This is a genomic window from Acinetobacter zhairuonensis, assembly GCF_022601715.1.
In the GTDB taxonomy this organism is placed as follows: Bacteria; Pseudomonadota; Gammaproteobacteria; order Pseudomonadales; family Moraxellaceae; genus Acinetobacter.
Window position 1 is genome coordinate 56,546 of the sequence record NZ_JAKVIM010000007.1, and the last position, 57,671, is coordinate 114,216.

Annotated in this window: 57 protein-coding genes (2 of these 57 running past the window's edge); 29 read left to right on the forward strand and 28 right to left on the reverse strand. The window is 42.0% G+C overall.

Features of this window, described 5'->3' with window-relative positions:
- Positions 1-226, reverse strand: partial view of an inositol monophosphatase family protein gene (locus MKI85_RS07300; RefSeq protein WP_241626381.1) — the 5' end (the start) only. It extends 605 nt beyond the left edge of the window; only the first 226 of its 831 coding nucleotides appear in the window; its start codon is at positions 224-226; its stop codon lies beyond the left edge, outside the window.
- 116 nt (positions 227-342) lie between these two features.
- Positions 343-2,250, reverse strand: a complete 1,908-nt coding sequence (dxs, locus tag MKI85_RS07305; protein ID WP_241626383.1) for a 1-deoxy-D-xylulose-5-phosphate synthase — start codon at positions 2,248-2,250, stop codon at positions 343-345.
- Positions 2,251-2,550: 300 nt separating this feature from the next.
- Between dxs and ribA the strand changes: the two genes are divergently transcribed.
- Entirely contained in the window at positions 2,551-3,153 is a 603-nt protein-coding gene (gene ribA, locus MKI85_RS07310; RefSeq protein ID WP_100241867.1) for a GTP cyclohydrolase II, read from the forward strand.
- Between the two features lie 29 nt (positions 3,154-3,182).
- Here the strand turns inward: ribA and hemN are convergent, their stop codons facing one another.
- On the reverse strand, positions 3,183-4,553 hold the full coding sequence (gene hemN, locus MKI85_RS07315; RefSeq protein ID WP_241626385.1) for an oxygen-independent coproporphyrinogen III oxidase: 1,371 nt from the start codon (positions 4,551-4,553) through the stop codon (positions 3,183-3,185).
- Positions 4,554-4,786: 233 nt separating this feature from the next.
- On the opposite strand from hemN, the gene hemF reads away from it, so the two are divergent.
- The 3 genes from hemF to aroE all read left to right on the forward strand — a co-directional run bounded on the left by hemF (position 4,787) and on the right by aroE (position 7,105).
- Entirely contained in the window at positions 4,787-5,728 is a 942-nt protein-coding gene (hemF, locus tag MKI85_RS07320) for an oxygen-dependent coproporphyrinogen oxidase (RefSeq protein WP_241626387.1), read from the forward strand.
- Positions 5,729-6,013: 285 nt separating this feature from the next.
- Positions 6,014-6,220 carry a hypothetical protein gene (locus MKI85_RS07325; RefSeq protein ID WP_241626389.1) on the forward strand — a complete coding sequence of 69 codons (207 nt, stop codon included), beginning with the start codon at positions 6,014-6,016 and terminating at the stop codon, positions 6,218-6,220.
- Between the two features lie 96 nt (positions 6,221-6,316).
- Positions 6,317-7,105 carry a shikimate dehydrogenase gene (gene aroE, locus MKI85_RS07330; protein ID WP_241626390.1) on the forward strand — a complete coding sequence of 263 codons (789 nt, stop codon included), beginning with the start codon at positions 6,317-6,319 and terminating at the stop codon, positions 7,103-7,105.
- Positions 7,106-7,184: 79 nt separating this feature from the next.
- Here aroE and MKI85_RS07335 read toward each other — a convergent pair whose 3' ends face one another.
- The gene (locus tag MKI85_RS07335; RefSeq protein ID WP_241626392.1) at positions 7,185-9,605 is read right to left on the reverse strand and encodes a hypothetical protein; all 2,421 of its coding nucleotides are present in this window, start codon (positions 9,603-9,605) and stop codon (positions 7,185-7,187) included.
- A 240-nt stretch (positions 9,606-9,845) separates the two neighbouring features.
- On the opposite strand from MKI85_RS07335, the gene MKI85_RS07340 reads away from it, so the two are divergent.
- Positions 9,846-11,669, forward strand: a complete 1,824-nt coding sequence (locus MKI85_RS07340) for an acyl-CoA dehydrogenase C-terminal domain-containing protein (RefSeq protein ID WP_241626394.1) — start codon at positions 9,846-9,848, stop codon at positions 11,667-11,669.
- A 163-nt stretch (positions 11,670-11,832) separates the two neighbouring features.
- On the opposite strand, the gene MKI85_RS07345 is transcribed toward MKI85_RS07340, so the two are convergent.
- Together MKI85_RS07345 and hemW are read right to left on the reverse strand one after the other, a co-directional pair.
- A complete protein-coding gene (locus tag MKI85_RS07345) occupies positions 11,833-12,213 on the reverse strand; it encodes a rod shape-determining protein (protein WP_241626396.1) in 381 nt (126 codons plus the stop codon).
- Between the two features lie 247 nt (positions 12,214-12,460).
- Entirely contained in the window at positions 12,461-13,615 is a 1,155-nt protein-coding gene (gene hemW / locus MKI85_RS07350; RefSeq protein WP_241626399.1) for a radical SAM family heme chaperone HemW, read from the reverse strand.
- 124 nt (positions 13,616-13,739) lie between these two features.
- Between hemW and MKI85_RS07355 the strand changes: the two genes are divergently transcribed.
- The 4 genes from MKI85_RS07355 (at position 13,740) to MKI85_RS07370 (ending at position 17,544) form a co-directional block, all read left to right on the forward strand.
- Complete coding sequence (locus MKI85_RS07355; protein WP_241626400.1) at positions 13,740-14,201, forward strand: DMT family transporter; 462 nt, start codon at positions 13,740-13,742, stop codon at positions 14,199-14,201.
- A gap of 92 nt (positions 14,202-14,293) precedes the next feature.
- Positions 14,294-15,592 carry an MATE family efflux transporter gene (locus MKI85_RS07360; protein WP_281070028.1) on the forward strand — a complete coding sequence of 433 codons (1,299 nt, stop codon included), beginning with the start codon at positions 14,294-14,296 and terminating at the stop codon, positions 15,590-15,592.
- 296 nt (positions 15,593-15,888) lie between these two features.
- On the forward strand, positions 15,889-17,190 hold the full coding sequence (locus MKI85_RS07365) for an ABC1 kinase family protein (protein ID WP_241626404.1): 1,302 nt from the start codon (positions 15,889-15,891) through the stop codon (positions 17,188-17,190).
- A 99-nt stretch (positions 17,191-17,289) separates the two neighbouring features.
- The gene (locus MKI85_RS07370) at positions 17,290-17,544 is read left to right on the forward strand and encodes a type B 50S ribosomal protein L31 (RefSeq protein ID WP_241626406.1); all 255 of its coding nucleotides are present in this window, start codon (positions 17,290-17,292) and stop codon (positions 17,542-17,544) included.
- 89 nt (positions 17,545-17,633) lie between these two features.
- Here MKI85_RS07370 and crcB read toward each other — a convergent pair whose 3' ends face one another.
- Positions 17,634-18,017 (reverse strand): fluoride efflux transporter CrcB, encoded by a 384-nt coding sequence (gene crcB / locus MKI85_RS07375; RefSeq protein ID WP_241626408.1) that lies wholly within the window; start codon positions 18,015-18,017, stop codon positions 17,634-17,636.
- Between the two features lie 162 nt (positions 18,018-18,179).
- Here crcB and MKI85_RS07380 point away from each other — a divergent pair, with 162 nt between their 5' ends.
- Positions 18,180-18,512, forward strand: coding sequence for a HopJ type III effector protein (locus tag MKI85_RS07380; protein ID WP_241626410.1), 333 nt, complete (start codon positions 18,180-18,182; stop codon positions 18,510-18,512).
- An 80-nt stretch (positions 18,513-18,592) separates the two neighbouring features.
- Here MKI85_RS07380 and MKI85_RS07385 read toward each other — a convergent pair whose 3' ends face one another.
- Complete coding sequence (locus tag MKI85_RS07385) at positions 18,593-19,114, reverse strand: hypothetical protein (RefSeq protein WP_413351741.1); 522 nt, start codon at positions 19,112-19,114, stop codon at positions 18,593-18,595.
- A gap of 190 nt (positions 19,115-19,304) precedes the next feature.
- Here MKI85_RS07385 and MKI85_RS07390 point away from each other — a divergent pair, with 190 nt between their 5' ends.
- Positions 19,305-19,928 carry a class I SAM-dependent methyltransferase gene (locus tag MKI85_RS07390; protein WP_241626412.1) on the forward strand — a complete coding sequence of 208 codons (624 nt, stop codon included), beginning with the start codon at positions 19,305-19,307 and terminating at the stop codon, positions 19,926-19,928.
- A gap of 44 nt (positions 19,929-19,972) precedes the next feature.
- On the opposite strand, the gene MKI85_RS07395 is transcribed toward MKI85_RS07390, so the two are convergent.
- Entirely contained in the window at positions 19,973-20,443 is a 471-nt protein-coding gene (locus MKI85_RS07395; RefSeq protein ID WP_241626414.1) for a Holliday junction resolvase-like protein, read from the reverse strand.
- A gap of 111 nt (positions 20,444-20,554) precedes the next feature.
- On the opposite strand from MKI85_RS07395, the gene MKI85_RS07400 reads away from it, so the two are divergent.
- The 5 genes from MKI85_RS07400 (at position 20,555) to MKI85_RS07420 (ending at position 25,978) form a co-directional block, all read left to right on the forward strand.
- Entirely contained in the window at positions 20,555-21,199 is a 645-nt protein-coding gene (locus MKI85_RS07400) for a ParA family protein (RefSeq protein WP_241626416.1), read from the forward strand.
- Positions 21,200-21,316: 117 nt separating this feature from the next.
- Positions 21,317-22,447: an AI-2E family transporter gene (locus tag MKI85_RS07405; protein WP_241626418.1), complete on the forward strand. Its 1,131-nt coding sequence runs from the start codon at positions 21,317-21,319 to the stop codon at positions 22,445-22,447.
- Between the two features lie 145 nt (positions 22,448-22,592).
- The gene (gene sodC / locus MKI85_RS07410) at positions 22,593-23,141 is read left to right on the forward strand and encodes a superoxide dismutase [Cu-Zn] SodC (protein WP_281070025.1); all 549 of its coding nucleotides are present in this window, start codon (positions 22,593-22,595) and stop codon (positions 23,139-23,141) included.
- 249 nt (positions 23,142-23,390) lie between these two features.
- On the forward strand, positions 23,391-25,529 hold the full coding sequence (gene yccS, locus MKI85_RS07415; RefSeq protein ID WP_413351580.1) for a YccS family putative transporter: 2,139 nt from the start codon (positions 23,391-23,393) through the stop codon (positions 25,527-25,529).
- Between the two features lie 164 nt (positions 25,530-25,693).
- Entirely contained in the window at positions 25,694-25,978 is a 285-nt protein-coding gene (locus MKI85_RS07420) for a DUF3817 domain-containing protein (protein WP_241626420.1), read from the forward strand.
- A 76-nt stretch (positions 25,979-26,054) separates the two neighbouring features.
- Here MKI85_RS07420 and craA read toward each other — a convergent pair whose 3' ends face one another.
- Both craA and MKI85_RS07430 read right to left on the reverse strand, forming a co-directional pair.
- Positions 26,055-27,284 (reverse strand): chloramphenicol efflux MFS transporter CraA, encoded by a 1,230-nt coding sequence (gene craA / locus MKI85_RS07425; protein WP_241626422.1) that lies wholly within the window; start codon positions 27,282-27,284, stop codon positions 26,055-26,057.
- A 278-nt stretch (positions 27,285-27,562) separates the two neighbouring features.
- Positions 27,563-28,900 (reverse strand): MFS transporter, encoded by a 1,338-nt coding sequence (locus MKI85_RS07430; protein WP_241626424.1) that lies wholly within the window; start codon positions 28,898-28,900, stop codon positions 27,563-27,565.
- A 440-nt stretch (positions 28,901-29,340) separates the two neighbouring features.
- Between MKI85_RS07430 and MKI85_RS07435 the strand changes: the two genes are divergently transcribed.
- Complete coding sequence (locus MKI85_RS07435) at positions 29,341-29,913, forward strand: PAS domain-containing protein (protein ID WP_241626426.1); 573 nt, start codon at positions 29,341-29,343, stop codon at positions 29,911-29,913.
- Between the two features lie 80 nt (positions 29,914-29,993).
- On the opposite strand, the gene MKI85_RS07440 is transcribed toward MKI85_RS07435, so the two are convergent.
- The gene (locus MKI85_RS07440) at positions 29,994-30,365 is read right to left on the reverse strand and encodes a hypothetical protein (RefSeq protein WP_241626428.1); all 372 of its coding nucleotides are present in this window, start codon (positions 30,363-30,365) and stop codon (positions 29,994-29,996) included.
- A gap of 177 nt (positions 30,366-30,542) precedes the next feature.
- Positions 30,543-31,952, reverse strand: a complete 1,410-nt coding sequence (locus tag MKI85_RS07445; protein ID WP_241626430.1) for an FAD-binding oxidoreductase — start codon at positions 31,950-31,952, stop codon at positions 30,543-30,545.
- Positions 31,953-32,307: 355 nt separating this feature from the next.
- Between MKI85_RS07445 and serA the strand changes: the two genes are divergently transcribed.
- The 4 genes from serA (at position 32,308) to MKI85_RS07465 (ending at position 36,976) form a co-directional block, all read left to right on the forward strand.
- Positions 32,308-33,540 carry a phosphoglycerate dehydrogenase gene (gene serA / locus MKI85_RS07450; RefSeq protein WP_241626432.1) on the forward strand — a complete coding sequence of 411 codons (1,233 nt, stop codon included), beginning with the start codon at positions 32,308-32,310 and terminating at the stop codon, positions 33,538-33,540.
- A 290-nt stretch (positions 33,541-33,830) separates the two neighbouring features.
- Positions 33,831-34,736 carry an EamA family transporter gene (locus MKI85_RS07455; RefSeq protein ID WP_241626434.1) on the forward strand — a complete coding sequence of 302 codons (906 nt, stop codon included), beginning with the start codon at positions 33,831-33,833 and terminating at the stop codon, positions 34,734-34,736.
- A gap of 80 nt (positions 34,737-34,816) precedes the next feature.
- Complete coding sequence (locus tag MKI85_RS07460; protein ID WP_241626436.1) at positions 34,817-35,692, forward strand: EamA family transporter; 876 nt, start codon at positions 34,817-34,819, stop codon at positions 35,690-35,692.
- A 198-nt stretch (positions 35,693-35,890) separates the two neighbouring features.
- On the forward strand, positions 35,891-36,976 hold the full coding sequence (locus tag MKI85_RS07465) for a glycosyltransferase (RefSeq protein WP_241626438.1): 1,086 nt from the start codon (positions 35,891-35,893) through the stop codon (positions 36,974-36,976).
- Between the two features lie 72 nt (positions 36,977-37,048).
- On the opposite strand, the gene MKI85_RS07470 is transcribed toward MKI85_RS07465, so the two are convergent.
- Entirely contained in the window at positions 37,049-37,819 is a 771-nt protein-coding gene (locus MKI85_RS07470) for a sulfite exporter TauE/SafE family protein (RefSeq protein ID WP_241626440.1), read from the reverse strand.
- Between the two features lie 13 nt (positions 37,820-37,832).
- Positions 37,833-38,738 carry a tRNA pseudouridine(55) synthase TruB gene (gene truB / locus MKI85_RS07475; RefSeq protein ID WP_241626442.1) on the reverse strand — a complete coding sequence of 302 codons (906 nt, stop codon included), beginning with the start codon at positions 38,736-38,738 and terminating at the stop codon, positions 37,833-37,835.
- Positions 38,739-38,890: 152 nt separating this feature from the next.
- On the opposite strand from truB, the gene MKI85_RS07480 reads away from it, so the two are divergent.
- Positions 38,891-39,928 (forward strand): lipase secretion chaperone, encoded by a 1,038-nt coding sequence (locus tag MKI85_RS07480; RefSeq protein ID WP_241626444.1) that lies wholly within the window; start codon positions 38,891-38,893, stop codon positions 39,926-39,928.
- 35 nt (positions 39,929-39,963) lie between these two features.
- Complete coding sequence (locus MKI85_RS07485) at positions 39,964-40,947, forward strand: lipase family alpha/beta hydrolase (protein WP_241626446.1); 984 nt, start codon at positions 39,964-39,966, stop codon at positions 40,945-40,947.
- Positions 40,948-41,006: 59 nt separating this feature from the next.
- Here the strand turns inward: MKI85_RS07485 and rplS are convergent, their stop codons facing one another.
- From rplS to ispH, 12 genes are all read right to left on the reverse strand, one after another.
- Positions 41,007-41,381 carry a 50S ribosomal protein L19 gene (gene rplS, locus MKI85_RS07490; RefSeq protein ID WP_241626448.1) on the reverse strand — a complete coding sequence of 125 codons (375 nt, stop codon included), beginning with the start codon at positions 41,379-41,381 and terminating at the stop codon, positions 41,007-41,009.
- Positions 41,382-41,559: 178 nt separating this feature from the next.
- Positions 41,560-42,303: a tRNA (guanosine(37)-N1)-methyltransferase TrmD gene (trmD, locus tag MKI85_RS07495; RefSeq protein WP_241626450.1), complete on the reverse strand. Its 744-nt coding sequence runs from the start codon at positions 42,301-42,303 to the stop codon at positions 41,560-41,562.
- Positions 42,304-42,345: 42 nt separating this feature from the next.
- On the reverse strand, positions 42,346-42,894 hold the full coding sequence (rimM, locus tag MKI85_RS07500; protein WP_241626452.1) for a ribosome maturation factor RimM: 549 nt from the start codon (positions 42,892-42,894) through the stop codon (positions 42,346-42,348).
- Between the two features lie 28 nt (positions 42,895-42,922).
- Entirely contained in the window at positions 42,923-43,180 is a 258-nt protein-coding gene (gene rpsP, locus MKI85_RS07505) for a 30S ribosomal protein S16 (protein WP_100241902.1), read from the reverse strand.
- Between the two features lie 249 nt (positions 43,181-43,429).
- Complete coding sequence (locus tag MKI85_RS07510) at positions 43,430-43,906, reverse strand: type IV pilin protein (protein ID WP_281070026.1); 477 nt, start codon at positions 43,904-43,906, stop codon at positions 43,430-43,432.
- Positions 43,900-44,364: a type IV pilin protein gene (locus MKI85_RS07515; protein WP_241626454.1), complete on the reverse strand. Its 465-nt coding sequence runs from the start codon at positions 44,362-44,364 to the stop codon at positions 43,900-43,902. Before MKI85_RS07515 ends, MKI85_RS07510 begins: the two co-directional genes overlap by 7 nt.
- Positions 44,365-44,374: 10 nt before the next feature.
- Positions 44,375-47,809, reverse strand: coding sequence for a pilus assembly protein (locus MKI85_RS07520; protein WP_241626456.1), 3,435 nt, complete (start codon positions 47,807-47,809; stop codon positions 44,375-44,377).
- Between the two features lie 18 nt (positions 47,810-47,827).
- Entirely contained in the window at positions 47,828-48,595 is a 768-nt protein-coding gene (locus MKI85_RS07525) for a PilX N-terminal domain-containing pilus assembly protein (protein ID WP_241626458.1), read from the reverse strand.
- The gene (locus MKI85_RS07530) at positions 48,595-49,695 is read right to left on the reverse strand and encodes a PilW family protein (RefSeq protein WP_241626460.1); all 1,101 of its coding nucleotides are present in this window, start codon (positions 49,693-49,695) and stop codon (positions 48,595-48,597) included. The genes MKI85_RS07525 and MKI85_RS07530 overlap by 1 nt, the downstream gene beginning before the upstream one ends.
- A gap of 1 nt (position 49,696) precedes the next feature.
- Positions 49,697-50,221, reverse strand: coding sequence for a type IV pilus modification protein PilV (gene pilV / locus MKI85_RS07535; protein ID WP_241626462.1), 525 nt, complete (start codon positions 50,219-50,221; stop codon positions 49,697-49,699).
- Positions 50,218-50,691, reverse strand: coding sequence for a GspH/FimT family pseudopilin (locus MKI85_RS07540; RefSeq protein ID WP_241626463.1), 474 nt, complete (start codon positions 50,689-50,691; stop codon positions 50,218-50,220). Before MKI85_RS07540 ends, pilV begins: the two co-directional genes overlap by 4 nt.
- 165 nt (positions 50,692-50,856) lie before the next feature.
- Positions 50,857-51,807, reverse strand: coding sequence for a 4-hydroxy-3-methylbut-2-enyl diphosphate reductase (gene ispH / locus MKI85_RS07545; protein WP_241626465.1), 951 nt, complete (start codon positions 51,805-51,807; stop codon positions 50,857-50,859).
- Positions 51,808-51,942: 135 nt separating this feature from the next.
- On the opposite strand from ispH, the gene gmk reads away from it, so the two are divergent.
- The 6 genes from gmk to bfr all read left to right on the forward strand — a co-directional run bounded on the left by gmk (position 51,943) and on the right by bfr (position 56,831).
- Complete coding sequence (gene gmk / locus MKI85_RS07550; RefSeq protein WP_241626467.1) at positions 51,943-52,566, forward strand: guanylate kinase; 624 nt, start codon at positions 51,943-51,945, stop codon at positions 52,564-52,566.
- A 77-nt stretch (positions 52,567-52,643) separates the two neighbouring features.
- Positions 52,644-52,925 carry a DNA-directed RNA polymerase subunit omega gene (gene rpoZ, locus MKI85_RS07555; RefSeq protein ID WP_086209029.1) on the forward strand — a complete coding sequence of 94 codons (282 nt, stop codon included), beginning with the start codon at positions 52,644-52,646 and terminating at the stop codon, positions 52,923-52,925.
- Positions 52,926-53,149: 224 nt separating this feature from the next.
- Positions 53,150-55,255, forward strand: a complete 2,106-nt coding sequence (locus MKI85_RS07560) for a RelA/SpoT family protein (RefSeq protein WP_241626469.1) — start codon at positions 53,150-53,152, stop codon at positions 55,253-55,255.
- A 74-nt stretch (positions 55,256-55,329) separates the two neighbouring features.
- Positions 55,330-55,713, forward strand: coding sequence for a RidA family protein (locus MKI85_RS07565; RefSeq protein WP_044739681.1), 384 nt, complete (start codon positions 55,330-55,332; stop codon positions 55,711-55,713).
- Positions 55,714-55,929: 216 nt separating this feature from the next.
- Complete coding sequence (locus tag MKI85_RS07570) at positions 55,930-56,124, forward strand: bacterioferritin-associated ferredoxin (RefSeq protein WP_100241912.1); 195 nt, start codon at positions 55,930-55,932, stop codon at positions 56,122-56,124.
- Positions 56,125-56,366: 242 nt separating this feature from the next.
- Positions 56,367-56,831 carry a heteropolymeric bacterioferritin subunit Bfr gene (gene bfr, locus MKI85_RS07575; RefSeq protein WP_100241913.1) on the forward strand — a complete coding sequence of 155 codons (465 nt, stop codon included), beginning with the start codon at positions 56,367-56,369 and terminating at the stop codon, positions 56,829-56,831.
- Positions 56,832-56,871: 40 nt separating this feature from the next.
- On the opposite strand, the gene MKI85_RS07580 is transcribed toward bfr, so the two are convergent.
- A protein-coding gene (locus MKI85_RS07580; protein WP_241626471.1) for a PglL family O-oligosaccharyltransferase crosses the window boundary here: on the reverse strand, positions 56,872-57,671 show its 3' end. 829 nt of this gene lie beyond the right edge of the window; only the last 800 of its 1,629 coding nucleotides appear in the window; its start codon lies beyond the right edge, outside the window; the stop codon is at positions 56,872-56,874.

Genomic DNA, 57,671 nt, shown 5'->3' on the forward strand with positions numbered 1-57,671 from the left:
CTTCTTGTAGACCAAACTCTTCACCAAGGAAACTGTGGTTTTTATAGCTTTTACGCAGGGTATCGATGGTCAATTGTTCCAAATAACGGTCTACACGTGTTACTGGCCCATCAATTCCTTTTTCTTCGACTTGTAGATCAAGCTTATGACGATTCTGATGCGCTTTTAAAAGCTCTTGACCAACTGTTTGAGCCGCACGCGCAGCCATCACCACCATAGGTTCCATTGAACACCCACTACAAATTTGAAGAGATTAATTAAAGAATAATGCATAAAAGCCCTCATATCTTATCAAATATAAGCGCTTTTAGGGAAAAAATGTTTCGAAAATTTAGCTGTTGATTAGCTTATGCTTTGCATAAGTTTTGACCACACAGATTCTACTGATTTAACAATACCTTGTGCATCGAGACCTGCTTGCTGCAGCATTTGACCATGCGTTGCCTGATGCATAAAGGTATCTGCCAAGCCTAAATTGAGCATCGGTTTGACAATCTGTGCCTGTGCTAAATATTCATTGACTGCACTACCCGCACCTGCCATCACCGCATGTTCTTCAACGGTGACAAACAACTGAGTTTGATCCGCCAAGCTTGACAACATCTGTTCATCTAAAGGTTTCACAAAGCGCATATTCACCACACGCACGCCAACCTCAAGTTGCTGTGCCAACATATGTGCCGCTTCTACAGATGCCGCCACACGACTACCAAATGCCAGAATACTGATTTGTTCATCCGCTGTTTCGTTCAGCTGCAACACAACTTCAGCACGACCAATTTCCAACTCAATCATTTGCTGCTGTATTTCCACGCCTAAACCATTGCCACGCGGGTAACGTACTGCTGCTGGCCCAGGGTATAAATATGCGGTATGCAACATTTGACGGCATTCATTTTCGTCTTTCGGCGCCATGATGACCAGATTCGGGACCGTCCGCATGAAAGCATAATCATAGGCACCTGCATGCGTTGGTCCGTCTTCACCGACCAAACCTGCACGGTCAATACCAAAGGTGACATCCAAATTTTGTAATGCCACATCATGAATCAGTTGATCATAACCGCGCTGTAAGAAGGTCGAATAAATGGCAACCACAGGTTTTAAGCCTTCACATGCCATACCCGCAGCCAAAGTTACGGCATGCTGTTCTGCAATCGCAACATCAAAGAAACGCTTAGGATATTGCTGGGCAAATTTCACCATGCCCGAGCCTTCACACATGGCAGGGGTAATCGCCAATAAACGTGAATCTTGTGCCGCTTCATCACATAACCACTGACCAAACACATCCGAATATTTCGGGGCAGTTTGTGCTGCGGGTTTGGCATTTATTTTAGTAATCGCATGGTATTTAATTTGATTCGCTTCCGCAGGCTCAAAACCTTTGCCCTTTTTGGTATACACATGAATCAGGCGTGGTCCACTACGCTTTTTCAGCGCTTCGAAGACCTGTGCCAATTCTTTGACATTATGACCATCAAAAGGTCCAAAATAATCAAAACCAATCGCTTTAAATAGGTTGTCTGCCGCTTCTGTTGCCGATTGATGCAACCGCGAGTTGTACGACCATTTTGGATGCGGTTGAACGTAAGCTTCACCTTGTTCTGAGATATGAACCGATTGACCGCTCTCCCAGATGGCAGCCAAATGCTTGGCAAAACCGCCTGTACTACAGGAAATGGACATATCGTTGTCGTTCAACACCACCATAAGGTCAGCATTATGTGCTACAGCGTCATTCATGGCTTCAAATGCCATCCCTGCTGTCATCGCACCATCACCGACGATGGCCACAACTTCACATGGATTTTTTTGGTAGCGACGAGCCAATGCCATCCCCAAACCTGCTGAAATTGCAGTCGAAGAATGCCCCACCCCAAAGGTATCAAAAATCGATTCTTCCCGTGCAGGGAATGCAGCCAAACCATCTTTAGCACGAATAGTGATGAGCTGTTCACGACGACCGGTTAAAGCTTTATGCGGATAAGCCTGATGCCCCACATCCCAAATCAAACGGTCATCTGGCGTATTAAAACAGTAATGTAAGGCAACCGTAAGCTCAATGACACCAAGGTTCGCGCCAAAATGTCCGCCGCTTTGCCCAGCTGCATACAAAATAAATTGACGTAACTCATCCGCCACTTGTGGTAGTTGATCACGCGCGAGCAAACGCAGTTGTTGTGGATGATCGATCGTATCCAGCAACGGTGTTACAGGGCGTTGAGTTGGAATTTCTGTATACAACATATGTGGCAAAGCCTTCTAAAGCCTGGCAAATCCTAAGCTAGGTAAATGGGTTATTCGATCATCTCGAATGATATCACTTTCAATCAGCCACATTTCTGGCGATGCATGCTTGAGTACAAAACTCAATTGGCGTTTTTTGGTGCGTAGATTATCCTGAATAATATAACGATTTATCAACTATTATCGTTCGCTTTCTACAAAAAAGAAAATCTTGGGCACATTTTCAGCATCACTCTTCTACTAATGTCCAAGCATTACGCTATACTTTAGTCAATTTATACACTATATACGGGTTCAACAGTGCCTATAGAATTTGTCGCAACTTCTCGCCTTCCCACTGCTTTTGGTGAATTTAAAATTACGGTCTTCCAAGATCCTAAAACGGGTGAAGAACATGTGGCGCTCTCTAAAGGACTCGATACACCGCCAACGGGTCCAGTATTGGTTCGCATTCACTCGGAATGCTTGACTGGCGATGCTTTCGCATCATTGAAATGTGACTGCGGTCCGCAATTACAAGCCACGCAAAAACTTATTAATGAAGTCGGACAAGGCGTGATTCTATACTTGCGTCAGGAAGGCCGTGGCATTGGGCTGACCAATAAAATTCGTGCCTACGCCCTGCAAGATCAAGGACATGATACGGTCGATGCCAACTTAATGTTGAATTTACCTGCCGACGCGCGTCGTTATGACATGTGCAGCATTATGCTCGATCATCTTAATGTCAAAGAAGTTCGCTTAGTCACCAATAACCCATTGAAAATTAAAGCACTCACTGATTTAGGCATTAATGTGATTGATCGTGTACCACTCACGGTCGGTTTAAATCCTTTTAATGAAGACTATTTAAAAACCAAACATGAACGCATGGCACACATGTACAAAAAGGATGACTTTTAAGTCATCCTTTTGTTTTATTTTTGACAGTTTTAAATTGTCATGGAGAAAATCCGATTGTTCGGCATCTTGCGACTGAGGCGTAAATCAAACGCCATGCAGATATTGCGCACGAAAGGTTTGCCCTGTTCAGTAATCTGAATACGGTCTGCTACAATATTTAATAAGCCATCTTTTTGCATTTCTTCCAATTGCTCTAATACTTGCGGCAGTTCAGGAAATGCCAATTTCTGCTCTTGCCATGACGTGGTAAACGTACACATCAAGTTTAGAATATGTTGTCGAATCACTAAGTCTTCTGAGGTGAGGACATGCCCGCGATACACAGGAATTTCATTCTGCTCCAAACGCGCATAATAATCTTCTAAGGTCTTTTCATTTTGTGCAAAGCTGTACCAACTGTCACTAATTGAGGACAGTCCCAAACCAATCATGACTTGGGTTTTCGATGAAGTGTAGCCCATAAAGTTACGGTGCAGATTTTCTTGCTGGAAGGCCTGATACATCTTGTCGTGTTTTAGTGCAAAATGATCCATGCCAATTTCCTGATAGCCCTGCGCCAACAGCTTTTTCTTGCCCTCTTCATACAATTGGCGCTTTAGTTCATCTTTCGGTACATCTTGATCTTTAAAACCACGTTGTCCGTTGCCCTTAATCCAAGGCACATGTGCATAACTGTAAAATGCCAAACGATCAGGCTTTAAATTGTTGGTTTGGTCAATGGTATGTAACACATCGGCTAAATCCTGAAACGGCAAACCAAAGACCAGATCATGCGAAATAGAGGTATAGCCAATTTCTCTTGCCCACTCAGTCACTTGCTGTACATGTGCAAAGGGTTGAATCCGATGAATGGCTTTTTGTACCTTTTCATTATAATCCTGCACTCCATAACTGACACGGCGGAAACCAAGGTCATACAGGGCTTGCAGATGTTCACGCGTGGTGTTGTTCGGATGCCCCTCAAAACTAAACTCATATTCATCTGCAATTTCAGCCTTTGCCAAAATTCCCTGAATCAGTTGGGTTAAATGCTCAACCGAAAAGAAGGTCGGCGTACCTCCACCCAAATGAATTTCTTTGATGATTGGTTTATCCACCAACAATTGGCAATACAAGTCCCACTCTTTTAACACCGCCTGAATATAGGGCTGCTCCATCTCATGTTTCTTGGTCACTTTTTTATGGCAGCCACAGAAAGTACACAAGCTTTCACAAAAAGGCAGATGGATATACAGACTAATGCCTTCACTTGCATTGGACTCATCAAAAGCCCGTTTTAAGCTCTGCTTCCAAAGCGTCAGACTAAAATCTTGCTCTTCCCAATAGGGCACAGTCGGATAACTGGTATAGCGTGGACCAGCAACATTGTACTTTTGAATCAGTGAATTGGCTTGAGTCATGGGTGCCCCATTTAAATCTTTGCCTGTAAATACAGGCTTTCAGCCCCTATTGTGCGGAGCTTAAATTAAGAATTCAACCTAGCCTTTTAGTCGGAATAAGTGTTGCCAGATCAGCAAGATAGTCCATCTCAAGCCGATGAAGCCGCCCACGTGTTAAAGAAAAAATCCTTAAGTTTTTTATGATTTTATGTTACATGTTAAGCCATCTTTTTATTTTTCTTTAGAGGCTTGAGATGCAACATCCAACGTCCACTGATATTCAACGTGTTCGTGATTTTCTCCTCGATTTGCAAGCCCGTATTTGTGCCAGCCTAGAACAACAAGAACGTGCTGGTGGTGGAACTGCTGAATTTGAGATTGATGATTGGCATCGTCCCGAAGGCGGTGGTGGACGTTCACGAGTCTTGCAAAATGGCACGGTGATTGAAAAAGGTGGGGTGATGTTCTCGCACATCAACATTTCCAAGCTGCCCGCTTCTGCAACCGAGCGCCATCCCACCATTGCAGGAGCCAAGGCACAAGCCATGGGCGTGTCTTTGGTGATTCATCCTAAAAACCCAAATGTCCCGACCTCACATGCCAATGTGCGTCTATTTGTAGCAGAGCCTGAGGGACAAGATCCCATCTGGTGGTTCGGCGGCGGTTTCGATTTAACCCCATTTTATCCAAATGATGAAGATGTATTGGCTTGGCATCAAAAAGCCTTTGAACTCTGCGCCCCATTTGGTGATGACGTCTATGCGCAACATAAGCAATGGTGCGATGACTATTTCTACTTAAAGCATCGTGATGAACAACGCGGAGTGGGTGGTTTATTCTTTGATGATCTGAATCAATGGGACTTTGAAACCTGTTTTAACTACATTCAAGCGGTCGGCAATGGTTATCTAGAAGCGATTCTCCCGATCTTCCAGAAAAACCAAGATAAGCCTTATACCGAAGCACAGCGTGAATTTCAACTGTACCGTCGTGGTCGTTATGTGGAATACAATCTGGTGTATGACCGAGGTACCCTATTTGGACTGCAAACAGGTGGACGGATCGAATCCATTTTAGTCAGCCTACCAAATTTGGCGGCATGGAGCTATCGTCCTGAATGGGAAGAGAATAGCCCTGAAAAACGCCTGACCGATTACTATTTAAAACCACAGGATTGGCTTAATTTACTCAAATAGACACTCAGCCTTACAATTTTAAAACCCTAGGTACGCCCTTTTTGAGCAAATTAGGGCGACTTTTGCTTAGATTCTGTATATTTCCCTACCAACTCCCCATAAAATGCTCTCTACAAAAAATGTCTGTTCTTTGCATAAATCAAAAATACGGTCACAGCTTTCAAATAGCATTCGTGTTCATTGCGGTTTAAAAATACCTAAGCTCAATGCATTTATTTTTAGTATATTCATTTGAGTGACATTAAAATCCAGTATCGTTCTATACTGTTATCTGAGGTATCTAACATGTTTGCAAAAAGAGTAAGTTCAACCATCATGGTTCTTTTCTGCTTTGCCATCGTCTTTCTAAGCTCGATCAGTACGACGATTTTTTCCGAAAGTGCGTTCAATGATAATGCCTCGATCAGTCTTGCTGTACTTGCAGGCATTGGCTTAACTCTGACGACGGTAAAACTTATCTTGGATACCATTCACGCTATTTGCAACCCATAAGCGCTGGATCTCTCCCGTAGAAAAAATGGGGGAACGCTTTAGCCTTGGTGCAATTTACCGTATATTGAACAGCATTTCTCACATGGATTCTGTGCGATGCGCAAACAATTCGCTGTCATCGGCAACCCGATTGAACAGTCTCGTTCCCCTGAACTGCATCATGCCTTTGCAGCAAAAACAGGCATCGACTTAGAGTACAACAAACGCTTAGCGCCACTCGATGGCTTTGAAGCCAGTGTGCAGGCGTTTTTTGCGCATGGCGGTTGCGGCATGAATGTGACCGTGCCATTTAAAGAGCAAGCCTTTGCCCAATGTCAGGTGCTGACCGAACGTGCCAAAATGGCCAAAGCAGTGAATACCCTGTGGATGCAGGATGGCAAATTGTATGGTGACAATACCGATGGTCAAGGTCTGGTAGATGCCATTCATGCTTTGGGCTGGTCACTCGCGCAAAGCCGTATTTTGATTTTAGGTGCAGGCGGTGCAACACGTGGCGTGATCTATCCGCTTGTTCAGGCGGGTGCAAAAAAAATCGTGATTGCCAATCGCACCTTATCCCGTGCAGAGCAATTGGTTGCAGACTTACAACCGCATGTCGCTGAAGCAGAACTAAGCGCAACCGCCTTGACCGACTTGGCAGGTGAATACGATTTGGTGATTAATGCCACTTCTGCCAGCCTCAGTGGCGAAGCCTTGATTCTTCCAGAACAACTGAAGTTCCAACATGCCTATGAAATGGCATATGGCAAGCCATCTACGTTCCTTGATCAAGCCAAAGCACGCGGTGTGCCTACCTCAGAAGGCTTCGGTATGCTGGTTGGTCAGGCCATCGAAGCCTTTTCAATTTGGAATGGGGTAAAACCTGAATTAAAAGATTTCCTTTAATTTCCGCATCACAGATGTAAGCTACTTTTAGCCATAAAAAAAGCCAGCCCTTATCGGCTGGCTTTTTTGTAAAGTGCACTTATTTCAAATGAGTCACTACATCCACATACGCTTGTTCATACAAATCAAAATCAAACAAACCATTGTGTTCTTTGTTGAGCTTGACAATCGACTGTTCTGAAAGTTTATGCTTGCGATCATCTGCAAAAGCCTGACCCAACACAACTGCTGCCTCTGTTAAGGCTTTCGCCTGCTCAGCGTTCAATTCATAGTCATCTTTGAACAATTCAGCATAATAATTGGCAAATACCGCTTGTGGAGTTTTGTATTGCTGAATACGTTTATCCCACGCCTGACGTTCTTTCGCGCCTTCTGAAGCCGCCTGTACAATGCGTGCAGCACTATAACCCAGCTCATCAAACTGATCAGGTTCCAGCAATTTATGCTTTTCTTTCAGACTATTCAAACGTGTTAAGGCTTTGCCTTTAGGTTCATCTAAACGATCATTAAAGCGATAGGCATAGACTTCTGCAATTTCATTCAACTCAGTATTGCTATAGTGCTTCATCACTTCAGGTCGATTGGCTGAGAGCATCAACACAAAGACCGCTTGATAAGTTTTGACATAAGATCCCGTCTTGGCATAAGTCTTCACGGCTAATTCAGACAAGTGCTCATCAAAACTCAAAGTTTCCGCCTGCTCACCTGCTGCAACTTCCTCAGACACCCCCAAGGACTTGGCAAAGCCAGTAATCACATTTTCCAGCATGGAGCCTTTGGTGACTTCTTCAATCGATTTGGCTTCGCGTAAGGCTTTTTTATCAATTGGTGTGGCACGCCCATAATTCGACACTTGCATATCTATATGCACTCCCATCTTACCAATGGTGTCATCTTTAAACTCTAATTGGTAATCCAAATCGACTGCGCGCCCTTGCGCATCTAATGCCACTTCAATACGGATTGGCATCGCTTGTCCACTGTCTGCAACAGCGGCCTGAATTTCCGCTTGATGCTTGAGCCACAATGCTTTAAAGGCTTGCACATCCGTCAATTGCGCACTGACATAAGGTTCAAAAATGTGCTGTACCGTTTGCATGGCAGCCAGTTTTTTCTCTAAACCAGAAGTCGAAGTAGAGACTGGGGCACTGCCTTGTTCAGATTGTAGTAGCTCGATGCCATACATCTCCTGACAATAGGTCACATCACCAATCGCCAAATGTTTTTTGCTGGTCAAGAGTGCCTCACAAGCCTGTTCAGACAACACACTTGTTTCTTCTGCATCCGCATCGACTGCACGGGCATCTACATCGGTTTCGACAGCATCCTCAGCATCAGTATATGCGGATTCAGCGATATCGCAGGTGCTCTGATCACCCTCACAACTTGCTTCTTCGGCCTCAACCACCTCATCTGCCGCATCTTGTCCTGAATAGAGCAGCTCATCCAAACGATCATTAATCAAGGTACTGACTCGATCGGAAGATGCATAAGCTTGGGCACTGATAGAGCCACCTGTCTCTTCAGCTGCGGCTACTGCTTTTTCTGCCTCAGCTGTTGAAGTTGCTACAGCATCCTCGCCGACTGAAGCTGACTCAACCAAGCCCAAAACCTGCTGATTGAAATAAGGTTTATTGACCTGTTCAAAAGCACTCATTTGCAGGATCAAACTGCCCAAATCCCCTTGATAGCGAATTTTATTGCTAATGCCCTGCTGTTTTTCTTGCGCGCTCACATTCACACGCTGCAACTGCTTCGCATCCGCGAGCACATAAGGTAAGGCATTTAATTGTTTCAAATAATCCACCAGCTTCGGTAGATTGACGCGTTGGAGTTCTTTTTTATATTTAGAGAAATCCAGATAGGCAAAAGAGGCCTGACTATCCTTATTCACCAAGTACGGCATTAAGGCAAAATAGTTGGCATAGAATTTATAGTTTTGAAAATCCACCACCATAGGCACTTTGGCTTCAACCAATAAGGTCGGTTTTTGATATTTCGCGACTAAATTCAGGGATGCCAATTTGTCGCGATAATGCACCGAACCATCGTAATTGATTTGCAAATCATTCATAAAATTCGTGATCCCTGCAGCGACACGTGCTGCCGAAGAGTCCGAACCTTTACCATAACGCGCATACGGATTTTGCTGATCAAGCATTGCCGCATATAAGGCTTGTTTTTCTTGCTTGCTGAGTGACAGTTTTTGCTGTTTCAAATACTGGTCCAACTGCTTTTGAATTGCAGGGTCTAAAGCCTGTGCCGCACTGGATGGTGCTTTGGAACCTGAAACTTTGCTTGTGCTGGTATCAAACTGAAAGCCCATGCTACCGCGATAATCATAGCTTGGGTATTCATACATCGCATTCACACCTTTGACAGCTTGCTGTTCCAGTGTCATCTGCTGAGAAGATGTATTCGGATTGGATTTTATGACATGCTGGGAGCAACCGATCATGCTCAAACTTAAAAGACAGCAACTTAAATATTTTAAACGCATAGGTTTTTTTAAACCCCTTATTTATTTATACTTTAAGACATCAAGAAAATTGATTAAACGATCAAAAGACCGCGGTTACTGTAGCAAAAAAATACAATATTTTGATAACATTTTTTACGTCAATTAGCCTTTCTGACATTTTTATTGGGCTACACTATCAATGTATTTTTATAACTAATGTGAATAATCAAATTATCGATTCGGATAATCCAAAACTATTTTTAAATTAGGATTAATATCATGCCAGCATATAAAGCCCCTCTACACGACATTCGCTTTTTAATGAATGAAGTGTTTGATTACCCTGCACATTATAAAACTTTATCCAATGGCGAACTCGCCGATGCTGACACTGTAGACATGATTCTAGAAGGTGCAGCGGATTTCTGTGAAAACGTACTCTCTCCACTCTATCAATCCGGCGATGAAGAAGGTTGCCATTTTGACAATGGTGAAGTGAAAACACCAAAAGGCTTTAAAGAAGCTTATGACCAGTTTGTACAAGGCGGCTGGCAAGGGCTTTCTTTCCCTGAAGAGTTTGGCGGACAAAACTTACCACAATCGTTAAACCTGATTAAATCTGAAATGATGGGGACCGCAAACTGGTCTTTCCAGATGTATCCGGGCTTAAGTATTGGCTGTATGAATACTATTTTACAGTTTGGTAGTGATGAGCAAAAAAATCTGTATATGCCGAATTTAGTGGCAGGAACTTGGTCTGGCACCATGTGTTTGACTGAACCACAATGTGGTACCGACTTAGGCCAAGTCAAAACCAAAGCCGAACCCAATGCTGATGGCACTTATCACATTTCCGGCACCAAAATTTTTATTTCCGCAGGTGAACACGACCTGACTGAAAACATTGTACATATCGTGCTAGCACGCCTACCTGATGCCCCAGCGGGCACCAAAGGTATCTCGCTGTTTATTGTGCCGAAATTCTTAGTAAATGCCGATGGTAGCATGGGTGAACGCAACCCTGTGACCTGTGGTTCAATTGAGCACAAAATGGGGATTCGTGCCTCTGCGACCTCTGTGTTGAATTTTGATAATGCTGTGGGTTATTTGATTGGTGAGCCCAACAAAGGCTTACATGCCATGTTTACCTTTATGAATACCGCACGTATAGGTACTGCGATTCAAGGCATTGCCCATGCAGAACTGTCATTCCAAGGTGCTTTGCCTTATGCCAAAGAACGGATGTCCATGCGTGCGCTTTCGGGTAAAAAAGACCCTGATAAAGTGGCAGATGCAATTATTCACCATGCCGATGTGCGTCGTATGTTGCTGACGCAAAAAGCGGTTGCGGAAGGTGGTCGTGCCATGATTTATCATGCCGCACAAATTGCCGATAAAATGGCGGATGCCTTAATCCGTGGCGATACTGCTGCTTACGAAGAGCATGATGACCATTTAGGTTTCTATACCCCAATTTTAAAAGGCTTCCTGACTGAATTAGGCTTTGAAGCGGCAAACCATGGCATGCAAGTGTTTGGTGGGCATGGCTATATTAAAGAATGGGGCATGGAGCAGATTGTGCGTGACGCCCGTATTGCTACGCTGTACGAAGGCACGACAGGTGTTCAAGCGCTAGATCTAATTGGTCGCAAGGTTTTACTGACCTCTAAAGGCAAAGTCATTCGTGACTACACCGCTGAAATTTTGAAGTTCTGTGGTCTCCATGCACGCAATAAATATATGCGTCGTTTTGCGTGGGATTTAACTAAATTATGTGCACAATGGAATACCTTAACTGTCCGCATTATGTTGGCAGCCCGTAAGGACCGTGACATTGTTTCGAGTGCGTCTGTTGATTTCTTAATGTTCTCGGGCTATGTAATGATGGCGTACTTCTGGGCGCAACAGGCTGCAGTGGCGTCCGCTAAGCTCGCTGCGGGTGATGGTCAAGAAACTACAGAATTCTATAAAGCGAAAATTAAAGTGGCAGACTTCTACTTTGAGCGTTTGTTACCCCGCACCCAAGGTCATGCCGAAGCAATGGTGAACCCTTCACGCACCATGACCTCTTTGGCGGCTGAACATTTTAGTTTTGATTACTAATTTACAGTTAAAATATAAAAGACCGCTGCGGCGGTCTTTTTTATCTATTTTTAAATATGTATTTTGCTAATTCAGTTTTATTTTCAATTACGCTTTTGAATATTGTTTAAAGCAGGCTAAGTATCAGCTATTACATTTCAACTTCATCAAAAACACATAAACATCAACGACCATCCATTTCAATAAGATTGCCATGCTGGTCATATAGTTTGACTTCACGCACTCCTGTACCCAAAAATAATTCAGTAAATGCGCGTATTTCAATTTTTGCCAACCCATGTGGTATGGGTTCCATAATTTGAACAAGGGCTATAGGGACTGTGATCTTTAAAAATGAAAAACCTTTAGAATGATGTTTCATCAAGGCTTTTAAAGTTATTGAAGCACTTTCAAAATCTGCCAAAATTATTCTTGGATGATGATAATGCATTTTGGGTATTTCTATTGCTTTGACGGTGTCATCCATTTCCATCAATTTCATACAATCTTTATAAAAATGTATCCATATAGCTTTAGGATGTTTATTTAAATCATCTTTAATCATTTCTAGTTCTTAGTTTGAAAATTTATTGGATTATAAATATATTTTCTCTAATTTTTAATTTTCACCTTTTCTCTCAAGCCTTATGAACGATCATTACTGATGATTTGAAATAAGGGCTTACATAACCAATTGTAAAAAATAAATTCTCTACTTTAAAGAAAAAATTATAATCGATGAAAAGACCCAGTCATGCTTGATTGGGTATTTTCATTGGCTATTCAAGTTTCTCTATTATTTTGTGTAGAACTCACAAAAACTCTTCCAATACTGAATTTAAAAACACATGCCCCTGCTCGGTACATGCCAAACGAGTTTCATCTTCCAGCATCAATTTTCGACTGCGCAACGAAGCTAAAGTTTCAGACAAATCATCCAAACTTAAACCTGTACGCTGTGCATAATTTTCAGCAGCTACACCGTCATTTAACCGTAAAGCATTCATCATAAATTCAAACGGCAACTCATCCGCTTCAATCCGTTTAAACTGCACATGCTCAGCAGGAACTTTGGCTAAATAATCTTTGGGTAAACGGGTCTTCTGGAAACGGTAAACACCATTAGGCATCGTAACTTTGGCATGTGCCCCCGCCCCAATCGCAAGATAATCGCCAAATTGCCAGTAATTTAAATTATGTGCCGAAGGTAATTCTTTACGCCAAGCCGAGACTTCATAGTTCACAAAACCTTGGGCTTTTAAATAGGCTTCACCTTGTGCCTGAATCTCTTCTAGCACCGTATCCACAGGTAAAATTGGCTGGGTTCTAAAAAACACGGTATTCGGTTCAATGGTTAGTTGATACCATGAAATATGTGTCGCACCACTTTCCACTGCCAGTTTTAAATCCAATAAGGCTTGTTCTAAAGTCTGCTCAGGCAAGCCATGCATTAAATCGACATTAATCCGTTGAAAGCCAGCATCTCGCGCCAAACCAATCGCGGAAATTGCATCGTTATTGCTATGAATTCGTCCAAGTTTTTGTAAATGCTCGGTATCAAAACTTTGCACGCCAATCGATAAGCGATTAATGCCTGTTGCCAAATAATCGGCAAAAGGATCATGTTCTACCGTACCTGGGTTGGCTTCTAGCGTAATCTCACAATCAGTTTCAAAAGGCAGCATGGCTTTCAATTGACTAAACAGCCATTGGTAACCTTGTGCCGAAATCAGCGATGGCGTTCCTCCACCGATAAATACACTATGAATGCTACGACCTTGAGCAAATTCAACTTGAGTTTTAAAGTCTTCCACCAAAGCCTGTAAATATTGTTGCTCTAAATCTAAAGACAGTTTGCCGTCAGGCACCGCATGCGAGTTAAAGTCGCAATATGGACACTTACGCACACACCACGGCATATGGATATATAAAGACAACGGAATATTTGCGGGAAGTAATTCAGCCAAGGATAGGACTCTAAAGTGCAGCGAAAATCATGCACATTTTAACATGACTGCATCAAGACACTTATGAAATCTGTGTGTATTTGCATTAGACTGATAAAAAGACAAGAAGAATGAATGGGTTGAAATGATTAAAATATCAAGCCAATTGCTGTTTATGTTACCGCTGACATTCGGTATTGGCATTGCCATGACCTTCCAGACCTCAATTAATAGCCAGCTGAGAGAACATTTATATTCCCCGCTCCAAGCTGGGCTTTTATCTTTCTGCGTAGGCACACTGGTATTGGCTTTACTGGTCCTCATCTTGCCCTCAGAAAAACCCCATTTACAAGATTTTTCCAGTATTCCTTGGTACTTATGGTTGGGCGGTTGCTTGGGGGTTTATGCCATCAGTATAAGCATCTATACTGCCCCCAAATTAGGTTTTCTCACGTTTTCAGGTTTGGTCATTTTCGGTCAAATCCTGACTTCGATGATTTTTGACCATTATGGTCTACTTGGTACCGACAAAACGCCTGTAAATTGGCAGCGTTTACTTGGTGGCGTCGTAATTTTTATTGGTGTGCTTCTCACTTTACAACGCTAAATTTATTCTGACCAAGCACATAATGAAGATGAGTAATTTTTGTGTCGAATGTCATATCTACCCGCTATGAATTAAAACAACTTTTCCACTTAATGTTACCAATTTTGGTAACGCAATTTGCCCAAGCAGGTTTGGGCTTAATTGATACCATTATGGCAGGACATCTTTCTGCCACAGACCTCGCAGCCATTGCTGTGGGTGTCGGCTTATGGATTCCTGTGATGCTGCTGTTCAGCGGCATCATGATCGCCACGACCCCATTGGTGGCGGAAGCCAAAGGTGCGCGTACCCCTGAAAAAATTGCCACCATTGCTCGACAGTCCTTATGGGTGGCATTTATTTTAGGGATGATTGCAGGGCTAATTTTACAGGTTATGCCATTTTTACTGCCGATATTTGGTGTGCCTGAAAGTTTACAGCCTAAAGCCAGCCTGTTTTTACATGCAATTGGTTTTGGGATGCCTGCTGTCACCATGTACGCTGCCTTACGCGGTTATTCCGAAGCATTGGGTTATCCACGTCCAGTGACCGCAATCAGTCTATTGGCTTTAATAGCACTGATTCCGCTCAACTTTGTATTTATGTATGGCTTAGGTCCTGTGCCTGAACTGGGCAGTGCTGGCTGTGGTTTTGCAACGGCCATTTTACAATGGCTGATGTTCTTGACCCTTGCCAGCTATATTTATAAAAGTAGTGCTTACCGTTCTACACAGGTGTTTGCACTGTGGGAAAAGCTCGACCAATACTGGGTCAAACGCATTTTAAAACTCGGTTTACCGATTGGCTTAGCCATTTTCTTTGAAGTCAGTATCTTTAGTACTGCTGCCATTATTCTGAGTCCCTTGGGCGATACCATCGTTGCGGCACATCAAATTGCGATTTCGATTACCTCGCAGTTGTTTATGATTCCAATGTCCTTGGCAATTGCCCTGACCATTCGGGTCGGCACCTATTATGGTGAGAAAAACTGGGCAGCGATGCGTAAAGTGCAATATCTCGGACTGGCTGCGGGCACCTTTTTCGCCCTGATTACCATGCTGCTGCTGTGGCTGCTGCGTGCTGAAATTATTGCAATTTATACCTCAGATTATGATGTGACTCAAATTGCCATGTATCTGGTTTTGTTCGCGATTGCCTACCAACTCATGGATGCTTGGCAAGTCAGCGCCGCAGGTTGCTTACGGGGGATGCAAGACACCAAAGGTCCCATGTGGATTACCATGCTGGCTTACTGGGTGGTGGCTTTCCCTGTCGGCATTTATTTGGCGCGCTTCACCTCCATGCAAGCCGCAGGAGTTTGGGTCGGCTTGATTGTCGGTTTAAGCGTTGCCTGTGTACTCTTGCTTAGCCGCTTGTATCTGAATAACCAGCGCCTGAAACTGACCACTTAAGCCATTTTTATGATGACTTTGAGCCTCGTGCTCAAGGTCATTGCAGCATCATTCGATTGCGACATTGATCTTTAAGTCATTTAAACCACACCGCATTTCATCTTCCCTTCTGCTTTTTTTCTTCTTTCCCTGCAAGAAATTCAATACAAAAAATGCCGCGATAAACAGCTAAAAGGCTAAATTCAACCAAAGATTGAAATACTTCTACGCATTTTTAACAATTTAAAATAGGCAAACCCAGATTTAACGCCTATGATCAAAACACCCCAGACCGAGATCTTTCCGAGGAACACTGCATGGCTAAAACGACACATACATCTGGTCGTCGCTTTATGAAACTTGCCAGTATGACGGCAAGTATTGCCACCAAAACCGTGTCCAATTCCATTAAAAACTTTAATGCCGATGAAGAACAAAAAAATGCGGCGCGCAGTAAATTGTTTCAAGACATTGGGGTGCAAATTGCCGACACGCTGGGGGAAATGAAAGGCGCCGTGATGAAAGTCGGTCAGATTGCCTCACAATATAAAGATATCTTTCCGCCTGAAGTGGCACGTGCCATTGCCAAACTGCAACGCCAAGCCCCTGCCATGCCCTTTGCTGACATAAAAAAACAAGTCGAAAGAGAACTGGGCAAACCCTTAGAGCAAATCTTTAAACAGTTTGATGAACAACCCTTTGCAGCTGCTTCAATTGGTCAGGTGCATAAGGCCATCTTGCCACACGGGGAACAAGTGGTGGTCAAGGTACAATATCCAGGGGTAGATGAAGCCTGTGAAAGTGACCTGAAGCAAGTTCGTCTCGCCTTGCGGCTGATGGGCGTGTTAAAGGTCGATCGCAAATTACAAGACCGCCTATTTAAAGAAATTCAACACAGTTTAGATAATGAGCTGAATTATCAAATTGAAGCGCAGAATTTGGAAGTGGCACGCACGTTCCACGAAAAACTCGACAGCAAAATTATTATTCCCAAAGTCTACCCTGAATATTCTTCACGACATATTCTGACCTTAAGCCTAGAGACTGGTGAAAGTATTGAAACCGCCAGCACCTGGGCACCAGAAATCCGTAATGAATTGGGTCGACGTTTACTGCGTGCCATTGGGCAAGAAATTTTCTATCTAAAGCGTTTTCACTGTGACCCACACCCAGGTAACTTCGCCTTCCGTGAAGATGGTAGTGTGATTATTTATGACTTCGGGGGCGTCAAAATTCTCTCCAATGAAGTGGTACATCACTTTAAGCAACTCATTCAGGCGGCACGTCGACAGGATATTTCCGAAATTGAACAGCAACTGGATGCCTTACATGCGATTGCTGAACAAGGAAAGTTTCCTGAAGAATTATATAAAGCATGGTTGGAAGTCTTGATGCGTCCGCTGACCACACATTATGATTTTGCAGAAAATTCAGCACATCATGATGGCATGGAACTGGTGAAATCCTCACTGAAATACTGGGATGTATTTAAACCTTCACCTGACACCTTAATGGTGAATCGTACCGTGTCGGGACATTATTGGAATCTGATTCATTTAAAGGTAAATGACAATTTAAATGATGTGTTTGAAGAGTTGGTGCCTTCTCCACACGGTTAACTAGAGATAAAAAAGGTCGCTGGCAACATCGGCCTTTTTATTTGGTTTATTTATGTTATATTATAACATATCAATTAAAACTCATCAGGGAGTCCTGCTATGCGTCCAAATATCCATCCTGAATACCGAGAAGTGCTGTTCCATGACACCAATGCCGATGCCTATTTTATTATTGGCAGTACTTTGCAAACCAAGCAGCAACGTGAATATCAAGGTCAAAGCTATCCTTATGTCACTTTAGATATTTCCAGTGCCTCACATCCGTTCTATACCGGTGAAGTGCGTCAAGCCAGCAACGAAGGTCGTGTTGCCAGCTTTAATAAGCGTTTTTCTCGTTTTCAGCGGAATCGTTAAAAATTAATCTTGTTTTAAGTTTGACGTTCTAAACTACAACTATTCAGAAGTCTAAGTCTCTATCCTCCACTTAGACTTCTTTTTTATGCCTATGCTTTGAATTGCAACAACTGCGAAAAAATCAAATAGCCAATCGCCAAAAAAATCACCCCAAGCATCATACTTGATACAGCATAACCAATTGCCGACATGACTTGGCCTTCGCGTAATAAATTAAAGGTTTCGAGTCCAAAACTGGAAAATGTGGTGAATCCTCCTAAAATGCCGACCATCAACAATAAACGGGCTTGATTCTGTAAAGTTGGATATTTCAGACTAAAGGCAAAGAACACACCTGCCAAAAAACAGCCGAGAATATTGATGCACCAAGTTGCCCACGGAAAAGTCGAACTGGATTTAATCAGATAACTGCCCAACCCATAACGTGAAACAGCACCGATTGCACCACCCAAAGCCACTAACAGCCAATTCATGCCTTGATCATCTTCATCCAAATAAATCCTGTTATCCTCTTCCCATCCCTTATTGTCAACGTTTGAGCTATTCAACACACAACGAATTCTGAGAAAAATCCTCCGAATTTGGATAAAACTTGTTATAGTCAGAACCCATTTTCTACTGTGTTTGAGGACATTATGGCTCAGGACTTACTTGCACAATTACAATCTGGTGAAGCAAAATTTGCAGATGTATTGGCGTATATTGAAGCGCGTTATACCCATACCCCAACGGCATTCAAAAATGGACAACACAGCAATGCTGCAACTGAAAACCAAGGCAGTGCCAAAGTGTTTTCTTTTGCGCAACTGAATGATTTAAATCCTGAGCAAACCTTGTCTTTATTTGCTGAACACTATGCAGCGGTATTGGCAACTCCAGACGCGACAGATCATCAGAATATCCGCCAGTTTATGCAACACGGCTGGGCAGGCATTGAATTCGAAGGGCAAGCATTAACTGCAAAATAATTGCACGTTAAACTGCACCCGCACTGTTCAGTTCCTTTGCTTTATTCAAAGTGCAGACTGAGCAGTGCTCGGCTTTCTTATTAGCCTTTGACTTTTTCAATCCAGACAATTGATTTCACGCGAAATAGCTCACATGCACCATCCCCAGTATCGGTCGGGGTTAATGATGAGCGCCAAACCAAGTCTTTGTCTTTAATTTCAACTAATTCCCCTTGCAAACGCACCAAATCACCGCGTTTTACTTTTTGAATTTGCTGTGCAATCTGTGGATTGGCAGGAATAATGTGCATATTTGAGACCATTTGCATGGCTTGCTCAGTCGGCACTGGTACCTTATCCATTTTCCAATTCAGATAACGATCATACTGATTGACCGAGATATGCCGCGCAATTTCAGGTTCTGCAAACAAGCCCCAACTCACCGCATAGTCAATCGGTGAAAACTTGGCTTGTTCATCATCCGTATAAGTTTTAGATCCCAAAATTCGGAAATCGCCTTTAAAAGGCTGCAACACAGAAATCGATTGCTCTTTGGCAATCGGTGCCAAACCTTTGGCAATATTATATTCAATAGAAGATGCCATTGAGCCTGTGCTCAACATGCTCAAACCCAATAATGAAAGCACAATGAGTCGAATGTTCATGGCTACCTCTTGCAATGCTTTTAAACCTGTTCTAGTGTCAATCATACGCCTGAACCCAAGCTTAAAATTTGCAGAATTGGTAACAATATAGAGGAGTTTGGTCACGGCAAACCTCCTCAGCGACTGTTTAAAATGGACGTATAGCGCAATGCTCTATCAGTTTTATCAACAACAAGTTTTTCCACACCTGCTGAATCAGGTGATGCAAACTGCGAGTTTGATGGATAAACGCAGAGAACTCTTACTTCCCGTCGCAGGTGAAGTGCTGGAAATAGGTTTTGGTACAGGCATCAATTTGCCGTTTTATCAAAATGTTGCCCGCCTGTATGCACTGGAGCCGAATCAAGACATTTTTAAATTGGCAGCAAATCGCATCTTTGCCAGCAATATAGCGCTACAGCATTTGCACGCCAGTGCAGAACGTATTCCCCTTGCCGATCATTCAATCGATCATGTGGTCAGTACGTGGACCTTGTGTAGTGTGCAGAGACTTGATCACGTCTTAAAAGAAATCAAACGTGTCTTAAAACCAAATGGAACCTTGCACGTGGTGGAGCACGTTTTAAATACCGAGAATAAAAAAGTTCGCCAACTGCAACATCTGATTACGCCTATACAAAGGTGTTTAGCAGATGGCTGTCGCTTAAATCGGAACATTGAACTGGCGTTAAGCAAAGCAGGTTTCCAACTCAGCCAATATGATTATTTTTATGCTGAAGGCATTCCGAAAATTGGGCAACAAATGTTATTGGCACGTGTACAAAAGAAATAAATCCATTATCCCTTTTGAGATCAACGCTCTCCGATTTTCAGCATTTACACATCTTCAAAATCGATGCGGATGGTTTCAAAACGAATCCGTCCTTGCTGAATGGCTTGTGCAATTGCCTGCTGACCTTTGGTGAGCCGAGCACCGCCACTTTTAATATCAATCAGCACAATCTCGACATCCTCGGCTTTACCCTGTCCATCGCGTAAATCGGTATAACCATCGAACACCACATAATCGACAGGATCGCCTAAAAATTTGGCATCACTGGGTAAATACTGAAATTCAGGCAGAATCGGGGCAAATTGCTCTGCCATTTTGCCTTTTAATACGGCGCGACTGGTATTCACACTGCGCTTTTGCGCCTGACCCAATGCCTGCTGATGTTCCAGTTGCAGCTCTGCTATATAGCGCTCATATTCGGCTTTAATTTTGCCATTACGGGTTTGACTTAAAATTAATGTCGTCAGTACCACACCAATACATGCCCCAATCAGCATCGCCATCCAAATCGACATGCATTCATCCTAATTTCAAGTAAATTTTGCCTTACAACTTTTGTTCTGTGCCCTAGTCTTGGCACAAAAGAATGATATGCTAGGACTGAACAGAATTAAATCATTAGGGTCATGAAAACAATATTAATTGCCAATCAGAAAGGGGGTTGTGGGAAAACTATCACAGCTATTAGTCTTGCCGCAGCATTAGCTCAAAAAGGCTATAAAGTTGCACTTGCCGATGCAGATAATCAGAAATCGGCACGCCAATGGCTAAAACAGCGCCCTGAAACCGCTGCCAATATTCAAAGTCTGGATTGGCGACAGGACAAATCCGTCGGTGAAAGCCCGAAAAATATTGAGTATTTGGTGATTGATGCACCGGGAGCATTATCCGATGAGCAAGCAGAGCAGCTGATCAGCGAAGCTCACGCGATTATCACCCCTTTACAGCCATCGTTTTTCGATATCGACAGTACCCGTCGCTTCCTGAAACATTTACAGGACATTAAGCGCATTCGTAAGGGCAAAGTACAAATTTTACTGCTGGCGAACCGAGTAAAAGCCAACACATCAGGTTCTAAAGAAATTCAGGATTTTTTCACTAAAATTGAACAACAACCTGTGGCATGGATTTCTGAACGCACGGCGTATGGTCAGCTGGCAATGCAGGGTCTATCGGTGTTTGATAAACCGCAAAAAAACTATATTACCCTGCAAAATCAATGGCAGCCTGTATTAAACGCCATTATTGATGATCCAAGTGAGTGGTTCTGATTTTTTAGTAGTACCGCGACCACTTCGAGATTATGTGAAACTTACCGAGCACTCATTTTCGAGTGTGCTGTTTTCGGTTAAGATGAGTCTGACCTTTAAATTGAATCAGTGAAAATAGTGCAACAATACGCGCCGACTATACAGAAAGTCTTACTATTTGGATTATTTTTTATCCTGATGTTTTTGGGCTTTCATGTACTTAAATACTTTATTGTGCCAGTACTGTGGGCCAGTATTATTGCCTATATGACTTGGCCGTTGTACCAAGCTATTTTCCGTGCCTGTGGTCAACGCTCTACACTGAGCGCCACCCTCATGATTCTCATCATTATTTTAGTAGTTGGTGTGCCACTGACTTTTGCAATTTTCATTTTGCAACATGAAGGGCGTAATCTGTATTACGAACTACAAAAACAGGTCTTTTCTGGTCATTTTAATGTCCCGCAATTTATCCGTGACCTACCTGTCATCGGTAAAGAAATTACCCGTACCCTAAAAGATTTAAATCAAGATCCCAACAGCATTATTCAGAATATTTCCAACTGGATTCAAGGGCATCTGAATTACGGCAAAGTACTCCTGAACGAAATCAGTAAAAATATTATTAAGCTGTGTTTTGCTGTGATGTCCTTATTCTTCTTCTATCGTGATGGACACACCATTTTAACGCAGGTCAGTAAAGCACTGGAAATGGTAATTGGTCCTCGCGTACACCACTACATCGACACCATTTCAGAAACCACACGTGCTGTGGTATACGGTGTCGGTTTAACTGCGGTTGCACAATCATTCTTGGCAGGTTTGAGCTATTTTGTTGCCGGTGTGCCGAATCCTATGGTGCTGACCATTATCACCTTCTTGCTGGCACTCATTCCCTTTGGCCCTCCTGTGGCGTATACCTCGGTTGCCCTGTGGCTTTTTGCCCAAGGTCAAACCATTGAAGCCATTGGTATCATGGCGTGGGGCGTCTGTATTGTCAGTACCGCAGACAACGTCATCCGTCCTTTGGTCATATCAGGCGCAACTCAAATTCCATTCCTGCTGATTATGTTCGGAGTTCTCGGTGGTATTGCCAGCTTTGGTCTAGTCGGGCTGTTTATTGGCCCTGTCATTCTGGCGGTGTTATTGGCGATTTGGCGTGAATGGTTACATGAAACCCATGACGATGAAGGTTTAATCATGCCAAAAGCCACACTGGCCTATGATCTCGATGACGACTTTGATTCCCCAAAAGACCCACCTAAATAAAAACTTATCTGAAAGCCAGTTGTATGCCAACTGGCTTTTTTATTGATGAAATTCATACAATCCTCTACGCAATCCATACCCTAAAGCCGACCAATGTCTGATTAAATAGGAATCATTTGCAAATAAGACATGATAAGGACAGTAAATGAAAACTTCTTTGTTCAAAACTGGGGTATTGGCTGCCTGTGCATCATTACTGATGGTTGGATGTAGTACCACCCCGACCCAACCCGCTGCCAATATGAAAACTGTGCAACTCAATGCAGTTTCGGCAGATGGAATTGGAACTTCATTGGGTACAGTGACCTTGCAAGACAGCCCTGTGGGTTTAATCATTCAAACCAATTTAAGTCGTCTGCCTGCTGGACCCCACGGGTTCCATATTCATGAAAAAGGCTCCTGTGAACCTGCTGAAAAAGATGGAAAAATGGTGGCTGCTTTAGCTGCTGGTGGACATTACAATCCAACCCAAGTTGCTCACCACGGCACACCAATGACAGGACATCTGGGGGATTTACCGGTATTGCATGTCAACTCTGCGGGGCAATCACAACTGAAACTGATTGCACCACGCTTGAAACTGGCAGACATCCAAGGACATGCCATGATGATTCATGCGGGTGGAGACAATTATTCCGATCAACCAAAACCTCTGGGTGGTGGTGGAGATCGTATTGCCTGCGGTGTGATTTAACTCCAACTGTGGATAAGTTAGGGGTTATACACAAGCCAAAGCTCAGCACTTGAGCGATGTTGATAAACCGAAACTTATCCACAATTTTGCCGAATTTACACACATCTCAACAAAAAAACTGCCGTAAAGTTTCCATGTCCAACTAGAAAATCGCTTTCAGTTGGACGCCATCATTCATCAGGAATTGACAGTTAGGCTAAAAAAGTTCAGGCTAACTGAAAAGCAAAACAACCGATAAAGAATAATATTGTGAATCCTGTACGTCAGTTTTTCTCCAATTCGATTTTGGTGTATTGCCTGCAAATTCTGATTGTTTTGACAGGAACCACGCTAGGTTTGTTCTACACAGGACATCAACTCTTAATTGTCCCTGTCACTTTGGGTGCCATTGCCGCAGCCCTCACAGATTTTGATGATCGACTCAGTATTCGGCTACGCAATCTGCTCTATGTCTGTATTTTATTTTTTAGTGTCAGCAGCATTCTCGAATTTTTAGCCCCTTATAAACTGCTGTTTATTCTTTATTTATCTTTATCCAGTGCCTTGCTGATTTTATTGGGTGCACTCGGGCAACGTTATGCCGCCATTTCTTTTGGCACTATCTTGCTCTCCATTTACACCATGTTTGGACTGGGTGAATATCAAGCGTGGTATCAGCAGCCTTATTATTTTGTTTTGGGGGCAATCTGGTATGGGCTCAGCTCCATTCTGTTTTACTTGCTCAAACCTACACAGGCTGTTCAGGACAATTTAGCGCAAAGTTTTCAGCAACTCGCCACCTTATTACAGGCAAAAGCACGGTTATTTGACCCCGATAATATTGATAATGTTGAAAGTCTGCTGTTTGAGGTTTCCTTGCAAAATGCGCAAGTGGTGCAACGCTTAAATCATTGCAAAGCCTCACTCCTCACCCGTTTAAAAGCCTCACGTGCCAATCAAAAAACCATTTACTGGCTGAATCTGTACTTTCTGGCACAAGACATTCATGAGCAGGCGACTTCCAATTATTTGCATTATGAAAATATTCATCGCAACTTTAGCCGTACCGATTTAATCTTTCGGATTCAAAAAAATATTCGCTTGCAAGCCAACTCCTGTCAACAATTGGCAAACTCGATCTTACAGCAACAGACTTTTCAGCTAGATCCTTCTCATGCCTCAGCTTTGGCACATTTAGAGTCCTCCATGCACAGCTGGATTCAGGACAATCCGCATAATATTGAAGTGAAAAACTTGGGCTTGGTGCTGAGAAATTTACGCAATGTCCAAGAGCAATTTGCCAATCTAGCAATCGAGCAAGACCAATACCAGCAGCACTATTCTGCACATCAAGACAATTTAGACCTGTTAGATGATGACATTCAGGACCTACAGGACTTATGGCTAAAGCTACGTCAACATTTAACACCGCAATCGGCATTGTTTAGACATGCAGTACGTATTGCCTTTGTCTTTGCAGTCGGTTATGCCTTTTCCTTATTACCCTTTGCCAAAAATGGCTACTGGATATTATTAACCAGTTTATTTGTCTGCCAAATCAGTTACTTCGCCACTAAAAGTCGTTTAAAACTGCGTACTTTAGGTACACTGCTGGGTGTAATTTTAGGCGTACCACTGCTGTATTTTGTACCCAGTATTGAAGGGCAACTGATTCTCACCATTTTATGTGGCGTGGCATTTTTCTATCTACGCTCGCAAAAATACGCCATCGCCACCCTGATGGCGACCTTGATGGTACTGCTGATTTTTAACCTGAAAGGTGCAGGCTATGAAATTATTTTGCCACGCATTATTGATACCCTGCTCGGCTGTTTTATTGCATGGTTTGCAGTCAGTACCATTTGGCCAGACTGGAATTTCCGTAATATCTCCAAAAACATCCAAAATAGCAGTCAAGCCACCTTGGATTATTTCAGCGTGATTGTAGAACAGTATCAACATGGTAAAGATAATAGCATTGCATACCGTAAGGCACGGCGCTTGGCACATAACGCACAAATTGAACTGTCCAGCATGATTTCTAGTCTCAGTACCGAACCACAACCGATCGCTGAACTGATTCAGCATGCCTTCCGCTATTTGGTCTATAGTCATAGCCAACTCAGTTATATTTCGGCTTTGGGCAGTCATCGGAAACAGCTTCAAGATCCGCAAATTCTAGAGCTCATGCACTGGTGTTTACAGACGTTGAATCATAGCCTGATCCTGCAACAAGCATTAGATCAAGCACAGATCCAACACAAACTGGATGAACTTCAAGGCATGAGCAACGATCCTGAATTGCCTGAAGATTGGCAATTGATACTGAAACAAATGAGTCTGTTACTAGAAACCTTGCCTGAACTGTTAAGCCTGAAACAACGCCTATTGGCATTAGACATTAAATAAATCTGAATACGGGAAAGAACGGGTCAAATTGAAGTGCATGAGTGCTTTTAAGTTGTGACAATATTCTAGATTTAAAGTTTCACCCATCTGCTAATTTTTTATGTATAAAGATTCACCCGTTTCCGCTAGAATCGAGATTCATTCTCAATTTTATTGTTTTGAATATGACTATTAAAACCTTGCGTGTTGTTGGTTTTCTGGAAGGCTTATCTTTCCTGCTGCTCCTGTTTATTGCCATGCCATTGAAATACATTTGGGGCAATCCAATTTTGGTGAAGTACGTGGGTATGGGACACGGCATCCTGTTCATTCTATTTTTAGTTGTATTATTTGCTGTCTGCGAAAAACAAAAATGGTCAATTAAAATGTTTATTCTCGGTTTTATTGCTTCAATTCTGCCGTTTGGACCTTTTGTGTTTGATCATAAACTCAAGAAATTTGAATCTTAAGTGATGCCACGATTGCCGAAAAAAAACCGTCAAACAGGCATCTATATGCCTGTTTGAGCAGAGTTTTCATTCCGAGTTAAAACTCACCTTTGACTTTACGTTCCAGCAAGACCTGCTGCAACATGCGTCGTGGAAAACTAAACCACAGTGCAATCAAAATAAAACAAGCCAAACCATAAGCCATCAAATGGTATTGTTGGTACAGCATACGTACCCCTTCGATGATAAAAAAGAAACTGAACATCAGCAGCATCGACACGGCGGCAGCCACAGTCCCTTTCGATACTTCAGAAGACATCAATGCAAAACGGTATAGCACCGAAAAGCTAATCCCCTCGCCAAAGCTAATTAAAGTCATTCCTATAATTAAGCAGATGAGGAAATAATCTCGCCAAAAGATCCCCGCCAAAATCAGCAGCGTACCCAACAGCATAATTGGCAAACCAATCATCACCGTTTTACCCAAAGCCAGTCGGTCAATGATTTTTATCAGCACCAAATTGCCCGCAATCAGACCACCCAGCACAGGAAATTGCGCCAGACCGTATTGCAAGCTGGTGAGTTTTAATTCTTCTACCAGCATCACAGGTGAAAGTGCAATCCATAACATCAAAGGCATACTGACCATCGGCAATGCCAAGGTTAATCCAAGAAAACGCTTATTTTGATAGACCCGTTTAAAGTCTGCAAAAATATAGCGTACTGGCTGTTTCACCACGGTCGCTTGGGTGGCTGGCATTTTCGCTTTTAAACCAAACCAACTCAGAAATGCCAACACTGCGATGCCGATAAAGCCCCAATGCCATGACACGTGGTCAATCAGAAATGCGCCTAAAACAGGTCCCAGCAAAGGTGCCAACAAGGAAATATTGGCCATCAGCGCCATGACTTTAATGGCATCCCGCTCTTCAAACGTTTCCTGAATAGCAGCATAACCTACGGCTGAAATCACGGTTAATCCAATGCCTTGTAAAAAGCGCAGCGCAAGGAATTGCTCGATATTGTGAGTGAGTAAAATTAGTAAGCAGCAGACACTAAAAAACAGTACGCCTGTGAGCAGGACTTTTTTACGCCCCAATCGATCTGACAATGGACCCAACAGCCATGCCACACAGGCACCACCCAGCAAATAAAAAGACATGGAAGAAGGTGCCCAACTGCTGCTAACCCCAAATTCTTTGGTGATGGCCAGCATGGCGGGTTGGACTAAATCATTTCCGATATAGACGGAAAACTCGAACAGCACCAAGGCTAAAGGAAACATCAGCGTAGCGCGGTTCAACGTGGTCGTTTGAACTTTTTGCATTATTTTCTACAGATCATGATGGTCTGGTCGAGGTCTTACGCTATTTTTCGGGAGATAAGCGTCAGCCCAATGACCAGCACTGAGAGATTTATTTAAATTACGTTTTTTTGAATGCGCTAAGGTTTAGCGGCTTAATACACCGTATTCACAAGGTGTCTAAGACATTTTAAGCAATTTCAATTGTGAGATTTTTATCACTCAAGCTAGTACACCCACTAGGTCAAGTGGGTGTAGTTTAGCAGTTTATCGATTGGGAATTGTAATTTTTATTGGTATCGCTAAGCAGAGATTTCTGTTTTGATTTTGAGCGTATCTTTTTTCCGATGCGGATGATCTGGCTTCATAAATAAAGAACAGATAATTGCAAAGACTGCCATGCCCGCAATATAGCCGATAATTAAATGTGGGCTGCCATCGCCAATACTCAACAATTTAGTGGCAATGAGTGGGGCTAAACCACCTCCCAGTACACCCGCAAACTGGACTGAAATCGAAATACCGCTATAACGAATCTCAGCAGGGAATTGTCGTGCAAATAATTGAGCTTGTGGCGCATACATAATCGGAAATACCACCCCAATCGCCAATACAATTGCAGTCCAAACCAGTACGGGATCTTTAGTATCCAGCATAGTGAAAAATGGATAGCAATATAATGCCAGCAAAATCAGTCCAAACATAAACATGTTCCGTTGCCCGACTTTATCAGAAAGATGTCCACATAAAGGCGTCATCACCATAATTAAGCCCGCACCACAGATCGTTGCAAATAGAATATCCTGGCGAGGAATTCCTAGTTTGGTGGTGGTATACGCCAAGGCAAAAGTAGAGGCAATATAAAACCAAGCATTCTCAGCAGCACGTGCAAAAATAATCGTCAGGAGTTCACGAGGATGATTTTTAAAGACTTGCATTGCTGGCACTTTAATTTCTTGTGCCTGTTCTTTGACCTTTTCAAAATCAGGGGATTCGGGCACTTTCACGCGAATATACCAACCCACGCCAAGGAGCAAAATGCTGGCTAGGAAAGGTAAACGCCAGCCCCAACTAAAAAGCGTCGCCTCCGGCAATAAAGACACTGCGCCTAAAGCAAGTGAAGCCAAGAGTAAGCCTCCTCCTGCGCTTGCCTGAGGTAAGCTGCCCCAAAAGCCTTTTCCGCCTTCAGGTGCATGCTCAACTGCCATCAGTACCGCACCGCCCCACTCTCCGCCCATTGCCATCCCTTGAATAAAACGGAGGACGACCAGAAAGAACGTTGCCCAATATCCAATACTTTCATAAGTCGGCAACAAACCAATTAATACGGTGGGAATCCCCATCATAATCAAGGTGGTTAAGAGCATGGCTTTACGACCAATCTTGTCGCCAAAATGCCCAAAAACAATACCGCCTAATGGTCGACCAATAAATCCAACGGCGTAGGTGGCAAAAGCAGCCAATACTCCCGTCAAAGGATCAAGATTTGGGAAAAAAAGTTTATTGAAAATCAGTGCAGCTGCTGCACCATAAATAAAAAAGTCATACCATTCAATTGTAGTTCCGACCATGCTTGAAATACCAGCCAGCCGATGCGAAGACTTTTTAGCTTGCGAATCTGATCCTTGTCGCTGTTCCATATGCACCTCTTCCATTTCTAAGTATTGTTATCCTTGCATCACAGTTGAAGAACCGTTTCTGATTACTTTTAAATAATGTGATTGGATTTACTTTCTTATTGCTTTGGTTCTATTTAATCATTTGATCGATAATATTGAAGGAAACCAAACTCCTCGATTCGCTCTTCACTATATTTTTCTAATGTGGTCTAGCTTTTTTACTGAGTCAACCTACTTAATTACTTAAGTAGTTTTTTGTTTTAAATTAATTTATTTAATTACAATATCTTATAAAATAAAAAGTTAAAAAATGTTCTAAAACCTGAGTTTATATATCAAGGACAGCGGGATATAAAATTATAAATTAGACAATCAGAAAAATTAAAATGCGTACTTTTTTACAATTGCTTATTCTAGGGATGTGGCTATATTACTTATTATACTAAGTACGGATACTTAATATGATGAATTATAATAAATTGGCTTTTGACTTTAGCCCAGCCCCTATTGTTGTACTCAGTAATCGGCATATGGTCGAAATGAATAGTGCCTTTGCACTGATGTTTGGCTATGAGCGTGAAGAATTGATAAATCATTCCATTATTAAAATTTTTCCAAGCATTGAAGACTATGAAAAAGTCGGGAATGATGCCTTACAAAGTCTGTTGCAAAAAAATAGCCTGTATTATTCCGATCAACGTTTTATGCAACACAAGAATGGGGAAATTTTCTGGACACATACGCATGGGCGCACACTCACCCCTGAAGATCCCTTTAAATTAATGGTTTGGCACTTTGAGCGTAAAGAACAACATCCGCTAATTACCCAGCAGAAGCTGACTAAACGTGAATCCGAGATTACCCAACTGATTGTGAATGGATTAACTTGCAAAGAAATAGCAAGGAAGCTGTCGCTCTCCCATCGCACTGTAGAAGTCCATAAAGCTAATTTAATGAAAAAACTCGGTGTACATTCCAAACAAGAACTGAGTTCTAAAATTATTATTCAAAATAGCCTGACGCATCTTGAATAGTTCTGTGCATTCTAGTGCTTCAATTATGAAAAAGGCGTAATTGAATACGCCTTTGATCCATCTAATTCGTGCCGACTAAATTAAGGACACGGTTTGGTCTGGAAAGTCTTGGTATTTTTACCACGCATACATTGGTACGATTTTTCGGTTTCAACCAATTTCCAGCCATTATCCATATGCTTAAAACTATAAATAGTACGAATTGAACGAACCGAATCATCCATTAAGCCGGTTTCCGTCACTTTCACTTGTGCAGCCGTTGGCGCTTCTACACTGTTAAAAAATTGACGAATTTCAACAGTTGATAATTCTTTGACCAAATCTGGGCGCTGTTTTAATACTTGCGCTAAAGGTGTGTCTGAACTGCTAACTTTATTGACTAAATTCTGAGTGGTGGCACAGCCTGCCAATAACCCCAAACACAAGGCTGAAACCGCAGCTAAACGCAACATGACAAATTCCCCATAGTTATCATTACACCCGTAATGATGCAATGCTTGAGCACATAACTCTATGGCAACAATGTAGCGATTGTTTTTCTGGGTTGAATTTTTTATCTTTTTTATTAATACAATAAAAAACACCGCAATGTTGCCATTACGGTGTTAAGTATTTCATTCGAAGTGAACTTATAAATCGAATAATTTACCTGGGTTCATAATGCCATTTGGATCGAAGACTTTTTTCAAGGCTTTCATGTATTCAATTTCTTCAGCACTACGTGAATATTCCAAATATGGCTTTTTGGTCATCCCTACACCATGTTCGGCAGAGATTGAACCATCATATTTTTTCACGGTTTCAAACACGTATTTATTTACCACCTGACATTTGGCAAAGAATTCATCTTTGCTTAAATTCTCAGGTTTCAAAATGTTTAAGTGCAAGTTACCGTCACCAATATGACCAAACCAGCAAATTTCAAAGTCAGGATAGTTACTTGCCACAATTGCATCAATTTCTTGAATAAATGCAGGTACATGCGTAATCAAAACTGAAATGTCATTTTTGTATGGGGTAAAAGGCGCGATAGATTCAGAAATATCTTCACGCAAACGCCATAAGCTTTCCACTTGCTCAAGGCTTTGGCTCAATACGCCATCCAGCACCCACCCCTGCTCCATGCAGTGTTCAAAAATTTCCATTGCCTTGTCCATAATTGGCTCAAACGGCGCTTCAAATTCAAGTAACACGTAGAATGGACATTGTGTTTCAAATGGACGTTGCACTAGACCATGATCCAGCACTTTCTGCATTGCCAATTCACCAAAGAATTCAAATGCAGTTAAGTCAATTTTGGCTTGGAAGGCATGTAGAACAGGCATCACCGCATCAAAATCAGGGACACCCAACACCATCACTTGTAGGTCTTGCGGTTGACGCTCTAATTTAATTTCAGCCTCAGTCACTAAGCCTAAAGTACCTTCGCCACCAATAAATAAATGCTGTAGTGCATACCCCGTGGCATTTTTAATCATGCCTTTGTTTAAACGTAAGATGTCGCCTTTCCCTGTCACTACAGTTAAGCCCAACACCCAGTTACGGGTCATGCCGTACTTAATCACTTTAATGCCGCCCGCATTGGTGCCAATATTGCCACCAATTTGTGAAGAACCCGCAGAAGCAAAATCTACTGGATAGTACATGCCTTGTTCTTCAGCATAACTCTGTAATTGTTCAGTCACGACGCCCGCTTGTACGCGCACCATGCGGTCGGCAGGAAAAAATTCCAGAATCTGGTTCATTTTGTCCATGCTCACCACAATTTCACCATTGGCTGCCACAGCACCCGCAGATAAACCAGTACGACCACCCGATGGCGTCACAGCAACATTAAATTGATTCGCAAGCTTAACAATCGCTTGAACTTGTTCAGTCGTTGCAGGGAAAACGATCACAGATGGGTTTGGATCAAAGTGTTTGGTATAATCCCGACCCCAATTTTGCAGGCTATCGGTATCCGTTTTAATACGGTTTTCGCCAACAATTTCGGTCAATTGGGTCAACAACTCTGGGGTTAAAGCGACTGGAGCATTCATCGTTTTCAGACCTTGCAATGAAGTAAACAAGTGGTGTCGAATCTAATGCATTATTCAGCTGAAACTGCGTAACAAAGGAACAATAACTAGACAGCACGTGAAGTAACGGACAGTCCATCTGCACCGTATTTTTTCACGGAACATTATTATAAGCCATTTTTAGCCAAAACCCGCAGAAAATCGCGTTTTAACAAGGTTACCTTGTAAATTACAGGTTTAATTAGACCACTCACGACAAGTTGTGACGCATATTTCACCAAAATACCTGATCGCTGCGTCATAAAGGAAATGTATATCCCCCTACGTCCTATGCTATGATACTGCGACCAAATTTGGCCTTTGTAGCGGAGCCGTAATGAGCCAACATCTTTCCCTGCCTAAAGATAAAATTCGTTTCTTATTGTTAGAAGGCGTTCATCAAAACGCTGTCGACACTTTGAATGCTGCTGGATACACCAACATCGATTATCGTAAAACTGCGCTTGAGGGTGAAGCGTTGAAAGAAGCGATCAAAGATGCGCACTTCATTGGTATTCGTTCCCGTACTCAATTAACTGAAGAAGTTTTTGAAGCGGCAAACAAACTCATCGCGGTGGGTTGTTTCTGTATCGGGACCAACCAAGTGAACTTAAATGCTGCGATGGTTCGCGGTATTCCAGTCTTTAACGCACCATACTCAAATACTCGTTCAGTAGCTGAACTGGTATTAGCTGAAGCGATTCTCCTTCTTCGTCGTGTACCTGAAAAATCTACAGATACACATGCGGGTGGCTGGAACAAATCTGCTGTGGGTTCATACGAAACACGTGGTAAAACTTTAGGTATCGTGGGTTACGGTTCAATTGGTTCGCAACTTTCAGTTTTAGCTGAAAGCATGGGTATGAAAGTCATCTATTTCGACACAGTGACTAAATTACCTTTAGGTAATGCACGTCAAGTCGGCAGCTTGGGTGAACTTCTTGCAAATGCAGACGTGGTGTCTTTACATGTGCCAGACGTTCCGTCTACACGTAACTTCATGACTAAAGATCAATTCGCGCAAATGAAAGAAGGTTCAATCTTCATCAATGCTGCACGTGGTACTTGTGTCGTGATTGAAGATTTGGCTGATGCGCTTAAATCAGGTCACCTTGCAGGTGCTGCGGTTGACGTATTCCCGAAAGAGCCGAAAGCGAACGGTGAAGAATTTGTTTCTCCACTCCGTAACTTACCAAACGTGATCTTAACACCGCACGTGGGTGGTTCGACCATGGAAGCGCAAGCGAACATTGGTTTAGAAGTGGCTGAAAAATTCGTAGCTTACTCAGACAAAGGTATGACTTTATCTGCTGTGAACTTCCCAGAAATCGCGTTGCCGTTGACTGAAGGTAAACACCGTTTACTGCACATTCACAAAAACGTGCCTGGCGTACTTTCAAAAATCAACAACCTATTTGCTGAGCATGGCATCAACATCTCTGGTCAGTCTTTAATGACCAAAGGTGATGTGGGCTACTTGGTAATGGATGTTGACGTAACAGCATCTCAAGAAGCACTTGATACTTTACAACACGTTGAAGGTACAATCCGCGTTCGCGTATTGTTCTAAGTTATTCGATGTGAAAAACCACAGACTTGTGTCTGTGGTTTTTTATTGACTCCTCCTCCGCTTAAAGGGGTCAATAAAAACGGTTTCACAGCCCAAAACCGATCTATTGCCTATAGGGAATAGATCGGTTTTGTTTCAGTTCAGCATACCCATGCCTTCTGACTTTTTCATTTCGATATGCATGATGCTTGATCTTGCTCATCCGCTACGAGCTATTTCAACGACACAATGTTATGATTGAAAAAAATATACAAATTGACCATCCGATATAAAACATAATGCCCTAGATCATGCTGAACTTAAAAAAATCCTCCTATTTCCAAGCCGTGTTCCTGTTGTTCATTGCCATGCTCTGTGTGCAAAGTAGTGGTTCATTGGCAAAAGTTCTGTTTCAGCAATTCCCCGTGTTAACGGTTTCAGCCATGCGTATGCTGTTAGGTGCGCTAATTCTGGCGATTATTTTTCAAATCTGGAAAATTAATTTTAAAAGTGTGCGCTGGTCTTCCATTTTGAGTTATGGCATAGCCTTAGCTGGGATGAACGGACTGTTTTACTTGTCCATTGAACGCCTACCACTGGGCATTGCGGTTTCGTTTGAATTTATTGGACCCTTAAGTGTTGCCTTGTACTATGCACGACAAAAATATGATGTGCTTTGGGTCAGCCTAGCCATTTTAGGCTTAATCTTACTGTTTCCCTTTGACCAAGCCACACAGTCATTGGATTTAGTCGGGATTGCATTTGCCATTGGTGCGGGTGCCTGTTGGGCGGTTTATATTATTGCTGGGCAACGCCCTTCAGGAATTTCAGGCAACCATACGGTGTGTTTGGGTATGTTCGTCGGCATGCTATGTTTAATGCCTGTTGCCTTATTTTCTGGCATGACCAGTAATGTCTTTCAGCCTCCGCATTTATTCTATTTTGTGGGCTTGGCGATTCTCGCCAGTGCCTTACCATTTACCTTAGAAATGATTGCCTTACGCAATTTAACAGCATTGAGCTTTGGCACCTTAATGAGTCTGGAACCCGCGATTGCTGCTCTCTCTGGTTTTGTCTTTTTAAATGAACAATTACTTTGGACTCAATGGCTGGCGCTTGGCACCATTATTACCGCTTCGATCGGTTGTACCTATACCACCCAGCAAGCCAAACGCCGTAATGAAGTGGCTTTAAAATCCTCGAGTGAATCCGTTTAATTCACTCCAGTCCTAAGCAGCAAAAGGTTTAGGGTTGCATCATATTTTTTCATTAACTTGTCATGGAGACCACAACAGATATGCCCAACAGTCAACTGAGTGCCGTATTTTTCATGGTGTTATCCATGTTGGCATATCAAGTCAGTGCCTCCTTTGCCAAACAGCTCATGCAAGCTTTAGACCCGTTTACCGTGGTGACTTTAAGACTGACCTTTGCCTCGATTTTAGTGGTGTTAATGTTCCGTTCATGGAGAATCATTAAACGTCTTCCGTATTTACAATGGCGTGATTTGCTGTTTTATAGTGCTTCGGTCTGTGTCATGAATGTGTTGTTTTATGCATCTTTGGGCAAATTACCCCAAGGGATTGCGGTGGGATTGGAATTTTTAGGACCACTCACTTTAGCTCTACTCTCCATCAAGCACAAAAGTGATTATATTTGGGTCGGACTCGCCATTACAGGCATTGCTCTGATGGTGCCGTGGCAAGATGCACAAGCGCATAACTTCTCTTATATTGGTGCCGCATGTGCTTTGGGTGCAGGTATTTTTTGGGCATTTTATATTTATTTCGGACAACGTGTTGCCCGTCAAAATATTGGTATGCATGCACTGAGTATTGCGATTGTCTTGTCTACACTGGTGCTCTTGCCGATCAACAGTATTCGGAATCCTGAAGCATTAGTACAATTTCAGTACTGGCCGCAAGCCTTGATGATTGCCCTATTAGCCACAGCCATTCCATATACACTTGATTTAATGGCATTAAAGCGCTTAAGCAAACTCAGCTATGGCACTTTATCCAGTTTATCTCCTGCCCTCGCCGCTATTGCAGGTATGCTACTCCTTAAAGAGCATATTACCCTCTGGCAAACTTTAGCCCTGATTTGCATTATGACGGCTTCCATCGGCGTCACTTATCGTGCCAGTCGAGCTGCGCCTGATAACGAAAACTAAGCTTTCATAGCGGCATTCAAAAACCCATCTGTTTGTGACTGTTGTATGCTTCTAACTGCATCAACAGTCCCTTTTATCTCTCTACTCTTTTACATCCTAGACATGCTGTCGCATGGTTCCACCTGAAGAATGGCTTGAATTTGCAAGTTCGAAAATCTACTATGAGAAAAAGAGTAAAAAGGGAATATAAGAATAACAATGCAGCCACATATCCGCCTGAATATGATTGTCAAAAATGAAACAGCGGTGATTTTACGTTGCTTAAAATCGGTCAAACCGTGGATTCACTCATGGGCCATTGTTGATACAGGATCAACAGATGGTACTCAACAACTGATTCAAGACTTTATGCAAGATTTGCCTGGCAAGCTGTTTGAACGCCCTTGGCAGAATTTTGGTTTCAATCGTACCGAAGCATTACAACTGGCGCAGGATCCATCCCTGCCCCATGCTGATTACCTGATGTTTATCGATGCCGACCAGACCCTCATGGTAGATCCTGATTTTGAATGGGGTACTTTATCGGGCTTAGCGTATTATTTTGAATATATTTACGGCAATATCCGCTATCAATTAAATTCGCTTGTATCAACTCAAATTCCATGGAAATGGGAAGGTGTTTTACACGAATACTTAAACTCGCCTGAACCTCACCAATGGCAGCTATTAAAAGGTCCTCATGTTTTTGTGCAGCATGATGGTGCCAGAGGGCGCGATCCTACCACCTATCTCAAAGATATCGAAATTTTAAAGCAAGCCATCATTGATGAGCCTGATAACCTTCGATATAAATTTTATCTCGCACAAAGTTATCAAGATGCAAATTTACCCGAACCAGCCCTCGAAGCCTATCAAGTACGCGCCGATGCAGGCGGATGGGAAGAAGAACGCTGGACAGCACAATTTCGTGCAGCAAAATTTATAGAAAAATTAAAGAAACCCGCAGCAGAGATTCGTACTGCTTATTTGCAGGCTTGGGTCAGTCGCCCACAACGGGCTGAACCCCTCTATGAGCTGGCACGCTTTTACCGTGAGAACCATTTATTTGAGTCAGCGTGCCAATTTGCCTTACAAGCCTGCCAGATCAAGCGCCCGAGCGATACTTTATTTGTGGATGACAGTGTTTATACATGGCGAGCTTTAGATGAGTTCAGTGTCGCTGCCTCCTATTGCCCGCACTATAAAGAACAAGGCAAACAAGCCATCCTCAAATTATTGATGGAGCAGAAATACCCTACCTCTGAAGAAGCACGGCTCATTGCTAACCTACGCTTCTATAAATGACAAATCCTTGCCAAGGAAGGGTCAGTTGAAAACCTTAATTGCGCGGCTGATGTAAAATTACATCAGCTGAACTTAAGCAGGGAACAAGATTTGATAACTTAAACGCACTATTAAAATAGACACTAGAACTAAAAAGATAATACGGATAAAACCACTGCCATATTTTAATGCCAGTCTGACACCTACCAACGAACCTGCAATATTTGCTGCCGCCATGGTTAAGCCTATCCCAAATAACACATGACCTGCGGGGATGAAAAAACTCAATGCGGCAAAGTTGGTCATGAAATTGGCAATTTTGGAGAGTGCCGATGCATGGATAAAATCGACTTTTAAATAGCGAATAAAATAAAAAATAAAGAAACTGCCCGTTCCTGGTCCAAAAATACCATCATAAAAGCCAATTAACACACTGCCGACAGCGGCGAGCACCAATATTTTCGTGGTGACTTCCTGTTGAAAATGCACCTGCCCAAACTGTTTTTTCATGAAGGTATAGATCGCAATAATGATCAGCATACACAACACAAAAGGCTTCAACACTTGTGTGGGAATCATGGAAACACAGGCTGCACCCAAGTAGGAACTGATGAAGGCACCAATACCAATCACCAACAGCAACTTCCACGACAAGGACACCCGACGAAGAAAAGAGAATGCCGCTGAAGCCGTACCAAAAATAGAAGAGAGTTTGTTGGTACCAAATACCGTGGCGGGTGCCAATTGTGGCATTGCGCCCATGATGGCAGGAATCTGAATAAGACCTCCGCCTCCAACAGCAGCATCAATTGCCCCTGCACAAAAAGCAAAGAAAACCAAACTCAGAATCAGGTCGAGTTCCATAATCGTTAGCCGCCTACAGATTCAAAACACGTTTAGGAATTAAACGCTTGCGATCATTAATTTCGGCTAAACCAAGGCACTTCTCGCCATCAAACACCAACACTTGTGCTTCCGCTGCATGCTCAATATTACTTTCCATACCACGACTAAAATATTCTGCTCGACCTTCAGGCACTTGAATCTGGGTAAAATGCTGCACAGGGGCATATACAGGTAACAGCAGCGCTTCGCGCTCTTGTTCTGTTAAACCTTCTAAATATTCAATGGTATAACTTGGGATCAGTTCAAAATGACCCGTTTGAATACGATGCAAATAAATCAAATGCCCATAAGTGCCTAAGGCTTTGGCAATATCTTCACCTAAAACACGAATATAGGTTCCTTTAGAACAGGTCACATCTAAAGTGATGCTGTTTTCCGTAAATGAGAGCAGCTGAATGGCTTCAATGGTAATTGGACGTGCGTCACGCTCAACTTCAATCCCTTTACGTGCCAGCTCATACAACGGACGACCTTGCTTCTTGAGTGCCGAATACATGGGTGGAATTTGTTGAATCTCACCGATAAATTGGCTCAAAACCTGCTGAATTTTATCTTCAGTTAGTTCTGGAACAGCTTGTTCGAGCAGCACTTCACCTTCGACATCACCCGTCGTCGTACTATGCCCAAGTTGGACTGTGGTTTGATAGCGCTTGGTAGACTCTAATAAGAAATGCGAGAATTTGGTGGCTTCCCCAAAACAGATCGGGAGTAAGCCTGAAGCCAGCGGATCTAAAGCCCCTGTATGCCCTGCTTTCTCTGCCCGAAACAACCAGCGTACTTTTTGTAATGCCGCATTTGAACTAATACCCAAGGGTTTATTTAATAAAAATACCCCATGAACCGCACGGCGCTGGATTTTTGCAGCAGATGATTTCATAACTCAGAACACGTATTTCAACTGCCGCCATACTAACAACCGCTCATCTAGTTTTACAACTTTTCTGTTGTTTATTTGCGTTTACATTGCACAATAAAAACAAGTTCAAAATGGACCCAATAAAAATTAAAAATGGATGTTAGGCATAGGATATGCAAAAAAAGAAATTATGGCTGATACTCGCCATCGTAGTTGTTATTCTGCTTAGCTTTTTAGTCTGGTTGGCGCCGAGTGCCACTACAGGTTCGAATGCTACATCAAATTCACTCATACCATCTGCACAGGACTCGACTGCATTACGAGCTACCGACACAGGTTTATCCTCCCGTGTGGTTCAACCTTTTGTTAGCCCAAGTCAGCAAGATACTGAAATCAACTGTCAGATTAGTTTAGATCAGAGCCAGCGTTTAATCGTGAATGAACAAACCCGAAATTGCTTCGAATATTTCATCACGCAATATGGTGAAAAGCAGCTGGAACAAATCAAGCAAGACTTCGCTGTGTATATGCAAAAAGGTTATCAAGAGCCTGCTTTAAACCAAATAATCGATCTCTGGAATCGCTATCTCGATTACCGCGTTCAGTTAGGCAACTTACAAGAACCAAATTTGAACAAGCAAGACCCTGAATACTTTCGTAAAGTTTTCGGTCTGATTAAAAATCTACGCAATCAGTTCTTTTCTAATTATGAAATAGAGGGACTTTTTGGTGCAGAGAATATCTACCATGAATATACCTTGAACCGTATGTCGATTCTGGCGGATCAGTCCCTCAGTGAAATAGAAAAAGCGCAGAAATTAAAAGCGCTATTTGCTCAATTACCTGAAGACTGGCGAGAAAATCTAGAACAATTATCCAAATTGGAAGATCTGCGCAAACTGACTGCCGATATTAAAGCACGTAGTGGTTCCAGTGCCGAACTACGCCAAATGCGCATGAATCTGGTCGGTGCAGAAGCCACACAACGTCTGGAGCAGCTCGATCAGGAACGCGGGCAATGGAAATCGCGGGTAAATGATTATTTAGCGCAACGTGATCAGATATTGAAGAGCCACATGAGTGAATCTGCACAACAACAAGCGATTGCACAACTACGTCAGCAACAATTTAAACACCCGCAAGAACAATTACGATTAGGCACCTTTGAAACCACCCACGACTCAGGAGGAAAACTACCTTTCGCAGAATAATTCTGTCTCTCATGACCTTTTTTCAGGATGAAAATATGTATAAAACGAAAAAAATAGCACATAACATTTCACTGCTGGGTTTAGCTGTATGCATCAGCTTCGGCACCAGTTCGGTGTCTGCAAACGTACTTCGCGTGAATAGCACAGCCCAAAGCACCTATGCCAAAACCCAATATCCATTATTATTTACCCATGGCATGTTTGGCTTTAGTCGGCTTGGAGTGGCTGAATTTGGTTTAGATTACTGGTACCAAATTCTGCCCGATCTAGCGCGTAATGGGGCAACCACTTTTGCTGCGCAGATCTCGCCTTTAGAGTCTACCGAAGTTCGCGGTGAACAATTGTTACAACAAGTCGAAGACGTCATTGCCATTACGGGTAAACCAAAAGTCAACCTGATCGGACATAGCCATGGGGGACCTACAATTCGCTATGTCGAAGCAGTCAAACCTCAATATGTGGCATCCTTAACTGGGGTTGGTGCGACATTTAGAGGTTCCAAAGTGGCAGATGACTTACTTTCAAACCAAGTAGGTTCTCAGCTCTTAAGTATCGCTACAGATTATATTATCGGACCACTGATTACCTTTGCTGAAGGTAATCCTGCATTGAAGAGTGATTTACATGCCTCACTCACTTCGATCAGTGAACAAGGTTCTCAAGTCTTTAATCAAAAATTTCTGACGACAGCTTTAGCATCAGACTGTAACAGAAGTGGTGCTACCTCCAATAATGGAATCTACTATTACTCATGGACAGGGACATCCCAAGTGACCAACGTGATTGATGTTGCAGACAGTGCAATCTCCCTGCTTGCACCGATCTCGTATATCAGCACAGACAATGATGGATTGGTTCCGCGCTGCAGTACCCATTTTGGTAAGGTCATCCGTGATAATTATGACTGGAACCATTTGGATGAGGTCAATCAGGTCTTGGGATTACGAGGGTTGTTTAGTCCCGATCCGGTTGATGTCTATCGCCAGCATGCCAATCGTTTAAAACTGCAAGGCTTATAAAAAATAAAAGGCAAAAAAAATGCGCCGAATGGCGCATTTTTTCACTCAAATAAAACTGATTAAGCAACAGTTTTACGAGCTGGTAACTTTTCACGAATACGTGCAGCTTTACCAGACAATTCGCGTAGGTAGTAAAGTTTAGCACGACGAACGTCACCACGACGTTTCACTTCGATTTTAGCAACGATTGGAGAGTGAGTTTGGAAAACACGCTCAACACCAACACCGCTAGAAATTTTACGTACTGTGAACGCAGAGTTCAAACCACGGTTTTTCTTCGCGATTACAACACCTTCAAATGCTTGAAGACGCTCACGCTCACCTTCTTTTACTTTTACCTGAACGATAACTGTATCACCTGGTGCAAAAGCTGGGATGTCTTGTTTAAGCTGTGCATTTTCAACAGCTTGTACTAAAGGATGCTTACCGCTCATGGGGTATCTCCAATATGTGTGGGTCAGAAGAGGTCTGAGATCCACTGGGTATAGAGGCTAAAGCGCATAGACCCGATTGACTTTCCCTTTATGCTTGACCACTTCAATGCATAAAGAGCCTAATAAACAACACTTAAACACCACCGTTTAAGTATTGGGCTAGAGAAATAACCTTAAGTTATTTCCCCGATAAATCTTTGAGCCATTTTTTTTGCTGTTTGCTCAACTCCACCTTTTCCACCAACTCAGGTCGGCGCTCAAGAGTGCGTTGATAACGCTGCAAAAACCGCCATTTTTCAATGTTGGCATGATGTCCTGATTTCAATACTTCAGGCACATCCAACCCCTCAAAATGGTCTGGCTTGGTATATTGTGGGCAATCTAAAAGACCATCCACAAATGAATCCTGCACAGCCGATTGTTCATCAGACATGGTATTCGGCAAACGTCGAATAATGCTGTCCAATAACACCATCGCAGGAAGCTCACCACCCGATAACACGTAATCCCCTATCGACCATTCCTGATCAACATATTTTTGGATTAAACGCTCATCAACCCCTTCATATCGTCCACACAACACAATTAAGCCATCGTAGTCGACAAACTGCTGTACTGCTGGTTCATTCAGGGTTTGTCCTTGCGGTGACATATACACCACAGGAACATGGACTGCTCCCGCTTGCTCTGCAAGCTGTTTGGCACGTTGAATTGCTTTCGCCAAAGGCTCAGCCATCATCACCATACCAGGACCACCACCAAAGGGACGTTCATCCACTCTTTTGTAGTTGCCCTCAGCAAATTCGCGTGGATTGATACAATGGACTTGTACAATGTCACGTTTTGCTGCGCGCCCGCTAATACCATAGGCTGTAATCGCTTCAAACATTTCAGGAAAAAGCGTAATGACTGCAAAAAACACCGCAGACTCCTCTATTTTCCTGCTGTGTGAATCCTGAACGGATTAATAATCTACGCCCCAATTTACGTAGATACGACCAGCTTCGAGATCAACGCGTTGTACCACATCTTTATGCCATGGAATCATACGCTCTTCGCTATCGACACTGTCGGCAGTTGCGCGAACCACCATCACATCGTTAGCCCCTGTTTCAAACAGTTCATGGATTTGACCGAGATTAACTTCTTGCTCTTCATCATCCAGACCCAACACCGTTAAGCCTTTTAAATCTGACCAATAATACTCGTCCACACCTGCTTGAGGCAGTTGCGATTTTGAAATCCAGACATTTGCACCGACCAGATTATCCGCTGCTGTGCGATCACTCACACCTTTGAGCGAAACAACCAGACCTTTGCCATGCGGTTTCCAACGTTTTACATCGACAGTTTGCCAACCTGCTTTGGTTTCAATAAACCAAGGCAGGTAGTCAAATATGTTGCTCATAGGTTCTGTATTGGAATAGACCCAGAGCCACCCATTTAATCCATATGCTGAACGTAACTGTCCAATCTGAATACGATCTTCCGGAACATTCTGTGTTGGTGTCATGGGCTACCTACTACTCAATTCACAAAAATTATGCAGTAGCCGCAGCTTTTTTAGCTTGAGCAGCTAAAGAAGCAACACGATCAGAAGGTTGAGCACCTTGAGAAACCCAGTGAGCAAAACGGTCAGCGTCTAAACGAAGTTTTTCTGCTTTACCTTGAGCTGTAGGGTTGAAGAAACCAATACGTTCGATGAAACGACCGTCACGTGCATTACGACTATCAGTCACAATGATTTGATAGAACGGACGTTTTTTAGCACCACCGCGTGCAAGACGAATAACTACCATGATACAACCTTATAGTTTTTACGGATTATCCCTGTACCGACCATCGATACATTTCAAACCCCTTTGATAGAGGGCGACATTCTACGCTAAATTTACCCTAAGGAAAAGCTCAAAAAATGATTTATCCACAGTTTTGAATTTGCTTCCACTCGATTGGAATGGTAAACCTTTGTATTTTTGAATTATAAGTTATTAAAGGATTCTTGGAAGTGTTTTGGCTAAGCCAAAACACTTCCAAGATGCTTTTTACTACCACTTAGTACAAGTATCAGCTGGAATAGTATTTCCATCTGATACAGTATCCGTTAATAACGGTATATCTTTATTTTCATACCAACATTTAACGTTTTGATAATTCACTGTGATAGCACCATCCCCTGCTTGAGTTGTTCCAACTTTTGGTGTTGCGGTCAGTATCCATGATTCAGCGGATAATGCTCCACCAGTTAATGGACTTAATACTACATCATAAAGTTTTTGACCTTGTAAGGGATAAGATGTAGAAACTCCCAAGTCTGCTTGGGTTGCACTTTTAACTTTAAAGTTGGCGATCTTATAACGCTGGATTTTTGCTGCCAGATCCATTAACGTGCTTTGCATCTCCACACGTTTCGTCTTACGGACATATTTTTGATAAGAAGGATAAGCAATTGCTGCTAAAATTCCAATAATTAGAACAACTATCATCACCTCTATAAGTGTAAAGCCTTTATAGTTTTTCACCATGGCTCACTCCCAACACCGCATCCAGCCGATGTAATATTTGTTTCAGTCTTGTTTTTGCAACGAAGCCCTGAACTTGTCATCAAAAAATTATAATTTTGGTTATCTGTCGTTACAACATACAGGACCCAAGAACTTCCGGAAGCATCTGAAGCTGTCAATAATTTTCCGCTACCAATCCCTTTCGCGGCTGTCGTTGTAGTCGCACCATCTTTTAAGTCAAAAGTATAAGTTGGGGGTGTATTAATCCCATAATCATTTATATTAAACCCTTTAAAACTGAAGTTCCTTGCTTTATGCCGCTCTAAAAGGACTGCAATATGTTGAATTTCCTGTTGGGCTTGAGCCGCTTTAGTACGGCGAGAATAAGCCTGATAAGATGGTAGCGCTATGGCAGCGAGAATCGCAATGATTACAAGCACCACCATCAATTCAATTAAGGTGAAACCATTTTTATTCATAGATCACCTCTTACTTTTCATACCAACGCTGAGAGATTAATTTGGATTTGGTTAGATAACTTTCATTTAAGTTAGTCGTTAATCTTGGATCTGCCAATACTCGGGTCATACCACCATCAACTCCACCAATTGCATGATTGAGGATCCCATATCCTTGTTTATCACTCGCGTTATCTTCATTACTATAGCCTCGGCTTGCAGCACATTGCCCAAAAGGCATACAAAATAACCGTACTCGACTAGTACCTTGTACTCCACCACCACACGCACCAGTTAAACCTAAATCACCAGAATCAAAAGTACTTAAATAAAGGTCATAATCAATTACACTTGGAGAGAAAAACACTTTTTCTTGTTGAGTATTAGCATCACCATTTACACCTTTAAATTTAAAATACCAACCTCCAGTTGATGCATAAGGTGCCACAATACTACTATTGCTGAAGCGATTAGCTGAAGTCAGCTCATTTAATTTCAAGACATCATTCGTTGTGGTTGTATTAAGTGTTACATTAGCAGTCGCTGGTGTGATGCTATACAAATCATCACGAGCAACGTCTTTATCATAAACTGTATATAATGCATCGAAATTACGACCTGCCGCAGTTGTTGAAGTATATTCAGCTAATGGATGACTTAAATTACCACTTCCAATTGAAACCGCTGCAAATAAGTGATCAGTCGCTGCATCTTTGAAAATGGCAAATGATGGAGCTGCATAGAAGCGAGGACTCGTACCATTATTTTGATGTAAATTTAAAAGTCGTGTTGGAGGTTTTGCAAAACTACCAATTGCTGCAGCATGATTATCTAAATCAATACGGAAAACTTGACCGCCTAAATCCCCAAAATAGAGATGATCAACGAGACCATCATTATCTCGATCGACTGTTTTAATTTCATTTACAACACTATATTGAATATTTGCATCTCGAACAGCAATCACGCCACTTCTTGCATCTGGTGAACTTGTTGCTGACGCATCTTTACTTGCCCACCATAATAAATTGCCATTTAAGGCATCAAACATATAGACACCAGCACCTTTATCGGTTCTGGTACTGCTTGCTTGATCATAAGTATCAGACTCATAACCCATATCATAGCCACCACCGACAAACATGACTAATCTACGGCCACCATTCCAATTTACCCAAGCAATTTTGGGTTTAGACCAGCTTTGCCCCATATATTGTAATTCTGAAAATGTTGTACTGTTATTATTGTAATAAACTTTTTGTGAAGCAGGATCAATATGGAACTTGAGTGCAGGATTATTCATATCTTTCAGGTCAAGTGAATAATAACTACGCCCACCCATACGTAAGCCACCATAAACCAGTTGCTTACCTTGCAAATTGCCTCCATCCCCAATTGACTTACCTCTACCTACAGTCAGTATACCATTGGACTCTGGCACATATTCTGTATAGGAGGTCCATGGACCATCAACTCCATAATAAATATCAGTTGTTCGACTTTGCGTAGTCTCAACACTCTTAAAAGCATCACTTTGGTTTTGAATCATCTCATGCGGGACAAATGCAAAAACCTCCTTTCCACCTTCATTACTACTGGTCACTGTACCATCACTTGCAGTGGTTTCGGTATAATCAGGCACTTTAACAACATGTAAAACACCTTGTGTTGAACCAAATAATACATAGTCTTCACGATTTGTCGTGGTAATTGAGTCAGCAGTACTGTTGTAATTAACTTTCCCTCTATTTGATAATAATAAAGGAGATGAATGCAGGACAGCCCCAACCTGACGCTCATCTAGTAATTTCATTAAATTTGAATATTGAGGATCAGTAGTTGCCCAATCTCTTCTTCTTACTTCGTTTAGGGTTGTCCCACCACTAACTCCTGTACTAGTTACAGTACGATTGGTCAGAACTTTCCGGTTTTCTTCAGTTACAGTGTTTTTTATTATTGTGCCAAGCTTAAGTTGCGAATAAACCCCACCCATCCGTGCAAATAACTCACTTCCTCTGGTTTTTACATCTGCCTTTTGGGTAGCCTCTACACTGCTTACAGGAGGTGCCCAATAGTCATAAACACCCTCTGCAATACGTCCTATATCATCTAATACAATTTTATCATTTTTACCAATCAAACGACCCAGATTGTTTAGATGATATTTTTTCATATTACCCACCCACAGTTTGTGAGCTTGAATCTGTCCAACAATCGGAGTAGGTTTAAATTGCGAATAATAGGCATCGGTTTGAACCAATGCTGGATGTAAAGGATCCTGAGGAATTGTCGGTGCGCCTGTCGTTATAAAAGGAATATCAACATTTTTGACTTCCTCAATAAATGCTAAAATACGATTTGCTACAGCCTGTTCATCTTTTACAGAATAATACCCACCTTTACCATGTAAACCTGTTTTTGCAGCCCACTGCTGATCGCCCAAAACATCTTTTATATTATTTTGATAAGCTGCTGTGTAATCAGCATCAATTCTAGAATCCGTTGTCAGCTCGGCATCATAATCTCGAAACTTAGGTGAAAATGAGAACCCTGTTCCAAATGCCACCACCGTTGATTTGACAGGCATTTTAATTTTTGTCATTCCAGCAGCTAATAAAGTCGCTGCTTGATTAACACATTGCCATGCAGCGCCTGCAGTCGCTGATTGACCAGCACCGCCAGTACACAATGTTGGTGATAAGGCGTTACCACTTGCCAATACCGAATCAATCTTAGTCTTGCTATAGGCAAGGCTATCGTCTACTGGTGACCCTGAAGTTAATGTAAGAATACCATAACCTGAGCATTGATCTGCCGCGATGTCGGCACCTGTACTAGTTTTTAGCAAAGCATCTGCAGCATCACCATAACCTTGCGCTACAGGCACTTGCTTTTCTTGATCATTCGTCTGAGAAATACGCAACCCAGTAACGATATTACTTAAAATTTCCCGATTAGCTGCTGTCAAAGGTATAGGACGCGTAACATTAGCACTACCATCTACTGGACTAGCAGTATGTTTAGGAAAAAAAGATAAGCCTATTTGAATGCCTTCCCCTAAATTTGGATTATTAATCACGCTCAGGGCACTGCGTTTTATCATCGTCAAACGGCTATAATATTTGATTGCAGAATTATTTTTATCTGGGCAATACATTGCATCAAAGGCATAGGTTTTTCCATTATAAGTGACAGATTCACGTTCAGTGAAGTATTTCTCCGGATTTGGACACTGCGCATTCGGATAATCTATCTGAATTGAAGTACTCCCCCCACTGGTTCCACTTGGTTCTGGTGACACAAAGGATGAGTTATCCAAATTAAGCACCACTCGTGCTTTACCATCCCCAGCTAAAGCTGCTCGGTAAATCTCAATATCACTTGCATAGTTATTTGCTGTCACACAGAGCATCAAAGTTGTGAGTACTGAGAGCTTGAATGTTGCCACTTTTGCTATTTTTTTCATTTTCCAATCCCCTCAAAATTAAAATGCTTGAGTAAGGTTATATTCAGCTACATGCGTACTTACTGGTACACCAAGATTTTGCAGACATTCTGCGACACTTTTATCCATCCCTGCTGTGGCGCTAACACCACTCGGAATCACAACTTGATTCATATGCGTTGAAAAACATGCGTTAATATCTTCAGCAGATGCAGAACTCATAGATGGAAGAATAGAAGTAGCCATAACCATAATCCTTTCTGCTTTATCAATTTTTGCAGAATCCACATCCGTACCTAATTGCACAAAAGAGAAAGCCTTATCCAACCCCACCACTTGATTTGCCGAATTAGTATTTACTTTAATCATCACTTGCGTCATGACAGCTCGACGACCACTGGTGAAAAAATTATTGCTACTATCCATTTTGCAAAAACCATCTACACCTAACTCACTATTAGAAGGTGAAGTACCAGAACTCCAGGAAATTGAACTTGCATTAGCAAAATCAAAGAAATCTAATTCTGAACCACGGTAACAAAAAACGAGTTCTTTCCCCTTATTTTCATCACGCTTAATCCAACCAAATAAACCATTCGGAGAAAGGTTAAAGGTCAGTTTTTTGGGATTTTCTACATTAAAGATTGCCGAGTCTGAATTTTGTAAAAGCAATTGTTGTGCTTGACTATTTGTCGCAATATTTAATGCCGTTATACTGCCTCGTATTGCTAATATTCCGACTACGGTAATAACAAGTAATAAAATCAATACAACAATCAACGTTGCTCCGCTTTGCTTATTTTTCATTATTCACGCTCCCCAAGTGCATTTCTCAAAGCTACTGTCTGAGAAACTACTTGACGAATATATTTTGGATCTGTTGATGTCCTGACTTTTACTGTTTGATCTAGTACAGTAAATTCTTGATCAGACTTGACAGCCGACTCTGCACCGACTGACTGTGTAGAACGAACCAACATCCCTACTTGAAGAGATAAAATCCGAGGACGTGGAGCAGTTAATGCCATATAGTCTTTAATAGAAACATACTGATGTATTATATTTGTCACAGGTGTACTGGCAGATGTGTCTGTTTCAGAATCTTGTATACCAAATAACACCCTAAACTGATCCACTCGTTTAATGATAATTTGTCCTGCCCCTCCTAAACCTGTAATTATTGACGGAGCTGTTGCAGGTATCGTTGCTGCTATAGGTGGTATTGCTGTCGAATCAGCGGCATGAAAATCACCAATTGCATAGTAACCAGCATCACATGCCAAAGCGAGTGGTGAGCTTTCATTGCTACTAGCATTATCATCTGCTCTTAAAAAATAACGCTGGACATAAACACGAAGATTTTCAGTTTTCGGGAAAAGGATGGGATTTCCCTCACAATCAAAACCACCATCATAGTTATTACCATTAATTGTATATTGTGGTAGGTATTGGATCACCAACTGATCACTTCTCAATTCTGTTCCAGAGGTATCTTCAACATTCGAGGAGCCAGTCCAAGCATTTCCAGTTCCTACTGTAGCCAAACGATCATCGCTTTGAGAAACTAAAAAATCAGCAAGCGTTATTGTAGTCGGAATTGTTGGTTTTACTGTCGATGCACTGGTTTCAACATCAGCAGAGTCTTTTGTTGTTAGTACTACACCTCCATATAGGGTTCCATCATTTATTTCGGCCTTTTTAGTATTCAAGTTGCTCATTCGAATATCTTTAGTTATATAATTTAAACCAAAGTTTGCATTATCCTGTAACTCTGCCACCCCTTTTTGCATTGCAGCACTACGTTGTCCGGTGATAAATAACAAGACTGCAGCTGCTGTAATAATCAACCCTAGTGTAAGAGAAATCATTAATTCAATTAATGTGAAACCTAATTGTTTTTTATTCATTTTAGTAGGTCTCCATAATCACACAGGTTGATGGACGATTACCAACCGACCCATTATTATAGGATGTACCCTTAGTACAATCTCCAGAGCCATTACCATTTGTTGCACTGGTATCTCCCCAAGCGACGTAAAGACAATTTCTCCCATCTTGATTTTCCACACATGGCAACATATTCACAGTCATTCCCAAATTCGAAGCTTTTTGAGTCACTTGAGCCACATCAAAATCCGCCAGATTCGCTGCCGTACAAGTAGCTGTCATACAGTTTATTGTAAAACCCGCTTGATTTCCTGGGTCAGATGTTTGTGATTTATAAGTAGCAAATCCATCACGATTAGCACGAATCCTCTCTGCCATATCACGTGCAATATTCATGGCTTGAACACGGTTAATTGCTTCTGAAGTCGCTTCAACTGCACGATACTGCAAGGCAATAAACCCTAAAATACCAATAGCCAAGACTAGCAATGCAACCAAAATCTCGATTAAGCCCACACCTTTTTGACTCGATCTATTAGATTTCATGAGCATGTCCCTTCTGCAACTTGTTGAATTGTTCCCATTTTGGAAATACTGATTGTTTTAGACAAGGAACCAGATGATTTTTCACAGATAACAAAGGATGTATCCGAATTTACCCCCTTGATTAGACCTGTAGATAAAAATGTAATAGTCGTTGGTGAACCTGTTTTTAAAATTGCTTTTCCACTCGGCATCCAGTTCAACGTAGTAAAATCAGTATTTGTTGTATCTTTAAGTGCCAAATTTTTATCAGCAATATTTGTAGTATTCAAATTCACTGTGATTTCTTTACGTTCAAGCGCTGCTTTTGCTCTTGCCTGTACAAGTACATTCGCTAATTCTTGTGAACTTTTTTTAAGATTTTGTTTTAGTAATAGATCTGAAAAAGATGGAGCTGCAATCATGGCTATAATCGCCAAAACAGCAATTGTCACCATCAGCTCAATTAAAGTAAACCCTCGAATCTTATGCATACACCTTCCCCCAAGGTAACAAACCTTTACCCTATTTAAAATCATATTTATTTTTCTGACAAAACGAAGATAATCTGGATAAAAGGCATAAAAAAACAGATGATTGTCAAAAACCAATCATCTGTCAAATTCTCAATAAAAATAAAATGTTAAGCGATTATCACTTTATGCTTGTGTTACAGGAATACGTAACTCTTTCGGTAAGCTAAAGGTAATATTTTCCTCTCGACCAGTAAGTTCTTCGGGTACTTTTGCACCCCAGTCTTGCAAACGTTGAATCACTTGCTTAATCAGAATTTCTGGTGCAGAAGCGCCTGCTGTCACTCCAATTTTAGTATTCTCATTAAACCAACTTTGCTCTAGCTGCTCTGCATTATCAACCAGATATGCTGCTTTCCCCATACGCTCAGCTAGTTCACGTAAACGATTCGAATTTGAAGAATTCGGAGAACCCACTACCAGCACCACATCGCATTGCTCTGCTAAATCACGCACCGCATCTTGGCGGTTTTGAGTGGCATAGCAAATATCATCTTTACGTGGTCCCTGAATGTTCGGGTATTTCTTACGTAACGCATCAATCACTTTTGCCGTGTCATCAATTGACAGTGTCGTTTGTGTCACAAAAGCCACTTTGTCAGGATGACGTACATCGAGTTGCGCAACATCTTCTTCATCTTCAACTAGATAAATGTCACCGCCATTTTTCTTGTCATACTGCCCCATGGTGCCTTCAACTTCCGGGTGCCCTTCATGACCAATCAGAATCGCTTCCACACCTTCACGGGCATATTTAGTCACTTCTATATGCACTTTAGTCACCAATGGACAGGTCGCATCAAAGACTTTTAAACCACGGCGTTCTGCTTCTTGCTGTACTGCCTTAGACACACCGTGTGCGCTAAAAATCACAATATTGTCATCAGGAACTTCATCGAGTTCATCGACAAAAATTGCGCCACGCTGACGTAAGTCATCTACCACAAATTTATTATGTACCACTTCATGACGTACATAAATCGGGGGCTGAAAACACTCAAGTGCACGATTTACAATCGCAATGGCTCGGTCTACCCCTGCACAAAAACCACGCGGATTAGCCAATACAATTTCCATAAAACCCTCATTGCTCACTTAAATGCACGTCATACGTTGCTAAATTTATGTAAACTAAAATACAGCTAGCTATTTAGTTTACAGCTCGTCTACTCTAAAATAGAGAAGATATTTTATCATATCAGGAAAAATATCATGTCGGGTCTCTTGTTTGTCGTTTCTGCTGCCTCAGGAACTGGCAAAACATCTCTCGTAAAAGCCCTACTTGAACGTGTAAACAACCTACATGTTTCTGTGTCTCATACTACGCGTGGTCAACGCCCTGGCGAACTCGATGGTGTACATTACCATTTCACCCAAAAAGAAGATTTTCTGACTTTGGTTGAACAAGGCGGGTTTATTGAGTATGCAGAAGTTTTTGGCAATTATTACGGTACAGCACAAGCGACTGTAAAAGAACAATTGGCCAAAGGACATGATGTTTTACTTGAGATTGACTGGCAGGGTGCGCAGCAAGTGCGTAAATTATTTCCAGAATCAAAACAGATTTTCATTTTACCACCAAGCCAGTTTGATTTACGTCAACGTTTATCTAACCGTGGTACAGACAGCGTGGAAGTGATTGAACATCGCTTGAGTTGTGCTGTTGAAGATATGCAGCAGTTTGTGAATTTTGACTATGTCATTATTAATGATGACTTTAATAAAGCGCTGCATGATTTGGAGTCGGTCATTACTGCAAATCGTCTGGTTCTCACCCAGCAAGCCAATCGCCATCAGGATCTGATTCAGAAGCTGATCACGCCTGTCGAATCGTGATTAAAACTTGAGTCTCAACTGAAAGCATTTTATACTGCACAGTCTGTTTCAGCATTAGCATTTAAACGAGAACACTTATGGCACGCGTAACCGTTGAAGATTGTTTAGACCATGTAGACAACCGCTTTGAGCTTGTACTAGTGGCAAGCAAACGTGCGCGTCAACTCGCACGTCAAGGTATCGAACCAACTGTAGAATGGGACAATGATAAACCAACAGTGGTTGCATTACGTGAAATTGCGGTCGGTCACGTTTCAAAAGATATTTTGAAGCAACGTGAGCAAGACTATCAAACTTCAAGCCTTGATCTTGCACTTTCTGCAAACAATCTTAATTTAGATGGTTTTTCTTTCCAATAAGTTAGAAAAATTATGTAAAAGCCTAGTTTTTAACTAGGCTTTTTTATGCTTGGAACTTTAATATTTCTTCAAGAACAGTTATAACATTAACTCAAACCATTCTATTTTTTATAAACTGACGATTTGCGAATTTTCGACAAAAAATTTGACAAGTTTCGCACTTTGCTTTTTATTAAAAACTGAAATGATGCATAGCTTTTTCATGGTATAGGTAAAGGTGTTATATGCCAGGCGCAGAAGTCAGCCAAGCCAAACAACAACTCAATGTGATTATCGACGCTTATCTGAATGAAAGTGAAGTCGAACGAGTGCTTGCGGCCTGCGATTATGCCGATATTGCCCATGATGGAATTACCCGCAAAAGTGGTGAACCCTACATTTTGCATCCGATTGCCGTCAGTTGTATTTTGGCGCATATGCGCTTAGACGCTGAAACCTTAATGGCAGCACTATTACATGATGTGATTGAAGACACCGATTTTAGCAAAGAAGATATTAGCGAAAAATTTGGACGCACCGTGGCAGAGCTGGTCGATGGCGTCACCAAACTCAGCCATTCCAGTGATAAAGAATATAACAAAGCAGCCTCTTTCCGAAAAATTTTACAAGCCACCCTACAAGACCCACGTGTCATTATTATTAAATTAGCCGATCGCTATCATAATATGACCACACTGGAGTCACTACGACCCGACAAACGTGCACGTATTGCCCAAGAAACTTTTGATGTGTTTGTGCCTATGGCACGCTTGGTCGGCATGAATGAAATGGCGGACAATCTTGAACATTTGTGTTATCAGAATCTTGATCTGGACATGTTCAACAATGTGCAAGAAGCTTTAGCCAAAACCAAGCCGAAACGCTGTGAATATCAAGCCCTCTGGGAAAAAAACCTCACGTCGCTCCTACAACAACACCAAATTAGCGGTCGCATTAAAAAGAAAAATAACAATATTGAACTACTCCGCCACTTCGTAAAAAATGATATTGATTTACAAGAACTAACCCATAGCCATGCCTTTGAAATCATTCTACAAAGTATCGCTGATTGCGATAATCTTGCCGAAATTCTAAAAGAACATTTCCAAGTCTTGTCGTATCAAGATCATATTCGTCGCCCCCTACCTGGTGGCAACCAATCTTTGATGATGCGCCTTAAGGGTGAAAAAACCACACTTTCTCTTACCCTACAGACCGAACTGATGCGTAAAGCGGCACGTTTTGGCGTGGTACTCGGTGAAAACGCACCACAGGCTTGCCGATCTGCCATCCAAGCCTCCATGCAAAACTTGAATGTGCTGATTGATAGTAGTTGTGCCAAAACCACGTTTAATGATTTGCTGGATTATCTACATCAAGAAAAAATTTGGGTCTATACTCCGCACGGGCAATTACACGAATTACCGCAAGGTGCTACAGCCGTCGATTTTGCCTATTCTGCCAGCCTATTCTTGGGTAACCACGCGGTTGGGGCGAAAATTAATGGTGAAACCAAGCCATTATCAACCCCACTTCTCAGCGGACAAGTGATCGAAATTATTACCGATGTGCTTGCCACACCAAATCCAGACTGGCTCAGCTTTATTAACACCCAAAAAGCCCGACGTGCCATTCAAAACATTTTGCGTGATCAAGATGTGGAAGAACAACAATTGGTGGGTGAACAAGCCCTGAACCGCGCGCTCAAACTCTTTAATCGCTCAACCAATGATCTTACCGAGGATGATTGGTTAGACCTACTGCAATGGCGTCATTTAGACTCTAAAGATCGCCTATTTCAGCAAATCGCAGTGGGTGACTTATTACCTCAACTGGTAGCCAATCATTTATTTGCCCAAGAACAATCAGTTGAAGAGCATAGCTCTGATCGTCTAATCCAAGGTACCGAGGGTGTTGATGTCAAATATGCCCACTGCTGCAATCCGGTACTCGGTGATCCAATTCAAGGACATCTTTCACGTCGCGGCTTGATCGTGCATCGTGCCCGTTGTCACAACCTGTTGCATGAACAGCACTTACATCCAGAAAATATTATGCCTCTGCAATGGGCGTCTGAAGACCTTGATGACGTTAGCTTTACTGCCTACCTGTGCATTGACATGGAAATGGATGATGAACAAATTTCTGATTTGATTTATCAATGTCGTAAAGCCAAAACAGGGGTAGAAATGGTGCGTAATTATGACCATAAAACCTACGTCAACATTGTGGTCAACAATCGTAAGCAAATTGCCCAGATTATTCGTGACTTACGCATGCACTACGGCTTCCCTCGTATTACCCGCCTGACCATTCCATTAAGTGTGACCGAAGCCCCAATCGCAAGTTAATCAATTAAATCGATAGGGCTTCTGTATCTGAATACAATCCTTTAAGATGTATTCAGATATAAAAGGAGAAATCGATGTCCCGCCAAGTCATTCATACAGAAAATGCCCCTGCTGCTATTGGTACTTATTCACAAGCCATTCTCGTTGGTGAAACACTTTATCTTTCAGGGCAAATCGGCTTAGATCCGTACAGTATGGAATTGGTTGAAGGCATTGAAGCGCAAATCCGCCGCGTATTTGACAACTTAAAGGCCGTGTGTGAAGCCGCTGGTGGCTCATTGGCCGATATCGCCAAACTGAATATCTTTTTAACCGATTTATCCAATTTTCAATTGGTGAATCAGATTATGGGCGAATACTTTGCGCAACCCTATCCAGCACGTGCCGCATTAGGCGTTGCCAGTCTTCCAAAAGGTGCTTTGGTTGAAATGGATGGTATTGTGATTATTCCACAGTAATTGATCCTACCCATCCCCCCGCTTTAAATATTTAGATCTAAATAACCTAACTCCTTTGCGCGAAATCTGAGCAACACTCAGATTTCCGCTTAGATGATATTTTTTTATTCAAATTCCCAATGATAATAATTCTCTTTTCAAATGAATTTGATTGACAAACGATAACAATTATCAATAATATTACTTATCGTATTTAATTTAGTATGGCTTACAGCAATGTACGTATGTTTGTGTCGTGGTATTACAGATCAAGATATTAAAGATGCCGTTGCCAGCGGTGCAGAAAGCTATCGTGAAATCCGCGACATGCTTGATCTTGGCACTTGCTGTGGTCGCTGTGCACCTGAAGCCCGCGCTATTATTAGCGATGAAGTTGCTGAAATTGCTGCAAGAATTGCTGTTGCTGCTTAACCTCAAATAATCATAATAATCAATATAATGATCTAATCGATCATTTCTCCTCCTCGCCTCTGACTCTAAGCGGGTTTTTTTTATAGTTTAATATCCAATTGTTTTTGATTGCGATTTTCATTTGCTGTTCAATAAAGCACTCGCCTTTCCGATTATTCTTGTTTAAGATTTATAGAACTACAAGGGCTATAACACCCTACTCATACAATTTTAAATCAGCATTGATTGATGGAGTTTATGCTATGAAAGGCAATCGCGATGTGATTAACCAGTTAAATCAGGTACTCTATCATCATTTAACTGCTATTAACCAATACTTCTTACACTCTCGTATGTTCAACGATTGGGGTATTGAACAGCTCGGTTCTGCAGAATATAAAGAATCCATTCGTCAAATGAAGCATGCAGATAAAATTATTGAACGTATTTTGTTTTTAGAAGGCTTACCGAATCTACAACATTTGGGCAAACTTTATATTGGCCAGCATACAGAGGAAGTCCTCAATTGTGACATTCGCAAAGTGAAAGAGAATATTGAAAGCATCAAAACTGCAGTAACTCTGGCAGAACAAACTTTAGATTACGTAACGCGTGATTTGGTTCAAGAAATTTTAGAGAAAGAAGAAGAATACTGGGACTGGCTTACCACTCAACTCGATTTAGTCGAAAGTGTTGGCATTGAGAATTATATTCAAAGCCAACTTTAATCGATAAAAAAGCCAGCGAAAGCTGGCTTTTTTATGTCTTTTACTTGATTGGTTCCAACAAGGATTCATAGCTGACATCAACATGCTTCAACTGTTTTAACAACCACAACTGATGGCGTGCCCCCTGCTCATCACCATTAAAAGCAAGAACACGCGCATATTTCAACAAATCATATTTGGTTGGATAGCATTGCACCATCTCATAAATTTGCTGTAATTCTGCCTTGGTGAGTAAGGTATTGGGATTCAATCGAATCCATGCAATTCTGCGACTTAGTTCATCCAAAACATAAATCCGATCATGGTTGGTAATTTTTTCAGGTGTCTTTTCATAACGCATGGATTGATTGAGTTTCGGTACGGCCACCATATAATCACGATGTATTAACACCAAAAGTAAACCACCCACAATAAATATCATCTGCGTATATTTTGGCGCTAAAGTCCAGACTTTAAGTTCTGTCTCTTGCGACAAAACCAAGCCGACAATAAACCCTAAAGGCAACAAGAAATAGGCGTAGTTTTGTGGATACTCCAATAAGGCATGCACCAATACTGCCACAATCATCAGAATACCAATCACGGATTCAGTGGAATTCACACGACTAATTAATCGATACGCCAAATAAATTAAATAGCCAAGGAATGGCAAGCCAATGAGTAATCCGTTCCAGACTAGAAAATCAAGTACAAAATTATGTGAACTACGTATCCATTCTGGGACACGGTAATATTCACTCACTGCGACTTGCGCCACACTGGTCTGGTTCCAGCCATATCCAAACCATGGACGATCCGAAATGGCATATAACATCTGCTGCCAAATGCCGAGACGTAAAT

Coding starts and splice junctions, on each gene's coding strand:
- MKI85_RS07510 (WP_281070026.1), bottom strand. CDS start 43,906: ATGGTGAAAAACTATAAAGGCTTTACACTTATAGAGGTGATGATAGTT.
- hemF (WP_241626387.1), top strand. CDS start 4,787: ATGCAACATCCAACGTCCACTGATATTCAACGTGTTCGTGATTTTCTC.
- MKI85_RS07370 (WP_241626406.1), top strand. CDS start 17,290: ATGCGTCCAAATATCCATCCTGAATACCGAGAAGTGCTGTTCCATGAC.
- MKI85_RS07470 (WP_241626440.1), bottom strand. CDS start 37,819: ATGGAACTCGACCTGATTCTGAGTTTGGTTTTCTTTGCTTTTTGTGCA.
- MKI85_RS07380 (WP_241626410.1), top strand. CDS start 18,180: ATGGCTCAGGACTTACTTGCACAATTACAATCTGGTGAAGCAAAATTT.
- crcB (WP_241626408.1), bottom strand. CDS start 18,017: ATGAATTGGCTGTTAGTGGCTTTGGGTGGTGCAATCGGTGCTGTTTCA.
- MKI85_RS07435 (WP_241626426.1), top strand. CDS start 29,341: ATGATGAATTATAATAAATTGGCTTTTGACTTTAGCCCAGCCCCTATT.
- MKI85_RS07355 (WP_241626400.1), top strand. CDS start 13,740: ATGATTAAAATATCAAGCCAATTGCTGTTTATGTTACCGCTGACATTC.
- MKI85_RS07540 (WP_241626463.1), bottom strand. CDS start 50,691: ATGCATAAGATTCGAGGGTTTACTTTAATTGAGCTGATGGTGACAATT.
- MKI85_RS07530 (WP_241626460.1), bottom strand. CDS start 49,695: ATGAATAAAAAACAATTAGGTTTCACATTAATTGAATTAATGATTTCT.
- rpsP (WP_100241902.1), bottom strand. CDS start 43,180: ATGGTAGTTATTCGTCTTGCACGCGGTGGTGCTAAAAAACGTCCGTTC.
- rplS (WP_241626448.1), bottom strand. CDS start 41,381: ATGAGCGGTAAGCATCCTTTAGTACAAGCTGTTGAAAATGCACAGCTT.
- dxs (WP_241626383.1), bottom strand. CDS start 2,250: ATGTTGTATACAGAAATTCCAACTCAACGCCCTGTAACACCGTTGCTG.
- hemN (WP_241626385.1), bottom strand. CDS start 4,553: ATGACTCAAGCCAATTCACTGATTCAAAAGTACAATGTTGCTGGTCCA.
- MKI85_RS07525 (WP_241626458.1), bottom strand. CDS start 48,595: ATGAAAAATAAGCAAAGCGGAGCAACGTTGATTGTTGTATTGATTTTA.
- MKI85_RS07455 (WP_241626434.1), top strand. CDS start 33,831: ATGCTGAACTTAAAAAAATCCTCCTATTTCCAAGCCGTGTTCCTGTTG.
- MKI85_RS07445 (WP_241626430.1), bottom strand. CDS start 31,952: ATGAATGCTCCAGTCGCTTTAACCCCAGAGTTGTTGACCCAATTGACC.
- MKI85_RS07395 (WP_241626414.1), bottom strand. CDS start 20,443: ATGTCGATTTGGATGGCGATGCTGATTGGGGCATGTATTGGTGTGGTA.
- rimM (WP_241626452.1), bottom strand. CDS start 42,894: ATGACACCAACACAGAATGTTCCGGAAGATCGTATTCAGATTGGACAG.
- MKI85_RS07360 (WP_281070028.1), top strand. CDS start 14,294: ATGTTACCAATTTTGGTAACGCAATTTGCCCAAGCAGGTTTGGGCTTA.
- gmk (WP_241626467.1), top strand. CDS start 51,943: ATGTCGGGTCTCTTGTTTGTCGTTTCTGCTGCCTCAGGAACTGGCAAA.
- MKI85_RS07400 (WP_241626416.1), top strand. CDS start 20,555: ATGAAAACAATATTAATTGCCAATCAGAAAGGGGGTTGTGGGAAAACT.
- serA (WP_241626432.1), top strand. CDS start 32,308: ATGAGCCAACATCTTTCCCTGCCTAAAGATAAAATTCGTTTCTTATTG.
- MKI85_RS07515 (WP_241626454.1), bottom strand. CDS start 44,364: ATGAATAAAAATGGTTTCACCTTAATTGAATTGATGGTGGTGCTTGTA.
- MKI85_RS07335 (WP_241626392.1), bottom strand. CDS start 9,605: ATGCGTTTAAAATATTTAAGTTGCTGTCTTTTAAGTTTGAGCATGATC.
- MKI85_RS07390 (WP_241626412.1), top strand. CDS start 19,305: ATGCTCTATCAGTTTTATCAACAACAAGTTTTTCCACACCTGCTGAAT.
- MKI85_RS07570 (WP_100241912.1), top strand. CDS start 55,930: ATGTACGTATGTTTGTGTCGTGGTATTACAGATCAAGATATTAAAGAT.
- truB (WP_241626442.1), bottom strand. CDS start 38,738: ATGAAATCATCTGCTGCAAAAATCCAGCGCCGTGCGGTTCATGGGGTA.
- MKI85_RS07485 (WP_241626446.1), top strand. CDS start 39,964: ATGTATAAAACGAAAAAAATAGCACATAACATTTCACTGCTGGGTTTA.
- MKI85_RS07480 (WP_241626444.1), top strand. CDS start 38,891: ATGCAAAAAAAGAAATTATGGCTGATACTCGCCATCGTAGTTGTTATT.
- MKI85_RS07325 (WP_241626389.1), top strand. CDS start 6,014: ATGTTTGCAAAAAGAGTAAGTTCAACCATCATGGTTCTTTTCTGCTTT.
- bfr (WP_100241913.1), top strand. CDS start 56,367: ATGAAAGGCAATCGCGATGTGATTAACCAGTTAAATCAGGTACTCTAT.
- aroE (WP_241626390.1), top strand. CDS start 6,317: ATGCGCAAACAATTCGCTGTCATCGGCAACCCGATTGAACAGTCTCGT.
- MKI85_RS07520 (WP_241626456.1), bottom strand. CDS start 47,809: ATGAAAAAAATAGCAAAAGTGGCAACATTCAAGCTCTCAGTACTCACA.
- MKI85_RS07560 (WP_241626469.1), top strand. CDS start 53,150: ATGCCAGGCGCAGAAGTCAGCCAAGCCAAACAACAACTCAATGTGATT.
- craA (WP_241626422.1), bottom strand. CDS start 27,284: ATGCAAAAAGTTCAAACGACCACGTTGAACCGCGCTACGCTGATGTTT.
- MKI85_RS07440 (WP_241626428.1), bottom strand. CDS start 30,365: ATGTTGCGTTTAGCTGCGGTTTCAGCCTTGTGTTTGGGGTTATTGGCA.
- MKI85_RS07340 (WP_241626394.1), top strand. CDS start 9,846: ATGCCAGCATATAAAGCCCCTCTACACGACATTCGCTTTTTAATGAAT.
- MKI85_RS07565 (WP_044739681.1), top strand. CDS start 55,330: ATGTCCCGCCAAGTCATTCATACAGAAAATGCCCCTGCTGCTATTGGT.
- sodC (WP_281070025.1), top strand. CDS start 22,593: ATGAAAACTTCTTTGTTCAAAACTGGGGTATTGGCTGCCTGTGCATCA.
- MKI85_RS07345 (WP_241626396.1), bottom strand. CDS start 12,213: ATGATTAAAGATGATTTAAATAAACATCCTAAAGCTATATGGATACAT.
- MKI85_RS07430 (WP_241626424.1), bottom strand. CDS start 28,900: ATGGAACAGCGACAAGGATCAGATTCGCAAGCTAAAAAGTCTTCGCAT.
- MKI85_RS07465 (WP_241626438.1), top strand. CDS start 35,891: ATGCAGCCACATATCCGCCTGAATATGATTGTCAAAAATGAAACAGCG.
- MKI85_RS07420 (WP_241626420.1), top strand. CDS start 25,694: ATGACTATTAAAACCTTGCGTGTTGTTGGTTTTCTGGAAGGCTTATCT.
- rpoZ (WP_086209029.1), top strand. CDS start 52,644: ATGGCACGCGTAACCGTTGAAGATTGTTTAGACCATGTAGACAACCGC.
- pilV (WP_241626462.1), bottom strand. CDS start 50,221: ATGAAATCTAATAGATCGAGTCAAAAAGGTGTGGGCTTAATCGAGATT.
- ispH (WP_241626465.1), bottom strand. CDS start 51,807: ATGGAAATTGTATTGGCTAATCCGCGTGGTTTTTGTGCAGGGGTAGAC.
- MKI85_RS07460 (WP_241626436.1), top strand. CDS start 34,817: ATGCCCAACAGTCAACTGAGTGCCGTATTTTTCATGGTGTTATCCATG.
- MKI85_RS07365 (WP_241626404.1), top strand. CDS start 15,889: ATGGCTAAAACGACACATACATCTGGTCGTCGCTTTATGAAACTTGCC.
- MKI85_RS07385 (WP_413351741.1), bottom strand. CDS start 19,114: ATGTTGAGCACAGGCTCAATGGCATCTTCTATTGAATATAATATTGCC.